Raw genomic sequence first — 57671 nt, forward strand, 5'->3', positions numbered from 1 at the left:
GTAAATGATCTCGATTTCTTTATGGACATGGGGGTAAACGATGGTCAAACCATCATTTAGAAACGTTCGAAAACGAAATTCACTTTCAAATTCAGGAATTTCAAGATACATACTCATGGCTGACCGACTCCTTCGCTCTATTCTTATTTATTATAAGCGAAAAATTGTCCAAGAGAAAACCTTTTCTCAGCCAATCATAGTTTCTTCTGCTTTTTTGTGGTATCGTATTCAAGAAAAGGAGTCTTGTTTATGAATTATTATGATCAACATCTGCATACATTTTTGTCTTTTGATTCAGATGAACAGTTTGAGAATTATCTTGCTTACCAGCCTGCCTACTTCGTTGCGACAGATCATTTCGATTTGAAGAACCCCTATTCGGGATTCCGTGATGATATTCCTGACTATGAATTACTAGTAAATACCCACCAGAAGCTACAAGAGACCACAGCGACGAAACTCTTAAAAGGCATCGAGATTGGTGTCGTGCCTGGTCAAGAACAAAAAATCTTGCGCTATCTTGAAAGCCATCCCTATGACTTGAAATTGATCAGTATCCATCAAAACGGTACCTTTGATTATATGGACGATGCCGTGTTGAACAAGGACAAATTTGCAGTCGCCAAACAATACTTTGACCAAATGGCCCACGTGTTGGACTCGTTTCCAGACGGGCACATCGTGACCCACTTTGATTATGGCTTGCGTCGTTTCCAATTTACAGCTGAGGAATTGGCCGCCCATTTTGAAACAGAGTTAACGACGATCTTCAAAAAAATCGTTGCCCGTGACTTAGCGATGGAAATCAACGCGAAGAGCTTTGGCCCCTATCAAAATGCCCACCTTTATCAATATGCTATCCCGCTGTATCAAAGTGTCGGCGGTAAATTGTTCACCCTCGGCTCTGATGCCCATAAAGCCAGTGACTATCGGTTAGATTTTGCAGCGATGAGCGATCTGCTGCGTTCCTTTGGTGTCAATCAATTAGCGGTCTTTCAAGGTAGCGAACGGTTTATGGCGGATCTGCCGACAGAATAAGCTTATTCTTTGACTATCATGCAAAAAAATTAAAAATGACCCGTCTATAAAGGAGGATTCCAGCTTCATTAGCAGTCATCCTTTCCTAGGTTGGTCATTTTAGTCGTGCGTATTATTTAATGGTTTTCAATTCTTGCACATTCAGGTCACGAAAATCAATGATCGTTTGATCCGCTGGCAGACCTTGCGCAGGAAATGCTGGATTCGCAAAGCCAATACAGTACATGCCCGCAGCTTTGGCAGCTTTACAGCCATTGATCGTATCTTCAATGACGATACATTGATGAGGGTTCGTGCCCAACAAAGACGCTGCTTTCAAGAATACGTCGGGAAAGGGTTTCGAGCGTGCTACCTCTTCACTACTGACGATCTCAGTAAAATAGTTTCGCAACTGCAATTGATCCAGGTTCTCCTCAATCTCTTTTTTGGGAGAAGAGGAAGCAACACCAAGCTGAAAGTTCGCTTCTGCTAACTGCCGAATCAATGTTTGCACATGAGGAATCGCTTTGACGCCATCACGTGTGATCAACGCTTTTCTTCTGAGATTCATTTCTTCAATGTACGCTGAAACAGATTTTTGTAACTGTAATTCTTCCTTCATTTTTTCCCACATAAATTCTGCAGTGGTCCCCATGAACTGATAGTGATACGACTCATCTACAAGGTGTCCTTCACTATGAAGCATCGCTGTTTTTGATTCTAAAAACGTATACTCAGAATCTACGATAACCCCATCCATATCAAAAATTACCGTTGGCATCATTGGCATAACCCCTGAATCGATGGCGACTCAAATGTCTCGACCCAGTCATTGTGAAAGTCCGTTATTGCTTTTTGAATGGAAGGCATGGCTAATCCTTGTCGATAGATGTCTGGATCAGCAGTGAGCGCATGTGCCCCTGCACGAATCGCGCGATTCATTTGCGCAGTGTTCTTAAAGCTTGCAGCAAGGATCTTACTTTGTGCTTGAGTGGTATGAATCGCTTGTGCCAATGATTCAATGACTGTTGGTGCATCAACATTGATATTTTCCATACGGTTATAGTATGGCGCCAAATAATCGACTCCAGCACCAATCGCTAAGAACCCCTGTAATTCGGTATAAATGGCTGTAGCTGTTAAATTGAATTCACGCTCTTTTAATCGTTTGATGGCTTCTAACCCATTTTCATTGACAGGGATTTTGATATAGACGTCGTTTCCCAGCTTATTGATAATCGTTTCTGCATCTAGAATCATCTCATCGACAGTTTCCCCAACCACTTGAACGTGTAAGGACGCTTCTCCGATTCGTTCTTTCACTGCTTGCAAATGAGTAAAAAAGTCGATGTTCCCCGCAGCTTTCAAAATCGTGGGGTTCGAGGTTACTCCTGCCAGCGGGAGTACCTTTTGATAGTGGGTGATTTCCTCAAGATTTACTGTATCCAAAAAGAATTCCATTGCTTACACTCCTTCAATCTTACGTTTTACTAGACAGTTTACTTACTTAATGCTGATTTTCGTTCCTTTTTCAATCACAGGGATCGTTTTTGCTTCTACATAAAGTGTGCCTGGTAATTCAGAGGTCGAACTGCCGTCAAATTTAATCGTGATGTGTCCTAATTCTTGTAAATTTCTTGATACCACATCGCCTACCGAGGTAATTTGATAGCTTTGATCATCGATCCATAATTTTTGTTCAGATGTAATCGTGCCATTCATTGGCTGTACTTCAATATTGTAACAATAGTCAGCTAACGCTGCCGGTGCATCTTTGCCAAAAAGAATGATCATATTTTCTTCGCGAAATAATTCCGCCTCCACACCGATTGAAAGAACTGTCGTAGTAAAAACTGCCATTTCTGCTTCCTCCTATACTGATTTAACTATAAAGTCCAAAACTTGCAAGCCATGCTACGAAGACCCGTGGTACACCATTTAAGAAACGAGAATAAAGAACAGAAGGTACCCCAACCTCAACCGTTTCCGCTTCTGCCTCTTCTAATCCTAACCCAACTGGAATAAAATCACAGGCATTTTGAGTATTGATCGCAAATAATGCAGGTAGAGCAAGTTGTGGTGGAATCGTTCCTTTGCCGATCTCGACCCCAATCAGTGTCCCGATCACTTGACTGATCACTGCCCCTGGTCCAAGTAACGGGGAGAGAAATGGCAAGGAACAAATAAAGCCGATGATCATCAATCCCCAAATATTGCCAGCCAATGGCGCCATCACATTCGCAAAGAAATTTCCAACGCCTGACCCTTGAATGATTCCAATCAACAGGGAAACAAATGCCATGAAGGGAATGACGGTATTGATCATCGTCTGAACCCCGTCTCGTGCAGATTGGTTAAAGGTCGCAACGACTTTCCCGGCGCCCATCCCGATCTTGGCAATAAAATTTTGCTGCTCGGCTTTTTGCTCTGTGATTTTTTTCGAAGTATCGTAGGTGAATTCCCGCTTAGGAGCTGTTGCTTCATTGGCGACTGTGGTTGCTTCTTGCTCTTCACTTAATGAAATTTGGTCGACCCCAACCGCCGAAACATAGATCTGTTCATTGATATATTGTGCTAATGGCCCACTTTTCCCCGTTGCGACGACATTGATCGTCGGAATCCCTTTTTTGGGATAAATACCGCAACGTAGTGTGCCACCACAGTCAATGATCGCCAATGCAATTTCATCATCGGGAATCGATGTTTTAAAGCCATTGACTGCTTCCATTCCCGTTAATTCAACAATTTTATCAACGATTGCAGGTCGCTCACCACCACCAGTAATGTAAATAAATTTATGTCTTTCTTCTGTCGGCGTGATCACTAAGGGACCGCCATAACCGCCACTGCCTTTGACTACTCGTATACTTTTGTACGTCATCTTGATTCCTCCTTATTCTGCCGCTAGTTTGACTGTTTTACTCAAAGTGATGCCTTGCTGCTTACACACGTAAGCAGTCGTAAAGTCGGTGACCCAACCGCCAATAAAGTTCATGATCATACCGACCAATAGGTAACGAATCGCCAGCTCCATCGAGTTTAAGCCTAATGTTGTGATTCCTTGGGCAATACCCAACCATACAAAGAGTTCTCCAGGATTGATATGAGGAAATACCCCATTACTGGTGTGACAAAATTGAGCTTGTGAGGCATAATAGCTAGGCTTATAATATTCAGGTAAAAAGCGAGCCATAGTAAACGACATTGGGTTTCCTAACATAAAGGCAGATAGGAAAGGTAAAAGCAAATAGCGAGTGAAAGGATTTTTTGAAGATAAACGTGCCACTTTGGTCACGCGTTCTTCTCCTAAGAAAGCAATCAACGTATTCATGGCGACCATCAGCATTAGCACCACTGGAACGATACCTGTCATCCATGAGATAAAGGTCTCTGCTCCGGTTTGAAAAAGGCTCATAAAACCTTCAGCAAATTTTGTAATATACTCCATTATTTTGCACTCCTTTTTTCTTTCATATATATTTTTTCTTTCCATGTTTGTATTTGTATTTTCAACAGTGTTACAGGCGACACTCCTTGACTTTCGGTATAGCTCCCGGCTTCTGTGCCCAAATAGATTTCTCTGGCATTTTCCATCGCTTGAATCGTCAACTTGTTTTCTTTTTGCACTTTTGGATGGTACTTATCGATATAATGAATATCTTCTCCTAGATAGACCGGCAGCTCTTTAAACTTCGCCAACACGGTTACCCCTTGCATCTTTCTGGCATCAAGAATGATTCCTCCTGGATCGACCGCAAGTAAAACGATCGTTCCTGCTTTTATTTTCCCAGCTCTGCGTCCAATCGCTACCTTGCCTTTTTTGCGCAGTTGCTGATAGTTTTGATTAAAGTGTTTGATCTGTTTCAACCCAAAAAGAATTTGTAACAAATAGGCGCCTAAGGCAAAAATACCAAATAGATAAACAAAACTCATATAATCAACTCCTTCTGATAAAGCCATTCTTTCAATGCCAATAGATTTTCTTGGGCACTGATTTCTTCTCTGAAATCCGCATTGCCAGCAATCGCAAATAATTCATCATAAATGCGCAACAAGTCTTGTTCGTTTTTCCCTGTCAATTCACTTGGAATACCTAACAAAAAAATCAGTTTGATATTACCCTCAGGAGTAACCAATTTCCTTTTGAACACACCTATCGACAGAACGATTTTATCTGTTTGATCATTGATCGCATGGGGAAAGCCAATCTCAGAATCAAAAATCGTGGCATGTTTTTCCTCTCTTTGTCTGATTCGTTCCAAAAAGCACTCATCTACTATATGCTCCTTTGTTAATTCGGCAATCATTGACTCGACATTCTTTTGATAGGTCAAGTCAGGATCTAAGTGGTTAAAGTGTAAGAGGATCGACTGCTTCCCTACTGACTGCAAGCGTTCGGCTTTTTCCCACTCATTGCGCAACCAATGATCGTCAAATAAGTTGGTCAATTTAATGATTGGACTTTTCACTTGCTCTAAATGTTTTAATGGGATCGTCGTAAAAATGGCGAAGTAATCGGTCAGATTTTCCTGATGATAGGCTTCCTCTGATAAATGGGTGATGCGAATATCATTGCCTAAGACTCGTTCCAATTGACGACGAATGATCATCGCCGTACCTCTGCCACTGTGACAAACTACAGCAATTTGTTTTTTGGCTGGTTCGTTTTGTTGGCTTTTCAAAGCAAGTTCAAAATAAAGTGCTAGATAACTGATTTCGACTGTGGGTATGGTTCGACCAACCACTTCTTCAATCTCTTGTAGACCGACTTTGGCTAATTCATAGGCAAAGGGATATTGTCGCTCGATTTCGCCGTAAAACAAATCGCTTAATTTTGCTTGGACCACGATTCGGTTGATCATATACTTTAAGTGTTCTTTCATTTCTAAAAACAACACTTTCTCATTGATATCCAAAACGAGCGTGCGATGGATTCGCTTTAGCATCGCTTTAAAGTACTGTTCGACTGCTGTCGGGACAACTGTACGCTCAATTAAGGAATTTGCAGATAAATTTAACGGGAACCAGAGAAAGTCTTGTTCTGTTTGACTTAAAGTCACTCGGTATTTGGTCTCTAGATGATAGATCAACTGCTCGATTTGTTCTTCTTCTTTGATGAAATTTGTATAACAATTCGGTATCGTCTCTAAATAATTTCCTTCAATAATCCTTTTCATGGAAATAGAAATCACTTTATACAGTAAACGACCATAATACTGCGGAATCCCTGAGAGAGAAATGATTTTTTGGATCATTGCTCGTGTATCATTTTCTAAATAATTTTCATAAAAATAATCTTGTACATAATAGATATAAAGCAAACGCAGATTAAATTCACTTCCTTTAATCTGAATCCCTCTATTTGGCGTTCCAACTACTTCTGTATCAAAAGGCTTGAGTAGCTTTTTTAGCATCCGAAAATCATTATAGACAGTACTCCTACTGATCCCTAGCGCTTCAGACAGATCGTCAATTAAAATAAATGACTTTTCCTCGATCAATTGTTTTAGGATAAATGCCACCCGTTTACTTGCTGAGTTAAAATCGGTTTCTTTTTTTAACTTTCCAGCCAAAATGAGTTCAAATTCTTCAGCATCTTCTACCTCAATCGAATAGCTCTTTTTCCTTTGCACGATTTTCGCAATACCAATTAGTTCTTCATTAAGCAGATCAATACTACTCTTTACTGTTTTTGAACTACTGCTCAACTTTTTCTGTAAATCAATGATTGAAATATCCTTATGGGTTATTAACAAGTCTAAGATTTGATACCATCGATTTACGAATGCCATTTTATCCCCCTATTTCTATCCCCTAGTTTTTCCTCCCGCTACATTTGTTGTCACTCCTGTAATATAACTGGATCGGTCAGACAGGTAATAGCAGACCAAGTCAGCTACTTCTGTCAATTTTCCACTCCGACCTAGAGGAATTGTACTCGTTTTTGTGTATCCTTCTCGCAGTTTTTCAACTGTCGTCCCTCTTGTGTAAGCCAATGCCTCCTCATAGGCGGGCGTTCTCAAACCTGTTTCTTCCATGATGCCCGGTGCAATACCCACGACTCGAACATTTGATTTTCCTAATTCTTTTGCCCAGGATCTTGTATAGCTATTGAGTGCCGCTTTGGTAGCAGCATATGCACTTTGCCCTTCAGATCCTTCAAGCCCTGATTCTGATGACATATTGATGATGACTCCAGATTTTTTATTGACCAATTCTCGGGCTACTGTTTGCGTCATTAGGAAAACGCCCTTTTGATTGATTGCACTCATCTTGTCAAAAATAGGATCTGATAATTCATATTTCCCATGAGGGTCTTTCTTATCTACTAAAAGACGTGGAATATTGATCCCTGCATTGTTCACTAAACCATCGACAGTTCCAAACCGCTCAATGACTTTTTCTACACCTGACTCCACCTCTTCCCTTACTGAAATATCCGTTTCAACAAACAACAAATTGTCATGTTGTCGCGTAGCTTCTGTAAGGTCAAAATTTGCCACATTCACCCCTTGCTCTAATAAACTTTCAACGATCCTCTTTCCGATTCCTGAAGAACCCCCTGTTACGATCACGGTTTTTCCAGCTATATTTAACCAGTCTTTCATACGTTCCCTCCTACAATTTGATTACGCTTTCAGTATAAGCGTTGACCAATAATAATTAAGACAGGATTTTTTCAAAGATCTAGAAAAAAAGTGTACGAATTTCACTGAATAATCTTCAGATCGTTTGCCTTAAAAAACAATGCAATTTTATTTTGCGACCGAAAGAATCATGTTGAAGCGACTTCTATTCTATCCTATCTTCTCCTTATAAGGAGTCATCCGCTCTTTTTTTAAAGGATGGTTTGTGAATACGACTTAATTAATTGCTCTCGATTTTTCCACAACAAAGCCACTCCAATAACATGCAGTCAAAGAAAGAAAAACTCCCACCTTTTTCTTCCACAAAAAAAGCTTAGGAAAGATTCCCTAAGCTTTTTGAAACGATTAAATTAGAGTGTATTAAAAAGGCGGAGATTGGTTGGTACGCTCCTTAAGAATGACTCAACTCGTCGACTTTTTCAAATAAAGACTTCGGCGAAAGTCAATCTCAGATATCCGTTTAATCGTCTGGAAGCCAGCACATGTTGACACCTTATCTCCCCAAGTTCAGATATTCCCATTGAAAGAAATCATTCAGTTGTTGCCTAACAAGAAGAAGCTGTTTCCATTAGCACTTCATTCAATGTTTCGATGTTTTTTCTACCGTCTGTTTGCATCCATTGTCTTGCAGCAGCTTCTCCTTTAGTGGCAAATACCTTAACACCATCTGCCCAAGTTGCTCGCCCGCATAATACACCATTGAAGGTAGAACCAGCTGCTTTGGCAAAGCGGAGGGTTTCTTGAAAAAGCTCTGCACTGACGCCTCCGCTAAGAAAAATAAATGGACAAGTAGCCATCTGGCTTTGTTCTTTAAAGAATGCTGCAGCCTCTTTTTGTGTATAGACAACCTCATTCCCGAACCCTTCAACAAACTTCATATTGACAGGAACTTCTACTTTCAAAACAGCTACGTTATAGCGCGACTCTGCAAAAACCTTCATCATTTGATTGACTTTATGTGGTTTGACCGTTGCGTATTCTTTCGATGTGTTATCCGAAATGGTCGCATCATAGGAGACTAGCTCTAAGAAAAAGGGCAGCCCTTCCGCCAGACATTCAGAACCGATTCGTTCTATATAAGCTTTCTTTTGATCGTTGATTGCATCGCTTTCGTCTACATCATAGTAGAGTAAAAACTTACAGGCATCCGCTCCTGCCTCTTTGAGCTTCTTGACTGACCAATAATTTAACGAGTCTGGGAGTCTCCCCGGCGTCGTTGCATCATACCCCGTTTTTTCATAAGCCATCAATAGGCCAGTTTGCTGAGCACGTTGTTTTGCTGCCGGAAGGCCGTATTCTGGATCCAATAAAATAGCCGATGCATATGGTGTTAGTTCTTCAGAGACGATGGTTTTAAATTGCTCGATCGCTGCGTCCGACACTTCTTTTTTATATTGACTTAGCATTCGCTTTAATGCGCCTCTTTGATCGATCGCCAATGCACTGATGATTCCTTTTGAATTACAAAGTTTTGTTACTGTTATCGGTTGCTTCATTGTCGTAGTCATTTTTTCAATTCCCTTCTAGATACTGATTCATTGCTTGTAGTACAGCTGTTTTAGAAGTAGCTGCTTGGATCGCTTTTTTAAACTCTTCTTTCATCAGCATCCTTGCCACTTGAGACAAAATCGTAAGGTGGGTAGTCCCAGCTTCGTTCTCTGGTATAAACATAGCGATGATCGTATGGATTTTTTGTCCGTCTAAACTGTCCCAATCGATTGCTTCTCTAAGTTTGATTACACTAATAAATGGTCGTCTAATAACACTGCTCTTCGCATGAGGAATGGCAAAGCCATCCATCATGCCTGTAGAGCCTTGTTCTTCTCGAAGGATAAATGCTGCTTCCACTTCTGAAACATTCGTAGCATCGCCTTGTCTCTTACTTTCTTTTGCTAGAAAAGAGAGCGCTTCCGCTTTATTATTTAGGAGGGAATCGACAAAAATATATTCTTCCGTAATCATGCTTTCACGTCCATTCTCTGTTTGGCAACTTTTCTTTTTTGAACCAATCCTAGCAACAACCCACCTGCGATCGATCCTGCTAAAATCGCACTTACCCATAAAAGACCATGAGTAACAACGGGTAATACTAGAAAGCCACCATGGGGTGCAGGCACTTGCACTTTGAAGAGATAGGTCAGTACAGCAGCAATCGAAGAACCAAACATCATGATCGGTAACACTCTCAGCGGGTCTTTTGCCGCAAAAGGAATCGCTCCTTCTGTAATATGTGTTGAGCCTAAGATAAAATTGACTAATCCAGCATTTTTTTCATTTGCATCAAAATACTTCCCAAAGAATAAAACGGCAAAACCTGTGATCAATGGTGGTGCAATGCACGCTGCGGATACTCCTGCCATGAAACTAGTATTTCCTTGTGCCAATAAAGCAGTACCTGTTACATAAGCTGCTTTATTGATTGGTCCTCCCATATCGAATGCGCACATACAGCCAACAATAATTCCTAATACAAAGGGACTAGAGTTTTCGAAACCAGCTAAGAAAGACATCATTGCTTCGTTGATCGTTGCCATCGGCCCTGACACAAAGTCCATAATCAATCCTGTAATCAAGACTCCTAAAACGGGATAAAGAAAAATTGCTTTCAAACCATCTAATGATTTAGGTAAAAGAACCAATGCCTTCATCAGCCCTAGAACGACATAGCCGGCTAAGAAACCTGAAACGATCCCACCTAAAAAGCCAGTGCCGCCGTCTGCCGCGATCAAGCCCCCAACAAACCCAACCACTAGTCCTGGTCGTTTCGCGATACTCTCCGCAATAAATGCTGATAGGATCGGGACCATCATACTCATAGCAAAACCACCGATTCCATTGAGTCGCGCAGCAAATTCGTTGTACTGAGCATTAGTTGGATCAGCCGAATAAATCCCCCAAAGAAATGAAATAGCAATCAAGACTCCCCCACTGACCACAAACGGTAACATATGGGAGACACCATTCATTAAGTTTTTGTATATCATATGTCCAATCCCGCTGACGGCTACTTCTTCTTTATTGGTCGGAACAGATTGCTTCGGCTGTTTGATTTTCCCTGCACCCTCTAAGGCATCAGCGATCAATTGATCCGCATTGCGAATGCCCGAAGCTACCGGGACATCAATGATTTTTTTGCCTGCAAAACGTTCGGCTTGAACATCTTTATCAGCCGCGATAATGACTGCGTCGGCAGCTTCGATCTCTTTAGCAGTCAATGCATTTTCGATCCCAATCTGTCCATGAGTCTCTACTTTGATCGAAATGCCTCGCTTCTTAGCGGCTTGCTCTAATGCTTCTTGTGCCATATACGTATGCGCGATCCCCGTCGGACATCCCGTCGCAGCTACTATCTGAAATTTTGTCATTTATGGACTTCCTTTCTATGAACATGTATTTGCGCTTCCAATTCAGGGATATCTAAAAAGTCAGTCAATCCCTTTTTAAAAGCAGTTGAACTTCCCGCAGCAATACTTCTTTTCAATGTATGAGAAACCTCCTCCTTGCGAACCATCCCAGCAATAAAGGTCCCTAATAAGCTATCTCCCGCACAGGCTGTATTTACCACTTTACCTTTTGGGGCATTAGCGATCAGACAAGTTGCTTCATTTAAAAAAATCCCCCCCTCACTTCCTAAAGACAGCAACACATTTTGCGCTCCTTCTGCAATTAACATTTGACCGTATTTCTGATAATCTTCGGGTGCGATCGTGGCGACATCAAACAGTGTCGCTAACTCCTCTTCATTTGGTTTGATCAAGTAAGGACGATACTGCAAACACTCCCGAACTTCCTTATAACTACTATCAATAATCAGCTTGACTTCTCGTTCCTGACAGATTTTACTGATCTCAATCAAAACCGTCGGCTGAACACCTTTTGGTAAACTCCCAGAAACACAAAGAAAATCACCTGGAACAAGAGTCTTGATTTTTGCCAACAATCGCTCCACATTTTCTGGACTGATCGCTGGCCCTTGATTAACCAATTTATATTCTTTGTTTTCTTCGTTGACTTGTGTAAAGACATTTATTCTGGTCATTCCATTAACCGCTACAAAATCGGTCTTGATGTGCTTTTCGCTTAAAAAATCTTCAATATATTTTCCTGTAAAGCCACCGCTAAATCCTAAAGCAGTGCTGGGAATGCCTAGCATCTTCAAAATAAGAGAAACGTTCACCCCTTTGCCATTGGCTTGGATCTCATCATCTAGTGTACGATTGACAACTTGAGGCAAAAGCTGTTCTGTTTCGATAAATAAGTCAATCGCTAAATTCATCGTGCATGTGTAAATCGTTCCCATAATTGTTCCTCCTTGCTGTACCTTAAGTATGCACTGTTTCTGAATGTACATGTTTTCTAAAACGATCCATTCTGTTGAAAACATTTTCAATCTTGTTTGATTCCATTTGATTTTCAGATACAATCACACTAAAATAGCGATAAGAGGTGGCAAGATGGACAACAAATTAAGTGAAGCAGAACTATTTTTATGGAATTACATTACGCAAAACCTTTCAGAAATTCCGAGCCTTTCGATTATCAAACTAAGTGAACTGGCAAATGTTTCAACGACAACGATCGTCCGAACCATGAAGAAAAAGGGCTATGAGGGCTACACCTCTTTTAAACATCATTTAAAAGAGCAATCGAATATGACCTTGAATTTTTCAAACGTGGAAATGGTGGATGAAGAGATCCGTCGCTCCATTATTAAAAATGAACAAGAAGTCATTCGTACCTTAAATATGCTGGATACGGGCACTATTGAAGATGCGATCCAAAAAATATACAACGCGAAACGAATCGTTATTTTTGCACGGGGCTTTTCAGAATTGATTGGGGAAGAAATGAAGACAAAATTTCAACTGGTGGATAAATATTGTGAGTTGTACACTGATCCCAATATTATCACTACGATCAGTAAGCGTTTACGTAAAGAAGATACTGTGATTTTTGTTTCATTAAATGGGGAGACCGAAGAATTAGTCATTGCGGCTCAAAATTGTTACGATAAAGAAATCGGATCGCTTTTGATCACCGCCTCAAAAGAAAGCCGCTTGCTGGAATTAGTCGAGCTTTCTTTGATTGGCTTCAAATCAGAAATTTCCTTTTTCCCTGATTATGAAGTCCGCTCACGACTGCCCTTATCGGTCATTGCTCGAATCTTGTTGGATTCTTATGCGATTCGTATCAAGAAAAAATAAGCAGGCTCACTCGAAATCAATAAAAAAAGTCTTTTCGCCCTCATAGTGTTTCTTCTATGAGTGAGCGAAAAGACTTTTTTGCTGAATGATTTGGATGCAGTCTCTTAATATCGCTACTGACTGCTAGCGATTTTACGAGTTATTACCTTCGCAGAAGTGGTTATTCTGCTGCTAAAATATCTTCCTTGGCATGGATCATTTGAGTCAAAAAGTCACAATAAGGCGTTGGCACTTGGTACTTGCGGCCTTTTCGTGAGATTGCGCCATTGATATAATCGATTTCGGTTTTACGATGATTATTGATCAAATCTTGATACATGGATGGATAGTGCATTCCGATGCCTTCTGGATCATAGGTTTCCTCAATATGGTGGACTACTTCGGATACATCCAGTTCAACAGATTCATGGGCAGCAACTGCCGCAAATTCTTCCACGATCGTTTGGACCATCGCACGCGCTGTTGAGGTTTGTCCGAATTGGGAAATATTCACATTTAAAATCGAACACAAGCCATTTAGGGTGCCGTTGACACAGGCTTTGCGATAGATGGAGTAACGGATGTTCTCAGAATAAGACGCATTCAACCCAGCATCAGCCAAGACTGCCGCCAATTGACGGGCATCTTCTTCTTTCCCCGGTTCGATATTTTGCAGTTCTACAGAACCATCCCCAAACAAGCGAACGTTACCAGGACCAATCAAGTCCGCCGTCCAAATGGTATTTCCTAAAAAGATTTTATCCGTGCTAACATATTTTTCAATCGTGTCCTCATGACCGATCCCGTTTAATAAGCATAAGACTTTCGTTTGCTCTCCGATCATCGGTTTGATCGTTTGCATCATTTGATCCAGTTGCATCGCTTTAGTAAAGACCAGGATCAAGTCTGCTTGTACAGTCGTTGGGATCTCATTTTGCGAATAGATCGAAAAAGGGACTGCGATCTCTTCACCGTTTAAGTTCGCTCGTAATCCGTGTTCCCGGATCGCTTCGATATGCGCCGGCCAGCCGTCGATCAACGTGACGTCATTTCCGCCTCTTTTTAGCATAATAGCAAAACGGCTGCCCATAGCACCTGCACCAGCAATAACAATTTTCATCTGAATTCCTCTTTCCTCTTCCACAATTAGGTATAGTTTACTCTAAAATCGTGAAATATGCGAGAGCCTTGCGTTTTTTTCTCGATAGGAAAGAAAAAAGAACAATTGGAATAGTTAGATTTTTCAGATAATTAAAAAACGATCGTTTCCAATTCTGTCCATTCAGAAAAGCCGCACGGAAGGTAGAAAAACTGACTGAGCTAAGCCAGTTTTCGGACTCACGTGCGACTCTTTTAATCCTTCATTTCCTATGAAACAGTTGTCGGTTTAGGCAGTGACTGTTTCATTTTTTGTTGCAAAGTTTTTTAACCGTTCAGCTTTTTCTGCTTCTGTGATCCCATGTTGCTCCACGTAACGGTTGTGTTCGTGGATGGCACAATCATAGCTGCAGGCACCCAAATGGGCAGCCTGATTTTCCTCAGAAGTTAAGAATTGGCGATTGCATTCTGGGTTGGCACAGTTTACATAGCGCTCGCAAGGTGTCCCATCAAACCAGTCGCGGCCGATGACTTTTTTATCGACATGATTGATTTCCACACTGATGCGTTCATCAAAGACGTACATTTTCCCATCCCAAAGCTCGCCTTGAACTTCTGGGTCATTCCCATAAGCAAAGATACCGCCATGGAGTTGGGCCACATCTTCAAAGCCTTCTCGCAGCAGCCAGCCTGAGAATTTTTCACAACGTATACCACCAGTACAATAAGTAACGACTTTTTTATCCATGAATTTTTCTTTATTATCGATGATCCATTGCGGCAACTCACGGAAGCTGCGGATATCGGGACGAACGGCTCCTCGGAAATGGCCTAAATCATATTCATAATCGTTACGAGCATCGATCACCACGGTATCTTCATCTAACAACGCTTCTTTGAACGCTTTAGGATCTAAATATTTTCCAGTCATTTCTAATGGATCGATGTCGTCTTCAAGGTTCAATGAAACCAATTCTTTGCGCGGACGAACGAATAGCTTTTTAAACGCATGTTCTTCTACTTCGTCGATCTTATAAAAAATCCCTTTAAAACGGGGATCAGCTTCCATTTTTTCCATATAGCGATCCGTTGCTTCAACCGTTCCAGAAAGTGTGCCATTGATCCCTTCATTGGCTACTAAAATACGGCCCTTGATGCCAATTTCTTTTCCAAATGCTAAATGCTCCTTGGCGAAGCTTTCCGGATCTTCAATTGTTGTGTATTTATAAAATAATAAAACGCGGTATGTCAAACCAATTCCTCCTTTTTTTGCACCCTACAGTATAGTTTATCACGTGACAAAAAACGAGTTTTATGCTTGTACCTTTTCACACAATCTTTTTCTTTGAGCAAACAGTGTCATGGATTGGTTTTATTGAGCTCTGCCACGAAAAAAGCTGTGACTTGATCCATCGTTTCTCCACGCACCAGATGGCGTTCTTCTCGCGAGATAAACTGCAGATTTGCTTCTGGATTTTCTGCCACAAAGGCTTCCACATCACCATAAGGAATTTTCTCGTCTTGGGTACCATGCCAAAACAAAAGAGGTCGCTGTCCTAATTTCTCTGGTTGAGAAGACAGATCGTAAGCATCCATCCAGCTTAAAAGCTGACCATAATCCTCGGGTACAAAGAACCCAGCAGCGCCAGCGTGCATTTGGATGCGGTCACGGTATTTCAACATGGAAGGAGAACCCATGATACAAGCTGCCGCTGTAATTTCTGGATGCTGGCACAATAAACCACACGTGGTCATCCCTCCCATGGAGACACCGCCAACTGCGATCTGACCGTTGACCAAACCAAGATTTTCAAAAAAATCGACTAAGTAAGAAAACTCAAATAGATTGGTTTGGATACTTTGCCAAAAAGTTAAAGAAGGAATCTCCGATAGCTGGGTCTTGCGCTCCCCATGATTGGCTGCATCTGGCAAGACCACCCGAAAACCTTCTCTAGCCAACTTTCTGCCTTGTGTCAACACTAATTCTTTACTCGTCTGCCAGCCATGGTAGTAAATAATCAATGGCAGTGGCTCATAAATCATTTCTTCTGGTACGACTTCTAAGACCGGAATATTCCCGATTTTTCTTTTTCGAACAGCTAATTTCATTCTTTTCCACCTCAGCTTAAGTATACAAAAAGTCGCCAAAAGCGCCACTGATACGCTGCAAAAAAAGATCATACCCGAAGAGTATGATCCGTTTTTTATTTATGAATGTAAGACCGCTTCTCGAGCCAATGCCAAACAACCGAGGGTTCCAGCGTTGTCTTCCAATGCTGGGGTCACGATATATTTGCTTAACTCAGGTGTTTCGACATACCCATTGACCAATTTTGCAAATGCATCGTGGACGTTTTGCAGCATATGGCGCTGTTTCATCACTCCACCGCCAAAAATGATCACATCTGGAGAAAACATCAAGGTTGTATTGTAGGCACATTGAGCAATATAGGAGGCTTCGATTTCCCAATAAGGATCATCTTCTGCAACCTCTTGCCCTTTTTTCCCTAATCGTTTTTCGATGGCTGGTCCAGCAGCCATCCCTTCTAGACAGTTGCCGTGAAATGGACAGCTGCCAGCAAAGTCATCTTTTGGATGAGGGACGACCAGCATATGCCCCATTTCTGGATGACTAAACCCTTCGATAAAGCGCCCTTCTTGTAAGGCACCGCCGCCAACGCCTGTACCGATCGTGTAGTAAACGACACTACTCAATCCTTTGCCACTGCCGAAGACATACTCACCATAGGCAGCCGCATTGACATCTGTTGTCCAAGAAATCGGGATCGGAAATTCTTTTTTCATGGTACCGATGAAATCAAAATTTTGCCATGCCAATTTCGGGGTCGAGGTAATGTACCCATAAGTGGCAGAATCCCGATGGATATCGATGGGCCCAAATGAGCCAATCCCAATCCCTGCTAAATCTGCTTGGTATTGTTTGAAGAAATCAATGACTAAAGGCATTGTTTCCTCAGGTGTCGTTGTCGGAAAGCTCACTCTTTCCTTGATCGTCATTTCTTCATCGCCAATGGCGCACACAAATTTTGTGCCGCCTGCTTCAATCGAACCGTATAACATGCACATCGCTCCTTTTTTTCTAACTACTTGCTGAACTTGACGCTGCGGCATCATCTGCTTTGACGCGATCGATGGCTACCACTAATGCAATGATCAGGTCATCTAGATCTTCTTCATAGATCACGACTTCATAGGTATCGCCCCAAGAGATCCATTTTTTGTGGATCTCTGCGATTCGCTTGCCGTTGCGGTTGACCACAAAATCCATATCCCACCAATTGCCGTCCACATCGATGCCTTCTGCACTGATGGAATAGCGGGCTTTAAAAAATGTGAAATGTTTTTCTAAAACGATCGCTTCTTGGCCGTGGACTTCCACAAAAAATTTCGGTAATAAACTGAACACTTTTTTGGTGATCTCCGCGATCGGTCGCTGCTGCTCATTGAAGATCGTAAAACTTTTCGGGATCTTAAAAAAACTACCTTCGACATAATAGCGAGGGTTTTGTAAATCATCGGTGACGGTAAATTTTTCGCCGATGCTGAAAACCTTCTGTTTGATGTAAAGTTTCTTCAAATGCTACACTCCTTTCTCTTTGACATCGCCCGTATTGATCACTGGCTGCGTGCCTTTATCAGTAATGATCGACACCAATAAATTATTGATCAGTTGGACTTTGCGGTCATCTGTGAAATTGATGTCCTGTCCATCTTCGATTTGTTCTAACGCCATTTGTGTCATGGAGACGGCCCCTTCAACAATGATTTGCCGTGCAGATAAAATCGCTTTGGCTTGTTGGCGCTGCAGCATCGCACTAGCGATCTCAGTCGCATACGCCAAATGGTTTAAGCGCGTCTCCAAGACTTCGACCCCGGCAACAGCCAATCGTTCTTGCAATTCTTTTGCCAGTTCTTCCGAAACTTCATTGGTATTGCCTCGCAACGTCAGATCATCGTCATTGAACGTGTCATACGGGTATTGCGTCGCAATATGACGAATCGCTGTTTCACTTTGGATCTCAATGAAATCTTGGTAATAATCGACATCAAACAATGCTTTCGCCGTATCTACGACTTTAAAAACCACCACCGCCGAGATCTCGATCGGGTTTCCATCTGAATCATTGACCTTCAACAGCGAACTGTTAAAGTTGCGGACTTTCAATGAAACATTGATTTTTTGGGTTAAGGGGGTTGTCACGAATAAGCCGTTGTCTTTAATGGTTCCTAAGTACTGCCCAAAAAAGAGGATCGCTTTGGCTTGGTTGGGTTGTACGATCGTTAACGAACTAAGGAAAAGAAACGAAACGATCCATAAAAGAATACTGAGAACGATTTCGAGAACGCTCTCATTTACGAACCCATGATAAAACAAATAACCGCCGCCAACTAATAACCCGATCAGCACAACCAGTGCTAAATACCCATTCACATGAAATGTCTGTTTTTCTGTCATTTTTATTCCTTCCCTTCTTGCTCTTATCTTACCTTGGTTAAAGCCGCTGTGCAAATGTTCTTGCGCATATCAGGGACGATTCCCAATCAAGCTATTTTGTTTTCTGCAACTTTCCCGTTACAATTAAGGTAGGACAAAATTTTTCTCAAAAAAGGGGCAATTCTTATGGCACAAAAAATTGACTTAGAAACGAGTAAATGGTCGTTGGAATCGATTATTAAAACGGTCGGCACCGATCTTTCCTCTGTTGTAGAGGTACAAAACAAAGATGGCATTGACGTTGTAGTGATCTCGAAAGACGAGTGGCAACATCTTTTGGAATTACTCGATGCACGTCATGCAGAAGGCTATCGGTTGGAACAAGAGCTTCCTGAAGAAATTTTAGTTGACGTTGCCGATACCGACAACCAATACACCGAAGAAGGCGAGTTAGAAATGGAGCTGCCTGAGCGTGTGCATCCAGCACCTGATTTTGAACTGGATTCAGAAGAAATCGTTGAAAGTGATGACGTACTAGATTAAATAAAAAAGCAAAACGGCCCCGGGCTCGTTTTGCTTTTTTATATCTCTTTTTCTTGCCTTTTGGTAATGACTGCTTGCAATCGTTCGATGGCAGGCTGCAATTCTTGTAGCGCCTCTTCTTCGGGTTCTAACTCTGCACACCGTTGCAGTCGCTCTAACCACATTTCTGGTTCTTTGACGCCCAACTGGCCAATGGCCCAATAAGCCGTTCCTCGAATCACTGGGCGCACGTCTTCTGTCGCACAGCGCCAAATCGCTGGCAAGGCACTGCGATCCCCTACATTGGCTAAGGCGATGATGGCATTACGCTGCAACGGTTTTTTCCCCCGCCAAGAGCCAGATAGATGACCAAATTGTGCCTTGAAGGCTTTGTTTGATAAAGACAGCATCGGTTGCAGTTTTGGATAAACGGTATCGACTTCAGGCTCCATCTCTTGATGAAAATGGAAGTCTTTCCCCCGATTATAAGGGCAGACCAGCTGACAAATATCGCAGCCGTAAATCACGTTATGCATCTTTTTGCGGTACTCTTCTGGCATCATACCCTTCGTCTGGGTTTGATAGGACAAACAGCGCTGGGCATTCATTCGACCATCGCCCAATAACGCTTTGGTGGGGCAAGCCGTCACACAACGCATGCAATCACCACAACCAAACGGGACTTCTTCATCTGGTTCAAGAGAGATATTAGTGACGATCTCCCCTAGATAAACAAACGAACCAAATTCTTCCGTAATCAGCAAGCCATTACGACCGATAAAGCCAAGACCCGCCCGCTGCGCTGCCGCCACATCCACCAATTCCCCTGTATCGACTTGCGGTGCGAAACGCCATTCGACTTGTTCTTCCATCGTTTGCGCTTGTTCTTTGATAAAGGCGATCAAGCGATCCAATCGTTCTCGCAAAATATCATGGTAATCGATGCCCCACGAGGCACGGGCAAACATGCCACGCTTTTCATCCCGCGGGACTTTCTCTTTGATTTTTGTCGGATAAGCTAAAGCGATCGCAATGATTGTTTGCGGATTTTCAAATGTCCGTTCAGGATAGATCCGCTCTTCAATCACGGGATGCTCAAAACCAGAGGTATGGCCTTTGGCTTTTTGTTCCCGCAAGGAAGGCTCCAATGCCAAAAACGGCTCCGCTGAAGCAAACCCGATCTTGTCGATGCCAAGCCGCTTGCTTTCTGCAATAATTTTTTCTTTTAAAGACATGCTCGCTACCCTCTTTTGTCCGCTAAGCATCTGCTTCTCGGCTTTTTCTCTTCCCCTATTATACGTAAGCACCTGAAAAAAGTCGATGGTGCGGTTTGTTCCCCCCGTTTTTTTCTTTCTTTAAAAGAACACGTGTTGATTGTTTAAGATTTTAATTAATTTTATCGCTATTTTCCCCGCAACGATTGCATTGAATTTTTCGAATGCTAGACTAGATAAAGGAATCAGAAAGAAATGAACAAATGAAATGGAGATGCTTATGACTCAATTACCCACCGGCTTGACTGCAGCAGAAGTCGCCAAGAAAACCCAAGAGGGGCTGCACAATGATTATGAAACCAAAACCAGTAAATCAACTGCTGCGATCATCAAGGACAATTTACTGACGTTATTCAATTTTCTCAACCTATTGATTGGCGTTTTTTTATTTGCCGTAGGCGCCTATTCCAACATGTTCTACTTAGCGATTATTTTTGTGAATATCACCATTGGGATCAGCCAAGAATTGCACGCACGTAATTTAGTAAAAAAACTCTCACTTGTTTCACCGCAAACGGTACGAGTGATTCGAGATGGTCAAACCCATGAGATTTCAGCCAAAGAATTGGTTTTGGACGACTCAGTCATTCTTGGGGCTGGGGACCAAATCCCCGCTGATATGACGGTGCTTTCTGGACTAGTCGAAGTCAATGAAGCGATGCTGACTGGTGAAGCCGATCTGGTTGTCAAAGAAGCAGGTGCTTCCTTACTCTCAGGAAGTTTCATCGTCAGCGGTGAAGTGACAGGAAAAGTCATTCATGTCGGTGCAGAAAACTACGCAGCGAAACTAAGCAATGAGGCGAAGGTCCACAAACCGATCCGCTCTGAGCTGCTTGCTTCGATCCGTAGTGTATCCAAATTCACCAGCTATGTGATCGTTCCTTTAGGGGTGATTTTGTTCTTCCAAGCCTTTATGATGCGAGATGCTGGGATCAAGGAATCCGTCGTCGTTTCTGCCGCTGCCTTATTAGGAATGTTACCAAAAGGACTTGTCCTGCTGATCAGTATCGCCTTGACGACAGGTGTCATTAAATTGGCCAAAAAACGGATTTTGGTCCAAGACATGTATGCCGTTGAAACCTTGGCGCATGTCGATACCCTTTGTCTGGATAAGACGGGGACGTTGACGGAAGGCCATATGGTTCTCGAATCGATCGTTCCTCTCCAAGCCGACAGCGACCCTAACATGCTCTTAGGGAATTATTTGGCAGCCAGCACAGATAACAATTTGACGATGCAAGCATTGCGTCAAGGCTGCCCTGAGCTAACGGATCATCATCCGATCGAAGTCGCTGCCTTCTCTTCACAGCGCAAATGGGGTGCTGTAGCTTTTGAACATCTAGGAAATGTCTATCTTGGCGCACCTGAAAAAGTCACTGGCTCTGCTGCCTTGCCGCAAGTCAAAGAAGCGCAAGAAGCAGGTCTGCGGGTGTTGATTTTAGCCGTAGAGGCCAATCCAAAAACGCCGACATCCTTTGACCCAACCAATGCACAAGCGGTGGCAGTCTTGATTTTATCTGATATCATCCGCCAAAACGCAGAAGAAACCTTGGCTTACTTAGCGGATCAAGGCATCGATCTAAAAGTGATCTCTGGCGATAATCCAATAGCTGTCGCAGCGATCGCCCATCGTGCAGGCCTAGCGAATGCCGATCAAGCCATCGATCTTTCTACCTTAACGACCGAAGCAGAAGTCCGAGAAGCTGCGACACGCTATACGGTCTTTGGTCGTGTGACTCCTGAACAAAAGAAACTACTCGTTCAAGAATTAAAAGCCAATCAACGGACCGTTGCCATGACGGGTGATGGCGTCAACGATGTGTTGGCACTACGGGAAGCCGACGTCAGCATTGCAATGGCTGCTGGCGACAGTGCGGCTCGTCAAATCGCTAACTTTGTCTTATTGGATTCTGACTTTACTACGTTGCCAGATGTTTTATTTGAAGGACGCCGCGTCGTCAATAACGTGACCAAAGCGTCGGGAATCTTCTTTATCAAGACGATTTACAGCTTCTTGCTCTCTTTGGTTTGTATCCTGACATCCAGCGCCTTTCCGTTCTTGCCGATCCAAATCACATTGATCGACTTAGCAATTGAAGGTTATCCATCTTTCTTCCTTTCCTTTGAAGAAAACAAAGCACCGATCAAAGGTCGTTACTTGCCGACAGTCTTGCTCAATGCGTTGCCAAATGCCTTGTTGGTGTTAGTCAATTACTTTGCGATCCGCTTTTTACAAACCGACTACGGTTGGTCGCAATTTGATACGACGACCTTGTTGTACTATTTGTTGATCGGGATCAGCTGTATCGCTGTGATTCGCGCTTGCTTGCCATTAAATCCATTGCGATTGTTCTTAGCGATTACCACTACCGTGGGGATCTATGTCGCAGCAATGCTTTTCCACGGATTGCTGGAAGTCGGTTTCTTGACCGCCGTAACATTGCCTTACTTCCTTGGCATGATGGCATTGAACATCTGCCTGTACGTGGGGCTTTCTTTCCTAACGAAGCGCTTTTCAGCCAAAATGCTTGTTAAACAATCCTAACCAATTCTGCCGCATCGTCTTTCTTTATCCAGAAAGACGATGCTGTTTTTTTGTCCTCTCCATAGGTGCAACCATACAAGAAGAAAGAAATTTGGTATACTGAACCTGTAGGCGGTTTCAACAAGGACGGTATTTCTTTGGAAAAGGCAACCCCCTTGTCAAACAGCCAAATTTAATCAGAAAGTGTTGGTGAAATTGGATGAAAAAAAGTATTTTACTCGTTTCTCACAGTCAGCAACTCACCGAAGGATTAAAACAGATGATCGAAGAAATGGCTGATGGCGAGTCAGTCACGATCTATTCTTTAGGCGGGACAGCAGAAGGAGAGCTGGGTTCTGACGCCACGAAAATCGTGGATGCCGTCAACGAATCCGCAGATGCTGAACTGATCTTAGTCTTTGCCGATCTAGGCAGTGCCGTTTTGAATGCCGAACTTGCTTACGACATGCTGGAACCTCAGCAACAAGAACGCTATCACCTGATCGACGCGCCGCTGGTGGAAGGTGCCTTTGCTGCAGCGATCACCGCTGGTTTCAGTGATGATTTGGCACAAATCGTTGCAGAAGCAAAAAAAGCAGCCGAGAAAGGATGGCATGAAGCATGAAAAAAATCATTAATGATCCCTCAATGATCGTAGAAGAAATGTTGGCTGGTATCGTAGGCAGTTATCCTGAACTGGTCCATCAAGTCGCAGACTCACGGGTGATCGCTAAGAATAATCAAAAAGAACAAGTCGGTCTTGTTTCTGGTGGTGGGAGCGGACATGAGCCGGCCCATGCTGGCTTTGTCGGTGATGGGATGCTTAGCGCCGCCGTTTTAGGCGATGTCTTCACCTCCCCGACCCCCGACCAGATTTTGACGGCTATCCAAGATTCTGATCAAGGACAAGGCGTCTTGTTGATCGTCAAAAACTATACTGGCGATATCTTGAACTTTGAGATGGCCAAAGATATGGCAGAAATGGAAGAGATCACGACGGAGATCGTGGTCGTGGATGATGATATCGCTGTTGAAAACAGCACCTATACTGCTGGCAAACGAGGAGTTGCCGGTACGGTTTTAGTCCATAAGATTTTAGGCGCAGCTGCTCGTAATGGTGCCAGCTTAAGCGAATTAAAAACACTGGGCGATGCCTTGGTTGCATCGATCAAAACCATTGGGGTCGCATTAAAAGCGGCAACAGTTCCTGAAGTTGGGAAACCAGGTTTTGACTTAGCCGATGATGAGATCGAGTATGGCGTGGGCATCCACGGCGAACCTGGTTACCGTCGTGAAAAACTGAAACCCTCACGTGAACTAGCACAAGAGTTGGTGGAAAAAATCTTGGCGGATTATGAAAAGACCCCAGAAAAAGTCGGTGTCTTGATCAACGGTATGGGTGGTACGCCGCAAATGGAGCTGTTCGTTTTTGCCAATGATGTCGCGAAATTACTCGCAGAAAAAGACATCCCTGTCTCCTTCCATAAAGTCGGCAATTTCATGACTTCCATCGATATGCAGGGACTTTCACTGACCTTGATCGACTTCAGCGAAACGGATCACACCGATGCGTTAAATGAAGCCGTCACAACAATAGCCTGGTAAAGGAGCGAATAGAGATGCAATTGACAACAGAAACGGTGCAAGCATGGTTAGATACCTTCACAAAAGAAATCGAAGCAAACAAAGCCTATTTGAGCGATTTAGATACACCGATCGGCGACGGAGACCATGGCAACAATATGGCACGCGGCGTAGCTGCTTATCAAGAAGCTTATGCCAAACAACAGCCAACGACGATCAGTGATACCTTTAAAGTCTTCTCGATGGCAATGATCTCAAAAGTCGGCGGCGCTTCAGGTCCCCTTTATGGTTCGGCGTTTATGAATATGACTAAAGCAACGAAGGAACTAGAAACGATCGACTCCTTTGAACAATTAGGTACGATCGTTGAAGAAGGCTTGACCGGCATCAAAATGCGGGGAAAAGCTGAGTTTGAGGATAAGACCATGATCGATGTCTGGCAACCTGTCGCAGAAGCCTTGAAAAAAGGTGAATTGACCAAAGACACGATCGAAGCAGCGAAAGAACATACCAAAGAACTCGTTGCTAAAAAAGGCCGCGCCTCTTATGTTGGTGAACGTGCCATCGGTCATATCGATCCCGGATCGGCTTCTAGTGCGATTTTGTTTGACTCACTATTAACGGTGATAGAAAAGAATTAAAAAACGCTGCTCTTACAAAGCACCGTTTAAGACAAAAGACAAACCTTATGATTACGTAAGGTTTGTCTTTTTCTTGCTTATTCCTCTTGTAAAATCGTTTGGGCAACTAGCTTCACGTATTGATCCATGCCATCTGGATTTGGATGGACCCGATCTTCATAGAACCATGACTCTTGGTCATTACTCAAATCATACCAATCGATCAAGGTCATATTGTCGTATTTTTCCGCCATGCGTTCCAACATCCGATTGACTTCATTTTGCCAACGCTGTGTCGGTACCCGCACATTGATCCAGTAGACTTTGCGATCACCGATCTCATTCATAAAGCTGTCAAATTGGGCTTCTGTAAAGGAACCATTCGTCCCTAGCCCCACAAGGACGGTATCCCGCAAAAGATTTTTTTCTTTCAAGTCTTTGATCAATTCAGGGCTCGCATACAGCTGGCGCCCAACATCCCCATCAACTACCGCTTGGGTAAAGACTTCTTTCAAGTCAGCCGTTGCATCCAGCATCACGGAATCACCAAAAGCCGTGATTTCAAGAGATTCTGCTTTTTTCACTTGAGCTGCTGTTAAATCATATTTTTCCATGATATTTTTTTCATCTTCACTCGTGCTCGCCTCATCGTCTGCTTCATTGCCTTCAGCATTCGCATTCTTTTGCGATTGCTCTGCCGCTTTTTTATTGGCCGCAATGTTGTCTTTCAACTGCTGCTGCTGGGCATCGACATAATTCGTCGGTGCGGTCACGACGCCAAACAAAGCAACGAGTGTAATCAGTAAGCTGGGCACTAACCACGGTTTTTTCCAACTAAAAATTGGTTTGCTGAACCAGCCGCGGACCGTTCTGAATGTATCTTTGTACTGGAATTTACGCATTGGGTTTTCGATAAACCGATAGGACAATTCACTGATAAACAAGATCAAGAATAGTTCCACTAACGTGTGCATCAGCACGTTCTCCCCGATATTCCCCACTTTTGCTTCGTAAAAAATCATCACTGGAAATTGATACAAATAAATCCCATAACTACGCTTGCCGATATAACTGAAAATCGGATTACTCAATACCCGGTTCAAGCTGGCTCCGGGATGAGCGGTGACTGCCACAAGAATCGTACATAGGATACTGATCAAGAACATGCCGCCATAATAGACAAAGGTCAAATGATCATCTAAGAAAAAGAACGCTGCGATCAGACCAGCCAAGGAAGCAAAGCCAGAGATATTCAAGACCCGTTTGGCTTTTTGCGGTATCTCTTTCTTCAAATGGGTACTTGGCCAAATGAATGCTAAGGCACTCCCCATCCAGATCGAAAAGAGCCGCGTATCCGTTCCATAATAGACCCGTGTCGGATCAGCGCCTGGTGTGTAAAGGACTGCTAACAGAATTGCCGACAAAATCGTGACTGCGGCAGTAAATTTAAAGGCGCGATGCCTCTGCTTGCCGATTTTCATCAACAAAATAAACACTAAAGGCCAAATCAGATAGTTCTGTCCCTCTACAGCCAGCGACCACAGATGGGTAAAGGGGGATTCATTACCGAACCGATCAAAATAGGATAACCCATGATTGATCTGCCACCAGTTGTTGTAATACAGCAACGAGCTAACAAAAACCCCGCGCAAATTATTCAACAGGTTTCGCTGGAACAACGTGATATATGCTGCTGAGATAAGCAGCATCACCACCATTCCTGGATAGAGCCGTTTCATCCGCCGAACATAAAAATCTTTGACTTTGATTTTGCCGTTTTGATCCCACTCTTGCCTCAGCAAGTCAGTGATTAAATAACCTGATACGACAAAGAATACTGGAACTCCTAAATACCCGCCTCGCATATGAGTAGGTAGTAAATGATATAAAATAACGCCGATGACTGCCAAGGTTCGAATGCCGTCAAACCCGGTAATATAGCGGCTTGTGCTTAAACGTTTATTCATTTTTCAACCACTTTTCTCTAATTGATCCAATTGTTTCATAAAAAAACAATTTCAGCATGAACGCTATTGATTCCATACTCTCATAATTTACCAGAAATCCCCCATATAAAGCTAGCAACATCTGCTATATTTCAAAAAAATTAATTTTTGACGAAAAAAAAGTACTTCTATAAAGAAATACTTTTTTCAACTCCTTTTTTACAGTTCTTCTTCATAAAACCGCCCCAAAATCTGGACATTTTCCGCAATACTAACAAAGGCTTTTGGATCGGCTTCTTTCATAGCACTGCGCAGCATCGGCAGTTCAAAGCGTGTGACTACCGTCAGCAAAACCGTTTGTTTGTCATGCTTGTAGGCCCCTTCGGCTTCATTGATGATGGTAATGCCTCGCCGCATATGTTTTTGGATCGTTTGAATGACTTCTTCTGGGTTGCGAGTGATGATCGTCACCTGCATTTTCTTTTGCTTCGTAAAGACCGCATCCGTCACTTTTCCACTGACAAAAATCGCGATCGCACTATACAACGCATATTGCCAGCCAAACAAGATTCCGGCGGCGAACAAAATAACAATGTTAAAGAAAATCGATATCGAGCCGATCGTCTTCCCTGTCCGTTTGCGGATGGCAATGCTGACAAAATCCAGCCCACCGGAAGAAAGACCATTCTTCAAGGCATAGCCGATCCCCACTCCATTGATGGCACCACCAAAAATCGCACAGATCATCGGGTCCGTCGTGACGGTTTCTTCTGGCAAAATTTGCACGAATAAGGATGTCAATAAAACAGTGATTCCAGTAAAGATCGTAAATTTGTGGCCGATCTTAAACCAGCCAAGAAAAAATAATGGCACATTCAACAATAATAGCGCAAGGGATAAGGGGATATAAAACCCGATCCATTCTCTTGAGATCGTAGTAATGATCTGAGCGACACCGGTAATGCCGCTGGAATAAATATTGCCCGGCTGATAGAAAAAATTGACCGCAATCGATGCCAGCAGTGCGTACACGATTGAGAATGAAAGTTTGTTGGCATATTCCGGATGAGGGAGCCATTTAAACAGAGGAGTCATTGCATTTTATAGCCTCACTTTTTTGATTTGCCTTTATTATACTTCAGCACATAAAAAAAGAAACGAGCAATGAAAGAAATGGGTGAATTCTCATGAACTTTTTTCATTCATTCACCAATTTCTATTTCATCACTCATTTCATCATAGGTTTAACGCTTATTCGTTTTCTTCAACCGTTGTTACATCAATGCTCAAGTCAAACAGTTGCATTGGTGAAACGGTACTTGGTGCTTGTGACATTGGATCAGCCGCTTTCCCATTTTTAGGGAAGGCAATGACTTCGCGAATGTTTTCTTCACCAGCCAAGAGCATCACTAACCGGTCTAACCCAAGGGCGATGCCGCCATGTGGTGGGAAACCATAATCCAAAGCATCCAATAAGAAGCCAAATTGATTTTGCATCTCGCGACGTGAGAAGCCTAGCGCTTCAAACATTTGCTCTTGCACTTCCCGTGTATGGATACGCAATGATCCGCCACCTAGCTCGTAACCGTTTAGCACGATATCGTAGGCTTGCGCATAGACCTTTGAAGGGTCTGTCGTTAACAACGGCAGATCGCTTTCTTTTGGCAATGTGAACGGATGGTGAGCAGAAACATAGCGACCTGCTTCTTCATCGTATTCAAATTGCGGCCAGTCAGTAACCCATAGGAAGTTGAATTTGCTCTCGTCGATCAAGCCTAATTCTTTTCCTAATTTATTACGAATCGCACCTAACGTTGCTGAAACGATCTCAAAGGAATCGGCACCAAACATCAGAATATCGCCAACTTCCGCATTGGCTGCTGCAATAATCGCGTCGGTTGCTTCCGTCAAGAATTTAGCGATCGGTCCTTTCAATCCATCTTCTTCAACTTTGACCCATGCCAATCCTTTGGCACCAAATTGGCCAGCGTAATGGCCTAGATTGTCCATGTCTTTTCTTGAGTATTTGTCTGCAGCCCCTTTGGCGTTCAAGACTTTCACAACGCCGCCTTTTTCAAGAGCCATTTGGAAGACTTTAAAATCAACGTCTTTCACAACTTCTGATAAGTCGATAAGCTCCATGTCAAACCGTGTATCTGGTTTGTCACTGCCGTAGCGTCCCATTGCCTCATCATAGGTCATCCGTGGGAATGGCAAGGTAACTTCGATGCCTTTGACTTCTCGCATCACTTTTGCCAATAGCTCTTCCGTATAGGTTTGGATTTCTTCTGCCGTCAAGAAAGAGGTTTCGATATCGACTTGGGTAAATTCTGGTTGACGGTCGCCCCGCAAATCTTCGTCACGGAAGCAACGTACGATTTGATAGTAGCGATCGAAGCCGGCGCCCATCAATAACTGTTTAAAAATTTGTGGTGATTGCGGCAACGCATAGAAATGACCTGGATAGATCCGTGAAGGAACCAAATAATCCCGCGCGCCCTCTGGTGTTGATTTTCCTAGATAAGGTGTTTCGATATCCAAGAACTCGTTCGTGTCTAAGAAATTGCGGATCGCTTGCGTCGTTTTCGCCCGCATCACGATGTTGTTCGTCATTTTTGGACGACGCAAGTCTAAATAACGGTATTTCATGCGAATCTCGTCGCCAACGGTTTGATCATCTTCAATCAAAAAGGCTGGTGTTTTTGCAGTGTTTAAAATCGTGATTTCGCTGATCATCACTTCATAGGCACCTGTCACCATTTTCGGATTGATGGCTTCTGGTGCACGATTGATGACTTGACCCGTTACTTCTAATACATATTCGCTGCGGCATTTGTCCGCGATTTCCCAGGCTTCTTTCGAAACCTCAGGATTGAAGACGATTTGCACGATCCCTTCCCGGTCGCGTAAGTCAATAAAAATCACGCCACCTAAGTCACGGCGCTTTTGCACCCAGCCTTTTAGTGTCACTGTCTGGTTTAAATGGGTCTCATTTACTAACCCGCAATATACTGTACGTTTTGTCATTCTTTTTCTCCTCACTCAAACATTTTGGTTGTCATTTCATCGTAGATCTCATCGAAGCGGGCATAAAGATCCGCTAACGGAAATTGTTTTTCTTCACGGCTTGCCATGGATTTGATATTGATCACTTGTTCTGCTAATTCTGTTTCGCCTAGAGTCAGAACCAACCGTGCCCCTTGTTTATCAGCAGATTTGAACTGGGCTTTGGCTTTACGATCCATGAAATCACGATCGGCAGAAAAGCCGAAATTACGAATCGCTTGCACGACTTTCAGCGCTTCTAAATTGGTTTCTTGTCCCAGACCAACCACATACGCATCTAACTCATTCAAAGCAGGAATCACAACTTCTTCGGCTTCCATAGTGATCAATAAACGTTCGATCCCCAAAGCAAAACCGAAACCAGGTGTTTCTGGTCCACCTAGCTCTTCCACTAAATGATTGTAACGACCGCCGGCACAGATGGTGGCTTGCGCCCCCATTTTTGGTGCATCACTCATGATCTCAAAAATCGTGTGGGTATAATAATCCAGACCACGCACCATATTCGAATCGACCTCATAAGGGATCTCCAACGCATCCAGCATACTCGTTACGGTTTCAAAATGTGCCTTGGCATCTGGCGTTAAGTAGTCTAAGATCGATGGCGCATCTGCCACAAATTTTTGGTCTCGCTTGTCTTTGCTGTCAAGAACCCGCAAAGGATTCTCATGCAAGCGGCGTTTTGAATCCTCACTAAGCTCCGCTTCATGGGGCGCTAGATAATCGATCAACGCTTGACGATAGTTTTGGCGTGTCTCTTTGTCACCTAATGAATTGATGACCAAGCGCAATTGACTCAGTCCTAATTGACGATAAAAATCCATTGCCATCGCCATTGTCTCAACATCGGTCGCTGGATTTGCTGAACCGAAAACTTCGACACCGATTTGGTGGAATTGACGCAAACGGCCTTTTTGCGGACGTTCATAACGGAACATTGGTCCCATGTAAAACACTTTATAAGGCTTCGTATGTTCTGGTCCGAATAGTTTGTTTTCGACATAAGAACGAGCGATCGGTGCGGTGCCTTCTGGACGCAACGTCACATGCCGCTCTCCTTTATCGTAAAAATCATACATTTCTTTTGAAACGATATCCGTTGTGTCACCGACACTGCGGGCAATCACTTCAAAGTGCTCAAAAATCGGTGTCCGAATCTCGTTGAATTGGTAATCGCGAAACACTAAACGTGCTGTTTCTTCCACAAATTGCCATTTTTCGGATTCTCCTGGCAAAATATCGTTGGTTCCTTTTGGACGTTGGTAACTCATCGTATGCATCCTCCTATTTGTTTCATGGTTGCCCATGTTCTTTGCTTTCATTGCTTGTTTGCTTATTCACCTATTGCTTGTTGCTCATTGATGTGGGTGGGTTGTTCTCGTGTTTGACTTTTGGGTTATTGCGCTCTTTGCCGTTGGTTGCTGGTCATCATTTCGTTGGCTTCGACTGCAATTGAACGAAGCAAAAAATGCCAAGTACAGCTTTCATGTCTCACTTCTTACGCCAGTCATAGTGATTCCTAGTTCGGTTACTACGCTCCCTGCACTCGCCTAGTACTGTTCATCATCTGCTCTGTTCCGCTTTGCGGACCAGTCGCAGTGATTCACAGCAAAAAACTCGCCCTTGTTTTTTTATACAAGGGCGAGTTTTGATTACACGCGGTACCACCTAAATTCGAGAAATGTTCTTCTCCTTCGCTCGATTAACGCTCGGTCACGGAACAGCTTTTCTTCTGTTCATCTCCAGATTGTCTTTCCTTTACACGTCCTAAACTGCTTTCAGCCGGGGCAGTTTTCTCTTTTAAGGAGTAGAATAAAGTACTCGATCCTTCACTGATTTTTGATATTATCTATAAACTACAAGAAAGCTATGAAAAAGTCAAGGTGTTTCACTGTCTTTTTCATTCCGCTGCTCTCTAGTAGCATTTTCTCTAGTGGCCAACGCAAAGAAGCTCTCCTTCTGTTTGCTTTTCTTCCTTTTTGCGTTATGCTGAATAACGAAGGTTTTGTTTCTATGAAAGGAGCTGTTTTTATGTCTTTATATTCAGGCTATATCCGTCAACCACACTACTATGAGACCGATCAAATGGCGATCATCCATCACGCCAATTATATCCGCTGGTTTGAAGAAGCCCGCGTGGAATTACTCGCGTTTTTGGATTTACCGTATCATACCATCGAAGAAGCTGGCTTGATCGTTCCCGTGCTGGAAGTCAGTGCGCAATACAAAACGATGATTCGCTACGAAGATGAGGTGCGAATCGATGTTTTGGTCGACAAATATACTGGCACGCGTTTGGATTTTCGCTATGAGATCTACAAAACTAGCGACGGTCAGTTGGCAACGACGGGGACTTCAAAGCATTGTTTTTTAGCAAAAGAGACCAATCGCATCGTGCAGCTGAAGCGTAGTTTTCCTGAAATCCATCAACGATTTGCTGATTATGCTGCCCTGTCAGGGGAATAATCAATTCTGATCACTCATTTAAGTCAAAATCCTTGCTTTTTGAAACGGCTTTCGTATAATCAAAAGTAATTTCAGGGAAGGATGATGGCGATGTACGTGATTAAAGTTTTGCATGGTTACATTGGCAAAGATGGTCGTCGCACTCGTGAAAAAATTCCAGACAAGTTATGGGTCTTTGAAGATCGGAAGCAGTTCGAAGCATTTGCAGATAAAATTGGTGGTCGCGTCAAACCGTTAACTGAAGTCAAACAGCATACGTAAAGAAATAAGCCGTTATCGTCTTTTGCGCATAGACGATAGCGGCTTATCTTTTTTACTGCGAAACAGGATTAGTCATCCAATTCGGTTTCTAGTACTTCACCTGTTTGGGCATTGATTTTCACATCTGTTTGTTTGTTGCCATCTTCTACTTTGACTTCCCAATAGGTTACATTCATTTCTTTGTCTAATGACCAATCTGTTGCTTGACCACCGCCAGCTTCTTTCACGGCGATATCAGAAATTTCTTCCAATGAAAGCAAGTTGGTTAGGTCCAATTGATCGGCATCTTTTTTGACACCGTTTTGTTCATCGGCATCCAATTTTTCCGTTCTTTCTTCAGAAGTTTCTTTGGTTTCTGCATCAATCTTTAATTCAAACTCATTCGTGTCATCCACGCCTTCTACTTGGTAGAAGTAATTGCCAAAAGAAGTATCCAAATCAATCGAAGTGATCGCTGCATCTGGGTATTTATCTTGGAATATTTGGATCGCTTCTTCTACGGTCACTGTAGGTAAGCCGCCATTGGCGATCGCTGCACTGCTTGAAGAGCTGTCTGTTGCTTGTGACGACGTTGTTTCACTTGATGAGGCAACTGCTGTGCTTGAGCTGCTGTTTTGCGCAGGTTCTGAATTTCCCGTGTTGTTTTGTGTACATCCTGCCAATAATCCTAATGCGGCAATTCCGAATAAAATAGTTGTTTTTTTCATGTTTCATTCCTCCAATTGTTTGTGTATTCCTTTTTTCTATATATTTAGAATAACAAGTTCCTCATGAAAAAGAATCAAAAATGCTTGAAGAAAATCTAAAAAAATCTTCATCTTTCTCTTTCATTTGGAAAGGCAAGTTTAAAGATACTGCCTTGCGGTTGATTGTCTGTCACGGTAATTTTGGCATGATACTTGTCTGCCAGCTGTTTTACCAGTGAAAGCCCGATGCCTGAACCAGCAATCTGGCTGGAACGAGAATCTTCTACTCGATAGAACCGTTCGAAAATCAAGGCTTTCTTATCATCGGGAATCCCAATGCCAAAATCGGCGACGGTCAAAGACATCTGTCTCTGCTCTTGCGTCAAGGTCACATGAATCGGCTGATCGGCAGGTGAATACTTCGCGGCATTTTCTAACAGGTTTTGGATGATTTGCTGGAAGTCACGTTTATGCCCACGTTTCATACATTGGTTCTCCACAAAATATTCAATCGATTGCGGAACGATCGTCGCTTGTTTTTCACACTCTTCTCGGACGATCTGGGAAACATCAACAAAGGTCATTTCATCTTGGGATTGATTTTTTTCTAGGTCCAGCAATTGATTGCTCAATGTTTCCAAACGCTTCGACTCTTTGTCGATAAACGCCATTGAGGAAGGAATGACTTCGGGATGTTTGGTTCCACGCCGCTGGATCAATTGGACATGTCCGCGAATCGCAGCTAAAGGTGTTCGCAGCTCATGGGAAGCATCGGCAACGAACCGTTTTTCCCGCTCGATCGTCTCTCGCTGTTCTTTCAATAATTTATTAAAGGTCAATGCCACCGAACGAATCTCGATGGGCTCTTCAGAAACCGTCAGTTCTCCTGTTCGGCTTTGTTCAATCGCAGCAATTTCTTGCGCCATACCCGTAAGCTTCTGACTCCATTTCCCGACACTCCAATAAATCAGCAGACTGCCCACGACAACAGCGATCAGATTCAAGAAACTGCTGATCATAAAGAGGCCATAGGCTAATTCCACACTATCCTCCCCATTGATAGCGATCGTCACCTGATCCCCGTCGACTTCTTGGGTTTTCGTGTAATAGATGCCCTCCTCTGTAAAAACGATGTCTTCGAGAAAAGGAATCACTCGCCCTTGATTGATATCGGCAAAAATCTCTTCCGCATCTTCTGATGAAACGACACTGCCATCGGCTAAGATCACTTGCAGGGCGTCTTCTTCATCTGCCGAGACATAGGCATTGACGAGAAAGTCCCAGGCATCCCCTGATGCCTCGCCTTTTTCGATGGCTTCAAGGATGTTGCTGGCACGATTTTCGATATGTTCAAACAAATAACCTACGGATAATAAAATAAACAGCAGATTGAAGAGAATCAGCAGACCAAAGAGAATCAAGGAAAAGCGGCTCGTCAATTGAAATTGGGCTGTTTTTCTACGTTGGTTGGCTGATTTATTCTTCATGATCGGTCCTCAAGACATAGCCTAATCCACGAACGGTTGCGATCATTTTACCTTTGCCGCAAACATCCAGCTTGTTCCGCAGTGTGCGGATATAGACATCTACAACATTCGTTTGGCCGTCGTATTCATAGCCCCAAATCTCATTCAATAGGTCATCTCTCGTTTTGACGACCTCGGGTTCTTTCATCAATTCATATAAAATCCCAAACTCTTTGGGTGTCAACTCAATGGTTTCACCGGCAACCTGAACCAAGTGCTTGGCGATGTCCATCATCAGCTCCCCCGCCACTAATTGGTTTTGCTGGTTCTTTTGTTGTTTGGCTTCTCGTTGCAACCGTCGCTCGATCACCCGAATTCTGGCAAACAGTTCTTCGATTTCAAAAGGTTTCGTTAAATAATCATCTAATCCGACATCAAGCCCCGTCACCACATCGGCGGTTTGATTTCTGGCGGTCATCATCAAAATCGGGATGTCGCTTTCTTTGCGTATCCGCCGCGCCACTGTGATGCCATCATAGATTGGCAGCATCCAATCCAATAAAATCAGATCAAAAGCATTTGCTTGCTGATTGAACAAGGTCAATGCCTCTTGCCCATCTTTGGCCCAGACCGTGCCATATCCCTCAAAAGTCAATTCGGACTGGATAAAACTGGCTAAACTTTCTTCGTCTTCTACTAGCAAGATCTTCAAAGTCATATGCGCTCCTCCTCTGGTTTTGCTTCTATCATAACGGATTTTTTCAAAACTTCCTAACTGATTGAAAGAAAAAAACATGAAGATTTTTTCATGTTCGACCAAAAAAAGACGGCATGAACCAAGGTCCACTCCATCTTTCATTTATTCCATATTTTTTGCTAACTGATACGTGCCAACGAGTTCCCCTTGTTGGAGTTGAAGCACGTAAGGACATGTTTCAGCCAAAAACTCTCGATCATGACTGATCACCGCTAATAAATCAACTTCTTTGGCAACTGTTCGCAATAGTTTTGCGACTTCCTCCATTTGCTGCAAATCTAATCCACTCGTTGGTTCATCGAAAAACAACAAACGTTTGCCAGAAAGCAAGGCACTGCCAATCGCAACTCGTTGTTTTTCCCCACCCGACAAGCTTTGTGGATGACGGGCAAGGAGTGGTGTTAAGTGCAACAATGAGACAATTTCTTCAAAGCGAGCTGGGTTTTGGGCTTTGATCAGCAACTCTTTTTCCACCGTTTCAAAAAACAGCTGCAAGTTGACATCCTGCATCACAAGAAAACTTTCCTGCAGCAGCTGCTTTTGGGTTCGCTTTTGTCCATTGATGGCAAATACTGCTTCTGGGCATTTTTTCAATCCTGACAGGACTTGCACCAACGTACTTTTGCCAGCACCATTTGGTCCAACGATCCCCACAGCTTGCTTCATCGGCAGTTGTAGTTCAGCCAAGTTGAGCGCCCAATTTCTGCTGTTTGCCGAGCGTTTTGATTGCTTGATCTGCAGATGCGTTGCCGTTAATCCAGATTTTTCTGGCAAAGATTCTCGGCAGTGCTGGGCTGCCAATGTCACCTCACCTACTTTTCGCAATCCTAACTCGTGAATTGCCTCCTCCGGCAGTGACAACAGCTGATCTGCTGGATAGGACGCCCGCAACCGCCCTGCTTCTAATAAGCAAAAGCGGTCTGCCAGTGGCGCCAAATACGCCAAGCGGTGTTCGGCGATCACAATGGTTTTCCCTTGTTGTTTTAAAGAAGCCAATCCTTGAGTCAACTTTTGGATCGCTTCTTGATCCAAATTGCTGGAAGGCTCATCCAATAGAAACACATCATGGGGCAACATCGTGGCTGCAGCGAGAGCAATCAGCTGTTTCTCCCCACCAGAAAGGTCAAAGACACTAGCATCAAGCAACGGGGTCAAGGAAAACTGCTGCGCTACTTCGGTGATTCGCTGTCGAATGTTTTCTGGTGCGACGCCCGCATTTTCCATTGAAAAAGCCAACTCCGAATAGACATCCGTGGTGAAAAATTGCGTCTTGGGGTTTTGAAAGACAACACCGATCGTCTGGGCATAATGGGAGAAATCGGCAACTGGCAAGTCTGTTTCTCCGACACGGATCTTCCCTTGCACTTCGGCAGGATACAGCTCAGGGATCAAGCCATTCAAAACATTGAGCAGGGTCGATTTGCCGCTGCCACTAGCGCCGCACAAAACGATGACTTCCCCAGCTGCGACCGTCAAAGAGAGCTCAGATAATACGGTTCGATTTTCTCGCTTCACTGACACTTGTTCTAATCTGATCATCCAAGCCACATCCTTTTCACGATAAAGCCTCCTAATGCTAAAAAGACCAAGCCATCCCACCAGCGCAGCTTCAGTTCGTGGACGGTGGTATGGGGAGTTTCTGATGCTAACCCGCGTACCAGTGCCGTAGCGGACAGTTCGGTTGCGGTCTTTTCAGCCGACATCAGTAATGGGATCAAAAAATACTCCGCACTTTGCAGCGGATGAAGCAAGATCGATCCTGCCGACAGCGAGATGCCGCGAAAGCGCATCGCTTGGCGAATACTTTTGAAATCTTGTACCAGTGTGGGGAAAAAACGAAATAAGACTGCCAGCGGGACTAATAATACGTTGGGCACGTGCATTTTTTGCAGTGCAGCCATCCACTCACTGTTTTTCGTCCCGCTAATGGCAAAAGCCGCCGCCATGATCGTTGGCAATAAGCGGCGATAACCGACGGAAAAGAAATCCAGCAACACGATCAATGCGTGGTTTCCTTGGCGAAACAAAAAACTATCTGCCAGTGTCAGCAAGACAAACACGCCATAGAGCAGCAAGCCTTTTTTCCAAAAGCCGCTGACTATAAATAGCAGCAGTAAGAAAGTGACAAAGGCAAACTCATCGATCCAGCTGATGGTCACCATCATAGTAAAACTAGCAAAGAGAATCACCGCTAATTTGCTGCGGGGATCAAACCTTGTTTTCGACACATTCCTCACCCTTTATGCGATTGGATCGTTGGTTGAAAATGTTTTTCCATCAAGCGACTGCCGATACCTAAACCAGCCACCGCACCAATCAAAACAGCCAATCCACAAAGCCCTAACATCAAATTGGAGGTATGAGCAAACACGCCGGCAATGTAGGTTTCATCTTTTCCACGAGCCACTAATGAATCGATGTAGGCATTTTTCATAAACCACAGGGGTAAGATCGGACCCATCAAGCCAAAACTAAAGACGATATAACTCGCCAGTACGCGAACGTTTCCTTTGAGCTTTGTTTTGTATTGGATCAAATCAGCTGCTAAGGCACAAATCATATTGGGCAAAAAGGCCAATGGAAAATGTCCTGAAATCAAAAAAAAGAGCCCTACCACGGTACCCATAATGGTGATTGCGCCAAATTTCGGTACTTTATTCAATAAAATCAGATAGATAATGCCAGAAAACAAAGCGGTGACTGCTGGAATAAATAAATTATGAAAACCTGGGATCACAAAACGCAAAATCAATAGACAGACGCTCATTAAAAGAAAATAGATCGCTGTATAGATCCCTACTGCAATTAAATCTTGAACCTTTAGTTTTTTCACTGCGTATTCGCTCCTTCTTGCAAGCAATCAATGAAAAAACCGTTGCTGCTTGCTTGTACAAACTTATTTTTACAAAGCCTCAGTATAGCACAAAGCAGACGTTTTTATGGGGAGATATGCTTATCAACAGTCGATTTTCTTTTAGAACAGAACCAACAAACAGACGTGACTTCTGAATGGCTCCATTTCAACACACAGGGACCTTTAAAGATCCACTAATGGAAAAATGATGCTTTCAAACGCTTAGTTGTTTTCTCCTCTTCCCATCTTTGCGAAATTAATGAATAATAGACAAGGACAAACACTTAAAATCAGCAAAGACTCGCCATCTTTTTTCTTTTTTTAGAAACCAGCAGGTATGTCTAAAAAAAAACAATAACCAAGTTGACCGTCGCTTGTTAACGGAAGAAAATCAACGCTGTACTGCTATGTAAACACCCCAAACCCAACTGTAAAAACATTTTGACACTTGATTTCAAGGCATTGTCAAAGACATTTGATCGTTAGAATGCAGACATTGGCCTAAACTAATGGTAGAAGGAGCGGATAAAATGAACTTAAGCAAACAAATAAAAAAACATCGGGAACGATTAAGTCTCTCTCAGGAAGGGCTGGCAGAAAAACTCTATGTCTCCCGACAAACGATCTCCAATTGGGAGAATGAAAAAAGCTATCCTGATGTTCACAATTTATTATTGCTCAGTGTTCTATTTGATGTTTCTTTAGATGAATTAGTCAAAGGGGATGTTGAACAAATGAAAGAAACGATTGAGAAAACAGAAATGGATCGTTACACAAAAATGATGCTGCTTTTTATACTATTGACCGCACTCTCTGTTGGGCCTGCTCTTTATTTACCCGGATACTGGTGGATTGTCCCGCCTCTATGTTTTTGGCTCGTCTCCATGTATGCCGCATTAAAGATCGAAAAAATCAAGAAAACCCAAAATATCAAAACGTATAAAGAGATCGTTGCCTTCATGGAAAATCAAGACCTCGATGCCATTAGGAAAAAGCGGGACATCAAAAAAGATTTCCTCTCAAAAACAGTCATCGTCTTGATCTTTGCCTTGATTGTCGGCATCATCGCATGGCTTAGTACACTGCCGCATTTACTGATGCGCTGACAAAAAATACAGGGTGCAGCTGCTTTTATGATGAAGCCGCTACAACCTGTGTTTTTTTCAATTCAATGATCTCATCCGCATAAATCAAATTTTTCGGGCGATGGGTGATCATAATGACTAGTTTATTTTTCAATTGGTCTTTGATCGCTGCAAAAAGCTTTTCTTCTGTTGTTTCGTCTAAAGCAGATGTGGCTTCATCAAGGACAATGACTTCTGCGTTTGTGAAAAACAATCGGGCAAAAGCGATTCGCTGTTTTTCCCCACCAGAAAGGTTGGCTCCTTTTTCTCCAATTTCAGCAGATAGTCCTCCCTTGAGTACCTGATAGAATGCGCCTAATTGACATTTTTCTAATACCGCTATGATTTCCTCGTCTGCGATTTCCTTATCAAAAATAATATTCTCTTTCAGCGTTCCTTGGAAGATTGGGGCATCTTGCGATAGATAAAAGATATGCTCATAGAAATCATTTAAGTTATAAGCAGCTAAATTTTTGTGATTGATCAGGATCGCACCGGTCGTCGGCTGATACAAGCCTAAAATCGTTTTGACCAGCGTTGATTTTCCCGCGCCGCTTTCTCCTACTAACCCATAAATTGCTCCCTGCTTCAGCTCCAGTGTGCGATTGGTTAAGATTTGCTTTTCTTGAAGTGTGACGGATAGATCCTTAACTGTGATGCAGTTGATGGTCTCAGACAATGCATCGCCTTGTGTTAATGCTTTGTCCTCTGACAGATAGAAAAATTCGTTTAACCGTGCAAAGGCAACTTTATCTAAGTTGTATTGAACAAAAATCACGTTAAATATTGCAACAGGCGTGTAGATTCGATCCACATAAATAATCAATGCTGCTAAACCGCCCAAGCTGACCGTAATCTGATTTGTAAATGCCAATACCACAATTGCGACTTTGATCAATGCGACTAAGACTGCAAAAAAACCAAAGAAAAACTCATGGATCATCGTCATTTTCGTCAAACGTTCTGTTGTGTCAGCAGCCATGTTTTTATATTGTGCGATCTCTTTTTCAAACCGTTTATTGATTCGAAACGTAACCATTTCCGTTAGTCCGCGAATAAAGGTGCTATTCATGGTTTCTTCTGAAACTAGCGCACGTTCTTTGAGAGAGCGTAAAACTTTCAAAAGCAGATTGGTCACGATAAACACCACTAGATAGCCCACAAGGATCGCTGGAATCAATCTTTTATCGATCATAGCAATAAAAGCTAAGTTAAACAGTGTTTCGGGAAGCAATTCTTTAAACAAGCGTCCATAAAAATTCAAATGGATATTTCTGCCAGCCGCTGCTCCCGCTTCGGTTTTCTGTAAGAGTGCTCCAGAGCCGATCTGCAAGTACTCGGAATAGGCAATCTTGCTGATTTTTACTAAAGCTTGTTCTTTGAGATAGAAATACATGCTGTTGTACAATGTTGTTTTTGGTTTCTGCTCGAGATAGGACAAAAGCGGTACCAGTACTAGCGTTAACCCATAGATAAAAACAACTGGCCAATCAAGTGTCTTGCCAAATGAATCGAGTAGTTTTTGAAAATAAAAAACATTCGCGGCACTCAAAAATGAGACCGCAATTCCAATCCCAACATATACCGTCAATCCTTTTTTAAAATGCCGCCATAAATCAATTGCCATCGTATGCTCCTTTTGCTGCAGTGTTCGTGGAAAAATCGTAAGATAAATAAAACAAACGTTTTCAAAAGTATAATCTATTTTTCGCTTAATGGAAAGAAACATATGAAAGATAGTGAGAAACCATTCTTCGGTCATCGAGAAAAAACAAAAAACCCCGCTCAAGAGCGGGGCTAACGTTGTTGCCAACGATGGATTATTTGTTTAAAGCGTCTTTTGCTTGGTCAGCTAATGCAGTAAATGCTGCTGCATCGTTTACAGCCAAGTCAGCTAACATTTTGCGGTTGATGTCGATTTCAGCTAATTTCAAGCCGTGCATCAATTTTGAGTAGCTTAAGCCATTCATACGAGCCGCTGCGTTGATACACAAACCCTAATTTTTAACTACATTAAGGGGTATTCAATGGGGTATTCAATCAAAAATAAACAGGCATAGGATAAAGTTGATTTTTATTTAAAAAATAAACAAACAGAGATGAAATAACAAATATACTTAGTTCAATGAATGAAATGTCGTTTATTTTTAGGAATTAAATTGATTAATAAAACTGCTGAAGTATAATGTTTTTGCATATACTCCACAGCACCTAGCTCGTGTGAATCCTCAGAAGCATACAATTCGTCCTTTAATTGCCCCATATCTATTATGATACTACTTAGAAAATCAATTGCATCCTTAAATTCTTTATTTTTGTGATAAGTATCATAAAAATCGGCAAGCTGCTTACAAGTAACCACTCCATTTATCGTTAGCTCGATTAATGCTTTTTGGATATTCAAAATATTGGACTACCCATCTTTAATTTTAAAATAGCTCTAACACATACCATCTATTATATTAAAACTTCGGAAGCCACTTGAATAATGTCATTTTAATTTTCTTTTCAAAATCGATTCATCTTTTCTACTCTCATCTATCTTAATATTTTCTATTACTTTCTTTTCTGTTTCTGGAGTCCAATAAATTTTTAGATTCTTTTTAGTCCTTGTAATAGCTGTATACAAAATATTATGCGTTATTAATTCATCAACTTCGTCCGTTATTATTAATTTCACTGAATTAAATTCTAAACCTTGAGCTTTATGAATAGAAATAGCATAAGCTATTTGGAATGGGACAACTGTGTCATCACTATCATTATCAGTCTCACTCATATTTAGATACTTATAGACACTAAACCGAACTACTGAATTATTTTTTGTTGAGGAAATCAACTCTAAGTCTAAATTTCCAATATCCATCTCATTAATTACCGTTTCTATCTCAATATCAAAAATAATTTCAGTATCTAATTTCTCAATATTAGAAATTTTACCTTTTAAATTATTGAATAGTGCTGGAGAAAATCTTGATGTTTCATTGAATAGTACAGGGTCACCAATTTTATATGATACAACTCCCCAGTTCACTGATTTATTAGAGTTATTGCTTTGCAGAAAACGATTAATATTATTTATTCCATATAAACCATCATAATTTAAACACAAAATTATTTCATCTAAATCATTAGCAAAAAAAACACTTTCATCTAGTCTAACGGAATAATTATTCGCAGTCAGATATTCAATCAAATCATCTTCATTTTTTCTTACTTTTGTCCATAAGTTTAATAAGGGCTTTTCTTTTGTTCTATACGGTGCTGTTAATTCAAACACAGAAGTTCTTGAAACGTTATTTTTTGCCAATTTAAACCAGTTTCCAAAAGTAATTGATTCAATTTGATAAATATCCCCTACAAGGATTAACAATTTAAAATCTACCTTTGATAAAATTTTAATCATATCAGAATTACTAACAGTACTACACTCGTCTATTATCAGCAAATCACAATCTTGGTTCTCTTTGCTGTATAAATATTTTGCAACAGTTTTAAATTCACAATTAGGAGCAGAAACTTTCCTTTTCAGATTATCCACTGCCGGATTTGTATTAGCTAAAAGTAATTTTTTTTGAAGTCCGAAAAAATTACTGACATGATTAATCATTGTTGATTTCCCTGTACCTGCTGCACCATAAATTAAAGACACTTTAGAATTAGAAAACATAGTCTTCAAAATTTGCTTCTTATCCCTACAATCAATAATATAACTTCCTGTGTTTAACCAAGATTCAACTGAGTTCTCATAATTTTCTATTCCTTCTTGCGAAATGTCTTTTAATTTCTTTAATATATTAGTAACATCATCTTCAAACCCTTTGATATAGTAGTTGTTTCCAATATTGCCTATCCCTCTAGTTTCCCTATGCTTGCAATAAAGATTGGAATTATACTTCTCTATCAACAAATTAATATTTTCAAAAGATTTAAGTTCATCGATTGAGGTGTAGAGTTTGCCATTAGTTTGAGAATTAATTTGAATTTTTCTAGCTAATAGTTCATGTTCTCTCCCATTTGTATCTATACACCATAATAAATCATATATCTTAGGATTATGACCTATCAATGAACTGACAAATGGCATTTCATCAAAAGGTATACATCCATATACTACTCTCAAATTTGACAATTTTTTACAATAATCTCCATACTTATCTTTTTGCAACTTTATAATTTTATTATTTAAATTGTAAGAAAGATACCTTAGCAGATTACATCCAGGACGATTATTAAGGATGATTTCTCTACACGCATCAAGCGTTTTAAATAAATAAACTTTTTTTGATTTGGAGGTTACATATTCTTTTACTTTTTCGTAACTACTCGTCTCTAATAAAAGAATATCTAAGATATTAAACCTACTTTTTTTTATGAATTCCATTAACTTTTTGTATTCATTATGATTTGATTGAATTTCTGTAAAATTATTCAAAATTTCCGAAAAATTATTTAATTCACATGGACGTATAGAAACTTCCCAGTCATTAATGATAAGAATTGGCATATGTTTACCATACATATTTACCGTATCATGTTTAATTGATAGTTTCACAGCATAATTTGATAGGATATCTTGTTTAGTGAACGCAATATTCCTTTCAAATTTACTTGTTTTGTCATTTGCTTCCTTAAATGTAATTTCATAGTAAATTTCATTATCAACAAAAAAAGGTTTTGTTTTTTGTATATAGTATCTATCCTCAGATATTTCTGATATATATGCTATTTCTAATTTATCAACTATTTTTTTATAATAATCACTCAATTGATTATCTAAATTAACTGGAAACATATCAATATTTGAAAGAACATCTAAATTAAAATCTGTTTTTAAATTTTTCTTTATTCTCAATAGGTATTCATAATATTTTAGCATTAAACGCTCAGAGTTTTCCTCACTCATTGTATAATGTGAAGCAGATTGTTGAAGCATTTGATGAAATTTAGCTAAGAAATATAATTTAGAATTAACTTTGATATATCCTAATCCTCGTTTAATATCATCGTACATGTCCTCTGGAATACCACTTATGTCTCCGCTAATCGAGCTAACATAGTATTTAATTGATATATGTTCTACATAATTTCTCAATTGTGCTAAAACATTTTGAGATAAGTAACCTCTATCGTCTTGATTTTTCTCAATGTTTTTACATATATTTTTATCAATATTTAATATTGCTTTATCAATCTTCTTCAAAAAACGTCATCCTTTCTTACTCAAACTACTTTAAACATATTAGCATGAAGTTTTATCACTTTGTATTCCTAGGTATGAACGGTAATAATTCTTCAAATTTTTCTAGTTCGAAAATCATTGCTTTTTTATCAGATATTAAATCTCCTTTAAATTGATACCTCATCTCTTCTTTCCATTGGTCACCCATTAATGACCTAAGAATATTTCTCATTGCACCATATTGCATCTTAATACTTCCCTTTTGTTGACTTTCTGGTTTTGAGAACGGAATAGACTTTAAAGCATTAGGTTTACATGCTTGAATGGCAAATACCTTATTTTCTCTATCTAAGAGAGGTTTTACATGACTTGTATAGCCCAGTGCTTCTGCAATTGATTTATCAAACGTCAACGAATTTTTATTGAGCGTCAATGAATAACTACCTGTCGTTTCTACACTAATTACTTCAAAATTATAATCATCAAAATTTATTTTACTCATTATTCGTGTTCTCCTTTCGACAATACTTCAGTAACTTCTTCTTTTGTCCATTTCGTATCAATCACAATAAACCCTTTAAATACACCTGATTTAATAGTAGAAACAAAATTCTTAGGTTTTTCAATATTTTTGACAGTTTTCTTTTTGAATCCTTTTCTTGGATTTAGCAATAATTCTTGAACCAAGTTCCAATTTTCTTCGGACACAATAGCAGGCAAACCATTTTCCATTTTGTATCTAGGTTTTTCACCACGATTAATTCTTGTTTTATGCGAAAAACAATCAACAGTATATGTTTTTTGCATAATGACTAGACCATAGTATTTTTCATTTCTCAATATTCTATAGACAGCAGACGTCTTCCATTTATTTCCTGACACCGTAAGAATATTGGACTCATTTAAAAGACTTGCTATATCAATGGCTCGAACGCCATTAATGAAGTTCTTATAAATGAATCGAACAACTTCAGCTTCTGATTCCTCAATGATAATCTTACCGAATTTGTCTTTCGTAAATCCTAAGAAGTTATGCGTGGGAATGATAGGTAACCCTTTTTTAAACCGTTCAATAATCGACCATGTAATAGCTTCACTCTTCTGTTCACTTTCTGCTTGTGCTACTACACTCAACATCAATAACAACGTTTCACTAGTAGTATCCAAAGTATTGATATTCAAATCTTCAATAAATACTCCCACAGGGTTAGGTAACGCTTTCAATTCTCTATAAATTGAAATAAAATCTAATACATTTCTTGAGAATCGACTAATACTCTTCACAATAATCAAATCAATTTTATTTAATCGGCAATCCTTCAACATACAATTGAACTGTTCTCTTTTTTTTATAGTGGTACCCGATGCTCCTCTATCGGCATAAATACCGACAAACTCCCATGTTGGATTTAACAATATCTTTTCTTTATAAGATTGAATTTGCAATTCAAAACTACCAGATTGAGCTTCGGCATAAGTACTTACTCTGCAATATGCAGCTACCCTTTTTTTCTGTATAGAAGAATTAGTTATTTTTGCAGGAATAACTTCTACTTCACGCCTATTATCAAACGCATCTTGTATTTTCTTTTGTTGCTCAGTTACTTTCTTCTCCTTTCCAGAATCATTCTTATTCATCAGCATCACACCTTAAATTGAAAAACCTACATTTTCATTATATTATGGTAGTCATATAATACCAAGTAAAAATTTAGCATCAGCAAAATTTTATGCATTTTCATCATTAATTGAATTTATGGAAATATCTATTTCTACTATGTATAATTCAGAAAAATCCCAGCTCAAAATCGTTATCATTCTTTTAATTGACTATATAATCCATTAATATTTTTACCAGTAATACAATGTTTAGAATCAATACTAAAACGATGGCTCCTGTGTTTATTTCCATAAATTACTCCTATCTACCTATATTTATCATTATTTACCATTTCAGAATAAAACCTGATTTCAAATATTCCATCCAATAAAAACTAAATGCCTATTGTTACTAACGACTTAAAATTTTTAATTAAATAGTTTGTTTCAACTTTAATATTATTTTCGAAATTTTTACAAGTGTTTATAATACAAAAAACTAGATATCTGTATACCTAGTTTTTTGTATTATAAAGATGATGTAAATCTGTTACAAAAGTTTCATTTTTTAAAAGTAACTTTGATTATCTCGCAAAATCGACTTATATCGGTCTATGAAATTATTAAGAAGAAATTTTTAAACAATCATCCATACTATTTGAAATTAAAGCAGTTTCAAATGGAGAAATAATTCTAACCATAAGAACTGAAGTAGCATTGATAAGTTCATCTTCACTTGAGACAATTTCAAAATTTCTTTTTTCGTAAAATTCTTTAGCTGATAGCAACGCTTCTACAAAAACTTGCTTTGTGCTTACTCTTCTGGCAATTCTAAAAATCTTATCTATTATGTATGTCCCTATACCTTTTCCACGTTCATCTTCCTTTACTCCCAGAAATTTCAAGCTTAGTACGCTTCTTTGTAAGTCCTCCAAAGAAAAACTTCTAAGTTGTTCTTTCTCAGCCAAAGATAAAGTGTCATCTTCCTCAAAATTATAGATATGAGACTCAACAGTAAGTGTATAAAAAGCAACTAATTTGCTTGTTTCTCTTTTAAAAACACCTGTTGTAATTAACCTATCTTGATTAATTAAATCCAATGCATCATAAAACAAGAAGGAATCAACGTCATTTTCACCTGAAAATCTCGCTAATCCCTCCATATATTCAATATCATCCTTCATCAAAGTTCTGCAGTAGAATTCGTTTTTTAAAACTGGTATCACGCTTTTTTACTTGTTGCCTTCACTTGGTGTTTTTTTTGTATTTTGATTAAGTTTAAAGCTTGTTGGTTAGTTAATTTTAATGGACCGTTTGAAATTACTGCCATAAAATCCCCCCTCAATTATTTTACTTGTTTTGCCTACTGCAAGTATTATTTTATCATAATTTAAAATATAATTCTACAATAAGAAAGATTATACCAGTCTTCTTTTGTTTGTTTAAATAAGCACTTCATTTTGTATTAATATTAAAAATGCAAAGTCTTCATCTGAAATAAGAATTATAAACTGTAATTTGTTATATCAATAAGCTTTTACCTATCTAAATAATTAAACCTTTTCCTTTGATATCTTAAAATCCCAGTGTCTCCGATAACATATAATTTGTATTTTCCATGCCCAACTCTAAATTCTTTTCTTTCTCCATTCTCAAGTTCGAATAAAAGATAGTAAGTAATTGATTGATTAGAAATCCCATTTGTATCTACACTACTGCTACTTCTCATACTTTTATCCACTAATGTCGCAGGAACAGAAATTTCCGGTGCTGATTCATTCCTTAAGAACTCCATAATTTGATATAAGATTACTGCTACAAAAAATAAGGCAAACAAAGTAAATGGAAAATCCATATAGTTACGCTCCTTTTCATTTTTATTGGAAATTATAAGAATACAAAATTTCTATATCATGATAATAAATTAATTATACAATAAGTAAATTAATTAGATATCAATCCCTAAAAAGATATTTTTCTAACTAAAAAAATGACCTATAAAAAAGTCAATAAAATCAAGGGTTTTCTACTTGTTGACAATAATACACGATTACTGTAATATCAATGATTTTTATATCTATTTTTGAAAAAACACCTCTCAGATGCAACGAAGAAAAAAATGTGGGGAATTACTCACTAACCTTTATCTGAGAGGTGTTTTTTATTATATATTTTTCCAGAAATCATATTGAATGTTGATATATCAATGGTTTAAACTAATTATCAAAATTTAAAGTTCATGCGATTTAAAATACTAGCCTCAGAAGCCCTTATAGAAATTTTCAATTCCCAATCATCTCCTTAAATATCAAAATCAATTTTAAGCTACCTAAAATGCGTTCTACGAGTTTCTAATCTTTTGTGTATAATTTATCGAAAAGGGTGCCCAAGGCTCTAAGGAACAATATCCGACCTCATCAAAATAAATTTCGAGTTATTTTAATACAATACTAATAGTTTAGAATAAATTATATACTTTATGATATATTCTTATTTTGATGATGTTTATGGTTGATTTCCTCAAAAGATATTCAAACTAGAATCCATGGTATATTATCACTATTTTGTTATATTTAAAACTATAAAGAGCAAACTTTAGTTACATCACTAAACATAAGGATAGCTATAAGTAAGTATGACTTCATCTTGCTGGAACTGAAAAGTACAAATACTGATGTATCAACGTTTTATAGTTATTTTTACCACACTATTATCAATCGTAAATAAACTTTTGCATAAAGATATGTGTGCAAACAGGTAAATTCCCCTAGATTTTATTGACTTTTATTATCCTACCATTTTACAAATCTAGAGGGAATATCCTCTATAGATGTGTATAATGATTTCTATCAATTATGCCAGTGTTTCTAGAGATAAACTATAAAGATTTTCTTATCTCGCACTTTTTCTTTTTTTAAGTTACTATTATATTAACAAAAAATAAATAGAGAGTTGGAACATATAATGAATACTCACAAGATGCAATTTGGATGGATTATCGAAGTTCCTAAGTATTTGTCGATACTAACTAATAAAAATGGCTTAGTTGCTATTGTCTCGGAATATGCTACTTTTGGCGACAATCAATCATTATTAATTACGTTATCAGAAACATCTGCTGAAGTGGCAGTAACTCCTCACTATATTTCGTCTTTAACGATTTCAACAGAGAAAAAGATTAAAATAGCTACATCGCCATTTTATGAACAACAAATGGTTGAAATTGAAAAAATGAAGTCTGATGGTCAAATCACAGATTAATACTTCTCAAATCTTATTGACTACTAAAATCAATGGTACTTTCTTTGCTAAAATTCAAAATCAATTTTATGCTGCTTAAATTGCGTTCTAAGCGATTATAAATTTTTAAGTATAATTCATCGAAAATCATTTTCAAGACACTAAGGGCTGAAGGCAGACTGCTTAAAACAAATCTAACGTTATTTAAACGATTGAACATTTAATACAGAATAAAATATATCATTAAAGGTATATTATTGGTTTGATGATGTTTAAGGCAGATTCTCTAAAAATATATTTAAACTAGGATTCGTGATTAATTATCACTAATTCGTTATATTTAAAAAACTAGAGAACAACTTTTAGCTATATTGCTAAACATAAGCACATATATTAAGTAAGCAAGATACAATCTTACTGGAACTCAAAATACAAACACTGATATATCAACGTTTTATAGCTATTTTTATCACACAATTATCAAGTGTAAATAAGTTTTTGCGTAAAGATATGTGTGAAAACAGGTAAATTACCCTAGAATCTATTGACTTTTTTTGACCTTCCCATTATACACATCTAAAGGGAATATAAAAAGTGCGTATTGACTTTAGAAAAAACACGTAGTTTTCTATTGATTTTATTGGCTTTTATAAGCCTCCTCATTATACACATCTAGAGGGAATATCCTATATAGATGTGTATAATGATTTCTATCAATTATGCCAGTATTTTCTAGGGAAAACTATACGTATTTTTCTTGTTCAATACGCAATTTTGAATTGATATAAAAAGAGATATTATTCTTAATATATAGAAATAACCCTTTATTATCAATGATTTCTAATAGAAAAAGACAGATAGAAACACTACCTGTCTAATATGCTAATTCACTTTATATATAACATTCTTAGATGAATACTTCTCCTTAATTTCTAACTGATTATACAATTCTTTAGTTAATCTACACGTATTTAAACCATATTTATTGTATATATCCGCTCTTAATTTCTTAAATCTTTCTGCAGTGTCACGAACCTTTAATCTTCTTGCTTTAGCTAACTTTGAAATTACATCCTTTTCGTAAACATATCCTTTTTCTTCTATCTCGTTCATGATAATTCTAACTGAAGCTTTTTCCAATTTCTCACTTGCTTGGCTTATATTACTGTCTGTTTTACTCATCTTTATTTTTTTCTGTTCAACAAGTGGTTTATAAGATTGTGGAAAATCCTGATAAGCCTTTTCTTCTCCAAAAAGTCTATATACCAATTCATAACTTAAACTACCGACTGTTACTTTATTCTCTCTTAAAACCTTAGCTATTCCTTCACTAACTGCTGTGTTTTCATCTGTCAAATTTGTTGGTTCATAGATATTACTCGTTCTTAGCTTAGTGCAATCTTTCTTTTGTTCCAGTATCAAACCATTAAATATATCCTTAGGAATTTCTGCTTCTGGTTTCTTTTTAACAATCTCAGTAACAATCATATGATAAAGAATTTTTCTTGTCTTATCTAAACTTACTTTCTTTTGGTTCGTTACTCTAGCTAATTGCTTTGCCAGATTTTTAATGCTGTAATAATTTAAATATCTTAGTTCGCCATTATCATCCATATAAACATAATCATACATAAAGTCTAATACAATAGGAATTTCAACTTGATATTTACTGAAATATTGATAGAGTTCAGGATACGTTTGTTTTAATTCTCCTGATTGTAGTTCTCGCTTAAATTTTTGAGCATTAAATTTACTTTGACCTAGTTGTGAAGTATTTGTTACGTTCGAACCAGTAAGCTCTACTAATAAATTAACTACTTCTATTGAGGATATTTTTAAGTAACGCTCCAGTAAAGAGATAATATTCCCACAATACTTATTGCTAGCAGAAAAACATTTATATAGATAAATCCCATGTTCTTCAGCATAAAACACACTTGCACTAGGATTATCTTCTTTATGGAAAATATCAAAAAATGGATTTTCTTCAGATAATTCAAGAAACTCTCTCATGTCTAATGATTTAAAGTAGTTCATTGCATTATAATCATCAGGAAATTCTTGTTTATAATTATCTCCTATTTTATTCTTAACAATATCCAATCTACCTAATTTCAACAACTCATAATTTGGCATAGAATCATCAATTATTTCACCGCTGATAATTTTCGCAATCTCAGTAGATTCTGTATTATTAATTTCTAATAGTCCACTAACATCTAGCCTGTTGTCCCAATCAATAACCTCATAACCGCTATTACTTCCGAAAAATAATCTACTTGTTTGACCAACAGATGAATCTGCTTGGGGAAATTTTTTAAATAAAGCCTGATAAATCTGTTCTATCTCTAGGTTCTCAGTCACCGCTGTATTTAATTGAAAGACAACTCGGAACTTATCAATTTCAGAATACATATCGCTAAATGTTCGATAGATAAAACAAGCATTCTCTTGCATAAACGTATCGGCTTCTAAATCGTCAATCGTATATAAATTATTCTCATCCTTGTTATCAAAATCCAACATGACTAGTTCTTGTCCGATAATTTTCGTCATTTTTGATAACTTATTCTCTGATAATTCAGCCAAAACAACCGTTTTACCATTCACAGATAACTCTTCTGCAAATTCTTGAATAGTCATTTCCCTTAGATTATTCATAATCGTATTAGAAATCTTTTTCACCATATACTGATTTGGTTTTTCTTTATTCGGAATATTACTTAGATAACACTTCATAGTCACCGTCCTCCAACATTAGCAATCTACCGTATTTTAAAACGATTACTTTCTCTAATAATATCGTTTTTTCTTCTGTCAATCCACGTTTTCCTTTTCGAAAATTATGTAGATTTTGATTGTGAATACCAATGGCTTTAGAAAAAACGGTCATTTTTACCCCATAAATTTTGTCCAATATATGTAGCCAAGCCTTTACTTTTTCTTGTTTCTCAGTCAATTCCTCTGCTGTTAATTTTTTTGAATTCATTTAATTTATCCTCCGAAATTATTTTATTAATCAATTTAGGTCCGGACTATATCATCAATTATCAACTGAAGTCAAGAATGGATATCATTTTCGGACAACAAAAAATAATTAGTGTATTTTTATTAAAAGAATTCTCTTATTTTATTACTTCTTTCTTAGATTCATCAAAACTATTAAAAACACTGATATATCAATGTTTATTATATTTTCAATCTTAAATCCAACCTAAAAATCACCTCTCAGCTTCATTCTAGTGAGTAATTCCCCATAAAAAAAGTTTCGCTTAATCTGAGAGGTGTTTTTTCGAAAATAGACGTAAAAATCGTTGATATAACAGTAATCTTGTATTCCTGTCAACAATCATAAAACCCTTGATAAATAAGGCTTTTTTAAGGGTCATTTTTTAAGTGGTTTTTATCTAATATTTTGAGATAAATTTGGTCAAATATATTTTTTATTATTATGTGGTATCTAGGACTCCTGTATTAAAAACTTTGCAAACAAAAAAAGAAGGCTTATTCCAGCCTTCCTTTTTAAATTAAGCTATAAAGAAAAAATATTATTTTCCACTACCCTTTTTTATTTTTTTCTATAAAGAACGAATGCACTCAAAACAATTGCTAATCCGGCACTTGTCATTAATGCACTATTCATTATTTCTGACCCAGTTTTTGGCAATGTTTTATCTTTATTAGTATTCTTATCTTTAGAAGATTCTTTTTCTGATTCAGAACCTTTATCAGTATTAGCATTTGTATCTTTATCGGTATCGGCATCCGTGTCGGTATCAGTATCAGTATCGGTTTCAGTATCAGTTTCTGTATCGGTATCGGTGTCCGTATCGGTATCGGTATCGGTATCGGTATCGGTATCGGTATCGGTATCGGTATCAGTGTCTGTATCCGTGTCTGTATCCGTATCAGTGTCTGTATCCGTATCCGTGTCTGTATCCGTATCCGTGTCTGTATCCGTATCCGTGTCTGTGTCTGTATCCGTATCTGTATCAGTATCAGTATCAGTATCCGTGTCTGTATCTGTATCCGTATCTGTATCCGTATCTGTATCCGTATCTGTATCCGTATCTGTATCCGTATCCGTGTCTGTATCCGTGTCCGTATCCGTGTCGATAACTTCACGAGTCAAAGTTTCAGTTGACGATTTGTTCCCCTCAGAGTCCATTGTGTAATACTCAACAGAATCCCCTTCAGCGATTTCTCTCGATAAATCTACTGTTAAATCAACAATTGTTGCTCGTTCATTTGACACAGCTTGTTTTTGAGCTAAAATTTCCCCATCTTTTACTATAACAAAGAATAAAGTTTGCTCAACTTTAGCTGAAATTTTACTACCGTTAGATTCTTCAACAAATTGAACATCTGAAGCAGGGGTAACTTCCACTGATTGTTCTTCATTTTTAGCATAAACAAAGTAGTAATCAGAAACTCCTTCTTCTTCAAGGGTAATTGTCCAAGTTGAATCTCCTAGTAACATATAGCCTTCGATATCCTTTGCATTAATGGAAACTTCTTCACCTAATGTTGCTTCATGTAATGTTGAATCTGCAATTGGATTGTTTTCCAAATCAACATAATTCATACGAATGGTGCCTGTTTTTGCCTCTGGTGATACTTCCTTTTTCACATAATAAAATACATGTGTCATGGAGTCACCAGTTACATAAACCTCTTCACTTGCAGGTGATACTAACTCATATCCTTCAACTGTATCAGCAGTTAGTGTATGCATAGTATCTGCGTCTAGTTCTTGAACAGTAGACCATAGTGTTTCTCCACTATCTCTATCCATTCCCATAATAGTTACTGCAGTTTTAGCAGTTACAGGCATAAATGTAGTCCATGTTTTTTCAGACTCTACTTGTGTATCAGGGTTAATAGATACTGCATAGATTTGTTCACCTTTAGCTAATTTTCGAACCAAGTCAAACGATGCCTGACCTTCAGTTTCCATATACATAGCCCCGTCATCTATACGGTTACCGCTTGCATCGTAGACAGATGTTGAAGTATTTGCTCCTACCCAAGCAGTAACAAAATTACCTGTATTATTAAATGTAATATTACTTGGTGCTTGTGGTTTATCTGGTGTTGGTGTAGGGTCTTCTCCCTCTGAAAAAGTAACTGCAACGGTTACTGTGCCTGATAAGATATCACCTGAACCAGTATCAGATAAATCGATTGTTGCGTATTGTGTAGTTCCTGCAACGACAGGAATAGTTGCCATGGGAGCTGACATATAGTCATTTCCATACTGTGCTTCTCCTGCTGCAACTGTTAAAACACCATCTTGTTGGGAATAAATACCAATTTTAGCATTACCAATAGTTACAGTTTTAGCATCCATTAAATTACCATGATTCCATTTATCAGTATTATCATTCCATGTGAAATTAGCTGATTCATTGGCATATTGAACGATTTTATCTCCATCCAATTCATTTAACCCATTTGTAGCCGCTAAGACGGTTGGTGCAATCAGAACAGTTGCCAAAGTAGCTACAACTGCCGATTTTCTGAACACCTTGCTTTGTATCTTTTTCTTTCTTTTTTGCATTCGATTCATTCTTCTTCTCCTTCAAAATTAATTATCTGAAATTCTTGCTCCATTCGCTCCACATGCTTTTGGGTTAAAATAAGCAACAATTCATCACTGAATAAAAGATTACTTTGTTCATTCTCTGATAGTTCTTGAAATTCTTTGTATAACGCATTAGCCATTCCATTAATCACTTTTTTAGGAATTGTTACATGTGCTTTTACGTAAGTTCTCTTCACTTTGTTAATTACATATTTCTTTATTGCCAACTGATTCGTTTTTATCATTTACTTTCCAAATTTTGTCACAACATAAACAAATCCTACTACCAATATAAAGAATAATAACAAGTGATTCATAAAAAATTTAAAGAGCAAAATCAAAAACCCAATGATTACAACCATTGCAATAATAAAACTTCCTATTTTTGTTAAACACCCCTCTTTTTCTGGCTCAGGTTCTACTACATCTTGAATAATTATTTTTATCCCATCTTTTAAAGCCACAAAATCAGTCCTTTTAATAAATTTGTATAAGGTAATAAATCAAGGTTTTTGCCATGACAAAAAAAGCCTGCTTTATCAACTTCAAATCATTGATAAGACAGCCTTTGCCTGTTCGTTATTTTTTTATCTGTTCATCGGTAAAAAACCTTGATTTATTACCGGTCATAATCTTGCTTCCCTCTTATATGTTACCTTCAGTTTAATAATTAATCAAGGATTATTTTCTCGATAGACCCTCATTTTTCGCTACATTATAAACAGTTTTCACGCTAACATTACATTTCATAGCAATTTCATTTAGTGATAGCTCTTTTTTATCATACAATTTAATAATTCTCTTTTTTACGTTATTTTTAATAGGTGGTCTCCCTAATTGTTTCTCTGAATTCGCCAATGCTTCCTTCGTTCGAATACTGATATTTTCCGCTTCAAATTCTGCAATAGCAGCCAACATTGTATAAAATAATCTACCTTGAGCAGTTTTAGTATCTACATTTTCCTGAATACTTTTTAAATAAACGCCTCTTTCGTTCAATTCCGACATTAAATTAACTAATTGTCTTGATGACCTGCTCAATCTCGATAAATTATAGACAAGTAACGTATCTCCTTCATCCAAACTATCTAGAGCTTTTTGAAATTCACTTCGATTCTCTTTTCTTCCAGATATTTGTTCTGCATAAATAATGGACGGTGAAAACTTTTCTATCGCTTTCTTTTGGACTTCCAATCCAAGTTCTTGTCTATTTGTTGACGTTCGAATATAGCCGATAATTCTATTATTCATATATATCCCTCCTTTTTTGTTCTTAGTTTAGTTCAAATTAGCTACTTTATATACGAAAATACCCTAACTGTTGGGAAAGTTAGGGCAATCGAAAAACATTTAAAGATTTAGAGGTCATTATAAATGGTTTTCGTCAAGGTAACTATATTATCTCATCAAATATAACGTTTGTCTATAAAATGAATCATACCTTTACTTTTCTATTATATCCCCTTAAACAAAGCACTAATTGCTTATTTATCAACTTATATACAGCATTTCTATACACTGGAAATTTGTAAAAAAACTCAGATTTGATATAATAAAGAAGTGATTAAAATAACAAAAAGGAGGTATTTTTAATGACAAATGGAAGCTCACAAGGACTATTTGTAGTTGTAGCAATCGTAATATTCGGTATTTTTGTATTCTTGAGTTATTTACTGTTTAGGGACATTATGAGTCCTAGTTTATCAGGGATTTTCAAGGATGGTTTAGAGCAAGCTGAAAATAATTTGATAAATACGGCAACTGACAATCCCATAATAAATTCTGAAATATCCATTGAAATCAGCGACTTGAATTTCAATTTTAACAAATTGGATTTTGATAGCCCTACTTTCCCGAGGCTATCAGAGAATATCAATGTGACAATCAAAAATCTAACAGACAAGGAATTATCATATAAAGTAAAATTTTCAGCTGAGGGTAAAGGTTTATTTATCGGAGATATAGATACAACTGATATTAATTCAATTTATGCAACCGAATTAGAAAAAACAATAAAATTAAAGCCAAACGAAGTACATCAATTTGATTTTATTGGCATATTAAATGCTCATGAATATGAGTCTATTAGACCTGAAACTTATAGTATCAACTCCTCAGCAACCAAAATATAAATTATTAAATTTTTTTTGGCTAGTAAAGAGCCGTTATGCTATACAAACTCCAAAATCATCATGTCGGTCAATTTTTATAAATAGCAATAAAATAATCAACACATTTTTTTTGTACAGAGAAAGGAGGTTAATAATGTCAGATGGGAGTTCACAAGGACTATTTGTAGTTGTAGCAATCGTAATATTTGGTATTTTTGTTTTCATAAGTTACCTATTATTTAAAGATACTCTTAAGCCAAGTTTGGCAAATATTTACTGTGATAGTTTTGAACAAGTTGGTGAAGATACTAATTTATTAGATGGTAGTGAAGGTAACTGTGTAGGGAAATTTCATAATTCATTTGAAGTTAAAGGTTATATAGGTGTTTGGTTTCAAAACGTAT

The 57671-nt window shown here is 39.3% G+C and carries 56 protein-coding genes, 1 pseudogene and 1 other annotated feature (2 of these 58 cut by a window edge); of the genes and pseudogenes, 13 read left to right on the top strand and 44 right to left on the bottom strand.

Annotated elements, in window-relative coordinates; translation table 11 throughout:
• Positions 1 to 117, bottom strand: partial view of an AraC family transcriptional regulator gene (locus tag IGJ44_RS14090; protein WP_005228201.1) — the 5' end (the start) only. It extends 750 nt beyond the left edge of the window; the window shows 117 of its 867 coding nt (coding positions 1–117); its start codon is at positions 115 to 117; its stop codon lies beyond the left edge, outside the window.
• Positions 118 to 249: 132 nt separating this feature from the next.
• Here IGJ44_RS14090 and IGJ44_RS14095 point away from each other — a divergent pair, with 132 nt between their 5' ends.
• Positions 250 to 1038, top strand: a complete 789-nt coding sequence (locus IGJ44_RS14095; protein ID WP_167826891.1) for a PHP domain-containing protein — start codon at positions 250 to 252, stop codon at positions 1036 to 1038.
• Between the two features lie 112 nt (positions 1039 to 1150).
• On the opposite strand, the gene IGJ44_RS14100 is transcribed toward IGJ44_RS14095, so the two are convergent.
• The 12 genes from IGJ44_RS14100 to pfkB all read right to left on the bottom strand — a co-directional run bounded on the left by IGJ44_RS14100 (position 1151) and on the right by pfkB (position 11964).
• Positions 1151 to 1801: an HAD family hydrolase gene (locus tag IGJ44_RS14100; RefSeq protein ID WP_413130372.1), complete on the bottom strand. Its 651-nt coding sequence runs from the start codon at positions 1799 to 1801 to the stop codon at positions 1151 to 1153.
• Positions 1798 to 2478 (bottom strand): fructose-6-phosphate aldolase, encoded by a 681-nt coding sequence (locus IGJ44_RS14105; RefSeq protein ID WP_008380347.1) that lies wholly within the window; start codon positions 2476 to 2478, stop codon positions 1798 to 1800. Before IGJ44_RS14105 ends, IGJ44_RS14100 begins: the two co-directional genes overlap by 4 nt.
• A 42-nt stretch (positions 2479 to 2520) precedes the next feature.
• Entirely contained in the window at positions 2521 to 2877 is a 357-nt protein-coding gene (locus IGJ44_RS14110) for a PTS glucitol/sorbitol transporter subunit IIA (RefSeq protein WP_015510342.1), read from the bottom strand.
• Between the two features lie 22 nt (positions 2878 to 2899).
• A complete protein-coding gene (gene srlE, locus IGJ44_RS14115) occupies positions 2900 to 3898 on the bottom strand; it encodes a PTS glucitol/sorbitol transporter subunit IIB (RefSeq protein ID WP_074934133.1) in 999 nt (332 codons plus the stop codon).
• 12 nt (positions 3899 to 3910) lie between these two features.
• Positions 3911 to 4465, bottom strand: a complete 555-nt coding sequence (srlA, locus tag IGJ44_RS14120; RefSeq protein ID WP_074934132.1) for a PTS glucitol/sorbitol transporter subunit IIC — start codon at positions 4463 to 4465, stop codon at positions 3911 to 3913.
• Positions 4465 to 4950, bottom strand: a complete 486-nt coding sequence (locus IGJ44_RS14125; RefSeq protein ID WP_167826889.1) for a transcriptional regulator GutM — start codon at positions 4948 to 4950, stop codon at positions 4465 to 4467. The genes srlA and IGJ44_RS14125 overlap by 1 nt, the downstream gene beginning before the upstream one ends.
• Positions 4947 to 6809, bottom strand: coding sequence for a BglG family transcription antiterminator (locus IGJ44_RS14130; RefSeq protein ID WP_015510346.1), 1863 nt, complete (start codon positions 6807 to 6809; stop codon positions 4947 to 4949). The genes IGJ44_RS14125 and IGJ44_RS14130 overlap by 4 nt, the downstream gene beginning before the upstream one ends.
• Positions 6810 to 6824: 15 nt before the next feature.
• Positions 6825 to 7625 (bottom strand): SDR family oxidoreductase, encoded by an 801-nt coding sequence (locus IGJ44_RS14135; RefSeq protein WP_151195972.1) that lies wholly within the window; start codon positions 7623 to 7625, stop codon positions 6825 to 6827.
• 584 nt (positions 7626 to 8209) lie between these two features.
• Complete coding sequence (lacD, locus tag IGJ44_RS14140; protein ID WP_151195973.1) at positions 8210 to 9172, bottom strand: tagatose-bisphosphate aldolase; 963 nt, start codon at positions 9170 to 9172, stop codon at positions 8210 to 8212.
• Positions 9173 to 9176: 4 nt separating this feature from the next.
• The gene (locus IGJ44_RS14145; RefSeq protein ID WP_151195974.1) at positions 9177 to 9626 is read right to left on the bottom strand and encodes a PTS sugar transporter subunit IIA; all 450 of its coding nucleotides are present in this window, start codon (positions 9624 to 9626) and stop codon (positions 9177 to 9179) included.
• The gene (locus IGJ44_RS14150; RefSeq protein WP_167826887.1) at positions 9623 to 11029 is read right to left on the bottom strand and encodes a PTS fructose transporter subunit IIC; all 1407 of its coding nucleotides are present in this window, start codon (positions 11027 to 11029) and stop codon (positions 9623 to 9625) included. Before IGJ44_RS14150 ends, IGJ44_RS14145 begins: the two co-directional genes overlap by 4 nt.
• Positions 11026 to 11964 carry a 1-phosphofructokinase gene (gene pfkB, locus IGJ44_RS14155; RefSeq protein WP_167826886.1) on the bottom strand — a complete coding sequence of 313 codons (939 nt, stop codon included), beginning with the start codon at positions 11962 to 11964 and terminating at the stop codon, positions 11026 to 11028. The genes IGJ44_RS14150 and pfkB overlap by 4 nt, the downstream gene beginning before the upstream one ends.
• Before the next feature lie 154 nt (positions 11965 to 12118).
• On the opposite strand from pfkB, the gene IGJ44_RS14160 reads away from it, so the two are divergent.
• Positions 12119 to 12868: a MurR/RpiR family transcriptional regulator gene (locus IGJ44_RS14160; RefSeq protein WP_008380325.1), complete on the top strand. Its 750-nt coding sequence runs from the start codon at positions 12119 to 12121 to the stop codon at positions 12866 to 12868.
• 160 nt (positions 12869 to 13028) lie between these two features.
• Here IGJ44_RS14160 and IGJ44_RS14165 read toward each other — a convergent pair whose 3' ends face one another.
• The 6 genes from IGJ44_RS14165 to IGJ44_RS14190 all read right to left on the bottom strand — a co-directional run bounded on the left by IGJ44_RS14165 (position 13029) and on the right by IGJ44_RS14190 (position 18422).
• On the bottom strand, positions 13029 to 13967 hold the full coding sequence (locus IGJ44_RS14165; RefSeq protein WP_167826885.1) for a 2-dehydropantoate 2-reductase: 939 nt from the start codon (positions 13965 to 13967) through the stop codon (positions 13029 to 13031).
• A gap of 267 nt (positions 13968 to 14234) precedes the next feature.
• Positions 14235 to 15197, bottom strand: coding sequence for a rhodanese-related sulfurtransferase (locus tag IGJ44_RS14170; protein WP_010749997.1), 963 nt, complete (start codon positions 15195 to 15197; stop codon positions 14235 to 14237).
• A 107-nt stretch (positions 15198 to 15304) separates the two neighbouring features.
• Positions 15305 to 16054 carry an alpha/beta fold hydrolase gene (locus IGJ44_RS14175; RefSeq protein ID WP_015510359.1) on the bottom strand — a complete coding sequence of 250 codons (750 nt, stop codon included), beginning with the start codon at positions 16052 to 16054 and terminating at the stop codon, positions 15305 to 15307.
• A gap of 99 nt (positions 16055 to 16153) precedes the next feature.
• The gene (gene scrK / locus IGJ44_RS14180; RefSeq protein WP_002347415.1) at positions 16154 to 17026 is read right to left on the bottom strand and encodes a fructokinase ScrK; all 873 of its coding nucleotides are present in this window, start codon (positions 17024 to 17026) and stop codon (positions 16154 to 16156) included.
• A gap of 19 nt (positions 17027 to 17045) precedes the next feature.
• A complete protein-coding gene (locus IGJ44_RS14185) occupies positions 17046 to 17543 on the bottom strand; it encodes an LURP-one-related/scramblase family protein (protein WP_005233908.1) in 498 nt (165 codons plus the stop codon).
• A 3-nt stretch (positions 17544 to 17546) separates the two neighbouring features.
• Positions 17547 to 18422, bottom strand: coding sequence for an SPFH domain-containing protein (locus IGJ44_RS14190; RefSeq protein WP_005228179.1), 876 nt, complete (start codon positions 18420 to 18422; stop codon positions 17547 to 17549).
• Between the two features lie 165 nt (positions 18423 to 18587).
• On the opposite strand from IGJ44_RS14190, the gene IGJ44_RS14195 reads away from it, so the two are divergent.
• Complete coding sequence (locus IGJ44_RS14195) at positions 18588 to 18944, top strand: hypothetical protein (RefSeq protein WP_005228172.1); 357 nt, start codon at positions 18588 to 18590, stop codon at positions 18942 to 18944.
• A 38-nt stretch (positions 18945 to 18982) separates the two neighbouring features.
• Here the strand turns inward: IGJ44_RS14195 and queG are convergent, their stop codons facing one another.
• Positions 18983 to 20158, bottom strand: coding sequence for a tRNA epoxyqueuosine(34) reductase QueG (queG, locus tag IGJ44_RS14200; protein ID WP_167826884.1), 1176 nt, complete (start codon positions 20156 to 20158; stop codon positions 18983 to 18985).
• 259 nt (positions 20159 to 20417) lie between these two features.
• Here queG and IGJ44_RS14205 point away from each other — a divergent pair, with 259 nt between their 5' ends.
• The 4 genes from IGJ44_RS14205 to dhaL all read left to right on the top strand — a co-directional run bounded on the left by IGJ44_RS14205 (position 20418) and on the right by dhaL (position 24946).
• The gene (locus tag IGJ44_RS14205) at positions 20418 to 22742 is read left to right on the top strand and encodes an HAD-IC family P-type ATPase (protein WP_167821440.1); all 2325 of its coding nucleotides are present in this window, start codon (positions 20418 to 20420) and stop codon (positions 22740 to 22742) included.
• A gap of 199 nt (positions 22743 to 22941) precedes the next feature.
• Positions 22942 to 23346, top strand: a complete 405-nt coding sequence (gene dhaM / locus IGJ44_RS14210) for a dihydroxyacetone kinase phosphoryl donor subunit DhaM (RefSeq protein ID WP_005228160.1) — start codon at positions 22942 to 22944, stop codon at positions 23344 to 23346.
• A complete protein-coding gene (dhaK, locus tag IGJ44_RS14215; RefSeq protein WP_010750002.1) occupies positions 23343 to 24326 on the top strand; it encodes a dihydroxyacetone kinase subunit DhaK in 984 nt (327 codons plus the stop codon). Before dhaM ends, dhaK begins: the two co-directional genes overlap by 4 nt.
• A gap of 14 nt (positions 24327 to 24340) precedes the next feature.
• Positions 24341 to 24946 carry a dihydroxyacetone kinase subunit DhaL gene (gene dhaL, locus IGJ44_RS14220; protein WP_016609484.1) on the top strand — a complete coding sequence of 202 codons (606 nt, stop codon included), beginning with the start codon at positions 24341 to 24343 and terminating at the stop codon, positions 24944 to 24946.
• A gap of 77 nt (positions 24947 to 25023) precedes the next feature.
• Here the strand turns inward: dhaL and IGJ44_RS14225 are convergent, their stop codons facing one another.
• The 4 genes from IGJ44_RS14225 to hisS form a co-directional block, all read right to left on the bottom strand.
• On the bottom strand, positions 25024 to 26892 hold the full coding sequence (locus IGJ44_RS14225) for an acyltransferase family protein (RefSeq protein WP_074536791.1): 1869 nt from the start codon (positions 26890 to 26892) through the stop codon (positions 25024 to 25026).
• Positions 26893 to 27090: 198 nt separating this feature from the next.
• Positions 27091 to 27966: a YitT family protein gene (locus tag IGJ44_RS14230; RefSeq protein WP_005233887.1), complete on the bottom strand. Its 876-nt coding sequence runs from the start codon at positions 27964 to 27966 to the stop codon at positions 27091 to 27093.
• A gap of 156 nt (positions 27967 to 28122) precedes the next feature.
• On the bottom strand, positions 28123 to 29898 hold the full coding sequence (aspS, locus tag IGJ44_RS14235; RefSeq protein WP_016612881.1) for an aspartate--tRNA ligase: 1776 nt from the start codon (positions 29896 to 29898) through the stop codon (positions 28123 to 28125).
• Between the two features lie 11 nt (positions 29899 to 29909).
• On the bottom strand, positions 29910 to 31208 hold the full coding sequence (hisS, locus tag IGJ44_RS14240; protein ID WP_034872142.1) for a histidine--tRNA ligase: 1299 nt from the start codon (positions 31206 to 31208) through the stop codon (positions 29910 to 29912).
• Positions 31209 to 31571: 363 nt separating this feature from the next.
• Positions 31572 to 31779, bottom strand: a binding site (T-box leader).
• A gap of 189 nt (positions 31780 to 31968) precedes the next feature.
• On the opposite strand from hisS, the gene IGJ44_RS14245 reads away from it, so the two are divergent.
• Together IGJ44_RS14245 and IGJ44_RS14250 are read left to right on the top strand one after the other, a co-directional pair.
• Positions 31969 to 32403, top strand: coding sequence for an acyl-CoA thioesterase (locus IGJ44_RS14245; protein WP_008379539.1), 435 nt, complete (start codon positions 31969 to 31971; stop codon positions 32401 to 32403).
• A 90-nt stretch (positions 32404 to 32493) separates the two neighbouring features.
• Positions 32494 to 32664: a hypothetical protein gene (locus IGJ44_RS14250; RefSeq protein ID WP_430605868.1), complete on the top strand. Its 171-nt coding sequence runs from the start codon at positions 32494 to 32496 to the stop codon at positions 32662 to 32664.
• A 68-nt stretch (positions 32665 to 32732) separates the two neighbouring features.
• On the opposite strand, the gene IGJ44_RS14255 is transcribed toward IGJ44_RS14250, so the two are convergent.
• The 6 genes from IGJ44_RS14255 to IGJ44_RS14280 all read right to left on the bottom strand — a co-directional run bounded on the left by IGJ44_RS14255 (position 32733) and on the right by IGJ44_RS14280 (position 38406).
• A complete protein-coding gene (locus IGJ44_RS14255) occupies positions 32733 to 33371 on the bottom strand; it encodes a PepSY domain-containing protein (RefSeq protein ID WP_010750007.1) in 639 nt (212 codons plus the stop codon).
• 107 nt (positions 33372 to 33478) lie between these two features.
• The gene (locus IGJ44_RS14260) at positions 33479 to 34837 is read right to left on the bottom strand and encodes a sensor histidine kinase (RefSeq protein WP_430605869.1); all 1359 of its coding nucleotides are present in this window, start codon (positions 34835 to 34837) and stop codon (positions 33479 to 33481) included.
• Entirely contained in the window at positions 34827 to 35534 is a 708-nt protein-coding gene (locus IGJ44_RS14265) for a response regulator transcription factor (RefSeq protein WP_034878320.1), read from the bottom strand. Before IGJ44_RS14265 ends, IGJ44_RS14260 begins: the two co-directional genes overlap by 11 nt.
• A gap of 141 nt (positions 35535 to 35675) precedes the next feature.
• Positions 35676 to 37112, bottom strand: a complete 1437-nt coding sequence (locus IGJ44_RS14270) for an ABC transporter ATP-binding protein (RefSeq protein WP_167827403.1) — start codon at positions 37110 to 37112, stop codon at positions 35676 to 35678.
• Complete coding sequence (locus IGJ44_RS14275) at positions 37109 to 37810, bottom strand: CbiQ family ECF transporter T component (protein WP_167827402.1); 702 nt, start codon at positions 37808 to 37810, stop codon at positions 37109 to 37111. Before IGJ44_RS14275 ends, IGJ44_RS14270 begins: the two co-directional genes overlap by 4 nt.
• On the bottom strand, positions 37807 to 38406 hold the full coding sequence (locus IGJ44_RS14280; protein ID WP_167827401.1) for an MptD family putative ECF transporter S component: 600 nt from the start codon (positions 38404 to 38406) through the stop codon (positions 37807 to 37809). Before IGJ44_RS14280 ends, IGJ44_RS14275 begins: the two co-directional genes overlap by 4 nt.
• 551 nt (positions 38407 to 38957) lie before the next feature.
• Between IGJ44_RS14280 and IGJ44_RS14285 the strand changes: the two genes are divergently transcribed.
• The gene (locus tag IGJ44_RS14285) at positions 38958 to 39533 is read left to right on the top strand and encodes a helix-turn-helix transcriptional regulator (RefSeq protein ID WP_167827400.1); all 576 of its coding nucleotides are present in this window, start codon (positions 38958 to 38960) and stop codon (positions 39531 to 39533) included.
• Between the two features lie 25 nt (positions 39534 to 39558).
• Here the strand turns inward: IGJ44_RS14285 and IGJ44_RS14290 are convergent, their stop codons facing one another.
• The 8 genes and pseudogenes from IGJ44_RS14290 to IGJ44_RS14325 all read right to left on the bottom strand — a co-directional run bounded on the left by IGJ44_RS14290 (position 39559) and on the right by IGJ44_RS14325 (position 48187).
• Entirely contained in the window at positions 39559 to 41178 is a 1620-nt protein-coding gene (locus IGJ44_RS14290) for an ABC transporter ATP-binding protein (protein ID WP_167827399.1), read from the bottom strand.
• A 193-nt stretch (positions 41179 to 41371) separates the two neighbouring features.
• A pseudogene (locus tag IGJ44_RS14295) lies at positions 41372 to 41539 on the bottom strand (50S ribosomal protein L20); the annotation flags it as partial.
• Positions 41540 to 41673: 134 nt separating this feature from the next.
• On the bottom strand, positions 41674 to 41955 hold the full coding sequence (locus tag IGJ44_RS14300) for a hypothetical protein (protein ID WP_270787951.1): 282 nt from the start codon (positions 41953 to 41955) through the stop codon (positions 41674 to 41676).
• 87 nt (positions 41956 to 42042) lie between these two features.
• Entirely contained in the window at positions 42043 to 44754 is a 2712-nt protein-coding gene (locus IGJ44_RS14305; RefSeq protein ID WP_270787950.1) for an ATP-dependent DNA helicase, read from the bottom strand.
• 55 nt (positions 44755 to 44809) lie between these two features.
• On the bottom strand, positions 44810 to 45235 hold the full coding sequence (locus tag IGJ44_RS14310; RefSeq protein ID WP_155853315.1) for a hypothetical protein: 426 nt from the start codon (positions 45233 to 45235) through the stop codon (positions 44810 to 44812).
• The gene (locus IGJ44_RS14315; RefSeq protein WP_413152928.1) at positions 45235 to 46371 is read right to left on the bottom strand and encodes a recombinase family protein; all 1137 of its coding nucleotides are present in this window, start codon (positions 46369 to 46371) and stop codon (positions 45235 to 45237) included. The genes IGJ44_RS14310 and IGJ44_RS14315 overlap by 1 nt, the downstream gene beginning before the upstream one ends.
• Positions 46372 to 46955: 584 nt before the next feature.
• Positions 46956 to 47516: a GNAT family N-acetyltransferase gene (locus IGJ44_RS14320; RefSeq protein WP_155853313.1), complete on the bottom strand. Its 561-nt coding sequence runs from the start codon at positions 47514 to 47516 to the stop codon at positions 46956 to 46958.
• A gap of 353 nt (positions 47517 to 47869) precedes the next feature.
• Positions 47870 to 48187, bottom strand: coding sequence for a DUF2500 domain-containing protein (locus IGJ44_RS14325; RefSeq protein WP_270787948.1), 318 nt, complete (start codon positions 48185 to 48187; stop codon positions 47870 to 47872).
• Between the two features lie 1109 nt (positions 48188 to 49296).
• On the opposite strand from IGJ44_RS14325, the gene IGJ44_RS14330 reads away from it, so the two are divergent.
• Positions 49297 to 49593, top strand: a complete 297-nt coding sequence (locus tag IGJ44_RS14330; RefSeq protein WP_231436094.1) for a hypothetical protein — start codon at positions 49297 to 49299, stop codon at positions 49591 to 49593.
• Between the two features lie 861 nt (positions 49594 to 50454).
• Here the strand turns inward: IGJ44_RS14330 and IGJ44_RS14335 are convergent.
• The 6 genes from IGJ44_RS14335 to IGJ44_RS14360 form a co-directional block, all read right to left on the bottom strand.
• Entirely contained in the window at positions 50455 to 52311 is a 1857-nt protein-coding gene (locus IGJ44_RS14335) for a hypothetical protein (RefSeq protein ID WP_430605873.1), read from the bottom strand.
• Entirely contained in the window at positions 52292 to 52561 is a 270-nt protein-coding gene (locus IGJ44_RS14340; protein WP_270787946.1) for a hypothetical protein, read from the bottom strand. The genes IGJ44_RS14335 and IGJ44_RS14340 overlap by 20 nt, the downstream gene beginning before the upstream one ends.
• A gap of 579 nt (positions 52562 to 53140) precedes the next feature.
• A complete protein-coding gene (locus IGJ44_RS14345; RefSeq protein WP_430605874.1) occupies positions 53141 to 55141 on the bottom strand; it encodes an LPXTG cell wall anchor domain-containing protein in 2001 nt (666 codons plus the stop codon).
• Entirely contained in the window at positions 55138 to 55401 is a 264-nt protein-coding gene (locus tag IGJ44_RS14350; RefSeq protein ID WP_430605875.1) for a hypothetical protein, read from the bottom strand. Before IGJ44_RS14350 ends, IGJ44_RS14345 begins: the two co-directional genes overlap by 4 nt.
• On the bottom strand, positions 55402 to 55620 hold the full coding sequence (locus IGJ44_RS14355; RefSeq protein WP_270787943.1) for a histidine kinase: 219 nt from the start codon (positions 55618 to 55620) through the stop codon (positions 55402 to 55404).
• 217 nt (positions 55621 to 55837) lie between these two features.
• The gene (locus IGJ44_RS14360; protein ID WP_270787942.1) at positions 55838 to 56407 is read right to left on the bottom strand and encodes a recombinase family protein; all 570 of its coding nucleotides are present in this window, start codon (positions 56405 to 56407) and stop codon (positions 55838 to 55840) included.
• Between the two features lie 341 nt (positions 56408 to 56748).
• Between IGJ44_RS14360 and IGJ44_RS14365 the strand changes: the two genes are divergently transcribed.
• Both IGJ44_RS14365 and IGJ44_RS14370 read left to right on the top strand, forming a co-directional pair.
• The gene (locus IGJ44_RS14365) at positions 56749 to 57288 is read left to right on the top strand and encodes a hypothetical protein (protein WP_270787941.1); all 540 of its coding nucleotides are present in this window, start codon (positions 56749 to 56751) and stop codon (positions 57286 to 57288) included.
• Positions 57289 to 57421: 133 nt separating this feature from the next.
• Positions 57422 to 57671, top strand: the start of a protein-coding gene (locus IGJ44_RS14370) for a hypothetical protein (protein WP_270787940.1). The gene runs 374 nt beyond the window's last position; 250 of the gene's 624 nt are visible here — the first part of the coding sequence; its start codon is at positions 57422 to 57424; its stop codon lies beyond the right edge, outside the window.

This window comes from Enterococcus sp. DIV1368d, assembly GCF_050542975.1.
GTDB lineage: Bacteria > Bacillota > Bacilli > Lactobacillales > Enterococcaceae > Enterococcus_D > Enterococcus_D casseliflavus.

What these genes read in the sequence shown, in the direction of transcription:
- IGJ44_RS14095 (WP_167826891.1), top strand. Translation starts at nt 250, where the DNA reads ATGAATTATTATGATCAACATCTGCATACATTTTTGTCTTTTGATTCA.
- IGJ44_RS14100 (WP_413130372.1), bottom strand. Translation starts at nt 1,801, where the DNA reads ATGATGCCAACGGTAATTTTTGATATGGATGGGGTTATCGTAGATTCT.
- IGJ44_RS14105 (WP_008380347.1), bottom strand. Translation starts at nt 2,478, where the DNA reads ATGGAATTCTTTTTGGATACAGTAAATCTTGAGGAAATCACCCACTAT.
- IGJ44_RS14110 (WP_015510342.1), bottom strand. Translation starts at nt 2,877, where the DNA reads ATGGCAGTTTTTACTACGACAGTTCTTTCAATCGGTGTGGAGGCGGAA.
- srlE (WP_074934133.1), bottom strand. Translation starts at nt 3,898, where the DNA reads ATGACGTACAAAAGTATACGAGTAGTCAAAGGCAGTGGCGGTTATGGC.
- srlA (WP_074934132.1), bottom strand. Translation starts at nt 4,465, where the DNA reads ATGGAGTATATTACAAAATTTGCTGAAGGTTTTATGAGCCTTTTTCAA.
- IGJ44_RS14125 (WP_167826889.1), bottom strand. Translation starts at nt 4,950, where the DNA reads ATGAGTTTTGTTTATCTATTTGGTATTTTTGCCTTAGGCGCCTATTTG.
- IGJ44_RS14130 (WP_015510346.1), bottom strand. Translation starts at nt 6,809, where the DNA reads ATGGCATTCGTAAATCGATGGTATCAAATCTTAGACTTGTTAATAACC.
- IGJ44_RS14135 (WP_151195972.1), bottom strand. Translation starts at nt 7,625, where the DNA reads ATGAAAGACTGGTTAAATATAGCTGGAAAAACCGTGATCGTAACAGGG.
- lacD (WP_151195973.1), bottom strand. Translation starts at nt 9,172, where the DNA reads ATGACTACGACAATGAAGCAACCGATAACAGTAACAAAACTTTGTAAT.
- IGJ44_RS14145 (WP_151195974.1), bottom strand. Translation starts at nt 9,626, where the DNA reads ATGATTACGGAAGAATATATTTTTGTCGATTCCCTCCTAAATAATAAA.
- IGJ44_RS14150 (WP_167826887.1), bottom strand. Translation starts at nt 11,029, where the DNA reads ATGACAAAATTTCAGATAGTAGCTGCGACGGGATGTCCGACGGGGATC.
- pfkB (WP_167826886.1), bottom strand. Translation starts at nt 11,964, where the DNA reads ATGGGAACGATTTACACATGCACGATGAATTTAGCGATTGACTTATTT.
- IGJ44_RS14160 (WP_008380325.1), top strand. Translation starts at nt 12,119, where the DNA reads ATGGACAACAAATTAAGTGAAGCAGAACTATTTTTATGGAATTACATT.
- IGJ44_RS14165 (WP_167826885.1), bottom strand. Translation starts at nt 13,967, where the DNA reads ATGAAAATTGTTATTGCTGGTGCAGGTGCTATGGGCAGCCGTTTTGCT.
- IGJ44_RS14175 (WP_015510359.1), bottom strand. Translation starts at nt 16,054, where the DNA reads ATGAAATTAGCTGTTCGAAAAAGAAAAATCGGGAATATTCCGGTCTTA.
- scrK (WP_002347415.1), bottom strand. Translation starts at nt 17,026, where the DNA reads ATGTTATACGGTTCGATTGAAGCAGGCGGCACAAAATTTGTGTGCGCC.
- IGJ44_RS14190 (WP_005228179.1), bottom strand. Translation starts at nt 18,422, where the DNA reads ATGACAGAAAAACAGACATTTCATGTGAATGGGTATTTAGCACTGGTT.
- IGJ44_RS14195 (WP_005228172.1), top strand. Translation starts at nt 18,588, where the DNA reads ATGGCACAAAAAATTGACTTAGAAACGAGTAAATGGTCGTTGGAATCG.
- queG (WP_167826884.1), bottom strand. Translation starts at nt 20,158, where the DNA reads ATGTCTTTAAAAGAAAAAATTATTGCAGAAAGCAAGCGGCTTGGCATC.
- IGJ44_RS14205 (WP_167821440.1), top strand. Translation starts at nt 20,418, where the DNA reads ATGACTCAATTACCCACCGGCTTGACTGCAGCAGAAGTCGCCAAGAAA.
- dhaM (WP_005228160.1), top strand. Translation starts at nt 22,942, where the DNA reads ATGAAAAAAAGTATTTTACTCGTTTCTCACAGTCAGCAACTCACCGAA.
- dhaK (WP_010750002.1), top strand. Translation starts at nt 23,343, where the DNA reads ATGAAAAAAATCATTAATGATCCCTCAATGATCGTAGAAGAAATGTTG.
- dhaL (WP_016609484.1), top strand. Translation starts at nt 24,341, where the DNA reads ATGCAATTGACAACAGAAACGGTGCAAGCATGGTTAGATACCTTCACA.
- IGJ44_RS14225 (WP_074536791.1), bottom strand. Translation starts at nt 26,892, where the DNA reads ATGAATAAACGTTTAAGCACAAGCCGCTATATTACCGGGTTTGACGGC.
- IGJ44_RS14230 (WP_005233887.1), bottom strand. Translation starts at nt 27,966, where the DNA reads ATGACTCCTCTGTTTAAATGGCTCCCTCATCCGGAATATGCCAACAAA.
- aspS (WP_016612881.1), bottom strand. Translation starts at nt 29,898, where the DNA reads ATGACAAAACGTACAGTATATTGCGGGTTAGTAAATGAGACCCATTTA.
- hisS (WP_034872142.1), bottom strand. Translation starts at nt 31,208, where the DNA reads ATGAGTTACCAACGTCCAAAAGGAACCAACGATATTTTGCCAGGAGAA.
- IGJ44_RS14245 (WP_008379539.1), top strand. Translation starts at nt 31,969, where the DNA reads ATGTCTTTATATTCAGGCTATATCCGTCAACCACACTACTATGAGACC.
- IGJ44_RS14250 (WP_430605868.1), top strand. Translation starts at nt 32,494, where the DNA reads ATGTACGTGATTAAAGTTTTGCATGGTTACATTGGCAAAGATGGTCGT.
- IGJ44_RS14255 (WP_010750007.1), bottom strand. Translation starts at nt 33,371, where the DNA reads ATGAAAAAAACAACTATTTTATTCGGAATTGCCGCATTAGGATTATTG.
- IGJ44_RS14260 (WP_430605869.1), bottom strand. Translation starts at nt 34,837, where the DNA reads ATGAAGAATAAATCAGCCAACCAACGTAGAAAAACAGCCCAATTTCAA.
- IGJ44_RS14265 (WP_034878320.1), bottom strand. Translation starts at nt 35,534, where the DNA reads ATGACTTTGAAGATCTTGCTAGTAGAAGACGAAGAAAGTTTAGCCAGT.
- IGJ44_RS14270 (WP_167827403.1), bottom strand. Translation starts at nt 37,112, where the DNA reads ATGATCAGATTAGAACAAGTGTCAGTGAAGCGAGAAAATCGAACCGTA.
- IGJ44_RS14285 (WP_167827400.1), top strand. Translation starts at nt 38,958, where the DNA reads ATGAACTTAAGCAAACAAATAAAAAAACATCGGGAACGATTAAGTCTC.
- IGJ44_RS14290 (WP_167827399.1), bottom strand. Translation starts at nt 41,178, where the DNA reads ATGGCAATTGATTTATGGCGGCATTTTAAAAAAGGATTGACGGTATAT.
- IGJ44_RS14310 (WP_155853315.1), bottom strand. Translation starts at nt 45,235, where the DNA reads ATGAGTAAAATAAATTTTGATGATTATAATTTTGAAGTAATTAGTGTA.
- IGJ44_RS14315 (WP_413152928.1), bottom strand. Translation starts at nt 46,371, where the DNA reads ATGAATAAGAATGATTCTGGAAAGGAGAAGAAAGTAACTGAGCAACAA.
- IGJ44_RS14320 (WP_155853313.1), bottom strand. Translation starts at nt 47,516, where the DNA reads ATGAAGGATGATATTGAATATATGGAGGGATTAGCGAGATTTTCAGGT.
- IGJ44_RS14325 (WP_270787948.1), bottom strand. Translation starts at nt 48,187, where the DNA reads ATGGATTTTCCATTTACTTTGTTTGCCTTATTTTTTGTAGCAGTAATC.
- IGJ44_RS14330 (WP_231436094.1), top strand. Translation starts at nt 49,297, where the DNA reads ATGAATACTCACAAGATGCAATTTGGATGGATTATCGAAGTTCCTAAG.
- IGJ44_RS14335 (WP_430605873.1), bottom strand. Translation starts at nt 52,311, where the DNA reads ATGAAGTGTTATCTAAGTAATATTCCGAATAAAGAAAAACCAAATCAG.
- IGJ44_RS14340 (WP_270787946.1), bottom strand. Translation starts at nt 52,561, where the DNA reads ATGAATTCAAAAAAATTAACAGCAGAGGAATTGACTGAGAAACAAGAA.
- IGJ44_RS14345 (WP_430605874.1), bottom strand. Translation starts at nt 55,141, where the DNA reads ATGAATCGAATGCAAAAAAGAAAGAAAAAGATACAAAGCAAGGTGTTC.
- IGJ44_RS14350 (WP_430605875.1), bottom strand. Translation starts at nt 55,401, where the DNA reads ATGATAAAAACGAATCAGTTGGCAATAAAGAAATATGTAATTAACAAA.
- IGJ44_RS14360 (WP_270787942.1), bottom strand. Translation starts at nt 56,407, where the DNA reads ATGAATAATAGAATTATCGGCTATATTCGAACGTCAACAAATAGACAA.
- IGJ44_RS14365 (WP_270787941.1), top strand. Translation starts at nt 56,749, where the DNA reads ATGACAAATGGAAGCTCACAAGGACTATTTGTAGTTGTAGCAATCGTA.